Consider the following 54,999-nt stretch of genomic DNA (forward strand, 5'->3'; position numbering starts at 1 on the left):
TGGGCGGCTTCGTCGCCCCGACCATCGCCGGGTTCGCCGCCGACCGCTTCGGCCTGTCCATCGTCATGTGGATGTCCTGTGGCGGCGCCTTGCTGGCAGCGGTACTGGCGCTGTTTCTCAAGGAAACCGCCCCAGCGGTGCTGGCCCGTCAACAGCGCCAGCACGCCTCCTCTGTCCTGCAAGGAAACCAGCCATGAACGCACTGCGTTGGCATGCCGCCCGAGACCTGCGCCTGAGCCAGGTGCAACCGCGCCAGCCCGGCCCTGGGGAAGTCCTGCTGCAGGTGGCCTACTGCGGTATCTGTGGCAGTGACCTGCATGAGTACGCCGATGGGCCGCACTCGATTCCTCAGCACGCGGCCCACCCGCTGTCCGGCTGCCGGGCGCCACTGACCCTGGGCCATGAGTTCTGCGGCCAGGTGGTGGCCTTGGGCCCCGACGTCGATCCGAGCCTGCTGGGGCAACGGGTGGCCGTGGAGCCGGAGTATCGCTGCGGCGAATGCCAGTACTGCCGCATGGGCCAGTACAACCTCTGTGAATCCATGGGTTTTATCGGCCTGATGGGCGACGGCGGCTTTGCCGAACAGGCGCTGGTGCCCGCCTACATGCTGCACCGGCTGCCGGAGCGCGTCAGCTTCAAGCAGGCCGCCGTGCTGGAGCCGGCGGCGGTGGCCTACCACGCCCTGAACCAGAGCAGCCTGCTGGCCGGCGACAGTTGCGTGGTGTTCGGGCTGGGCCCCATCGGCCTGCTGCTGGTCCTGCTGGCCCGGCTGCGGGGCGTGGAACGCATCTACGCCGTGGACCTGGACCCGCAGCGCCGGCAGCTGGCCCTGGAACTCGGCGCCAGCGCCGCCCTGGACGGCGCCGACCCACAGTTGCAGGAGCGCCTGCGGCAACTGAGCGACGGCGGCCTCGACACAGCCTTCGAGGCCGCCGGCACCCAGCAGACCCTGAGCCATGCCCTGCACTGCCTGCGCAAGGGCGGTGAGGCCGTGATGGTGGGCCTGATGGGCGAAGTGCACTTCGACGCCTTCCAGCTGGTGAACAACGAACTGCGCCTGCTCAGCAGCGTCGGCTACCGCCATGTGTACCCCGAACTGATCGAGCTGTTGGCCAGCGGACGCCTGGACCTGTCCCGGGTGGTGACCCGCTGCCTAGCCCTGGAGCAGGCGGTGGAACAGGGCTTCGAGGTCTTATTGCACGACAAGAGTCAGATCAAGGTGCTGGTCAACCCGACACCGGCCCTGGCCGAGGCCTGACCCCTCGCTTTCAACACTCAAGACAAAAACAACAAGAAACGAGTACCCGACATGAATGCTTCCTATGCGCTGTGCCCGCTGCTGGCAGCCCTGCTGCTGCCCCTTGATTGCCTTGCCGATGCCCCGGCTGCGCCTCGTAGCGGGCCGTTGTCCGGCCTGGGCGACTACCTGGCCGACCAGGGCATTACGCCCCACGTGCAGTTTCTCAGCCTGTCCATGAAGAACCTCGACACCGGCCCCCGCCCCCACAGCTTCGGCAACAGCGGCGATCTGTTCGTGGGCGCCGACATCAACCTGGGGACCTTCGCCGGCCTGGACGGCGCGGCGCTGCACTTCGAACAGACCCTGTTCATCCTCGACCACCAGACCGGCGTACCCACCTCACGCAACTGGCAAGGCGCCGCCGGCAGCTACTTTGGCGGCGCGCCGATCCACAACGACCTCACCAGCAACCAGCTGAGCCTGCTGACCTACCAGCAGACCTGGCTCGATGGCCGGGTCGACCTGAGCCTGGGGCGGACCAACGCCCGGCGCTATTTCTACATCTACAACTGCGAAAGCACCATCACCTGCAATGACCCGATCATCGACTCTTCCACCGGCATCCTGCCGCCGCCCTACGGCAGTTGGGGCGGCTACCTGAAGTACCAGCTGACGCCCCAGTGGTACGTACACGGCGGCGCCTTCGAATCCAACCCGGTGGACTACCTGAAGGAGCGCAAGGGCCTGGACCTCAGCACCGACGATGCCAGCGGCACCAGCCTGCTGCTGGGCATCGGCAGCCAGAACCGCGACGCCTACAGCTCCCACTACGAGCTCAACGGCTACTACAACACCTCCAAGCAGGAGGACCCGCTGACCGGGGCCACGGCATGGGGCAGCGGCGGCGCCTTCTTCAAGTTCCAGCAGTCGCTGTGGCGCGCCGACGCCGGATCGGGCAGCGCGCCCCAGGCCCTGCTGTTGTTCGGCTCGCTGTCGGCGGCGGCCGATGACAAGCAGCCCTTCAGCCACTTCGCCGAAGCCGGGCTGACCTATCTGGCGCCCTTCGACCGGCCCCGGGACAAGCTCAACCTCAAGGCCAGCTACCTGCGCCTCAACGATCACCAGCTGCGCTTCCAGCAACAGGCACGGACCGCCAACGGCGGCGACCCGCGCCAGGGCGAGCGCAATGTCTATGCCCTGGAAGCCAACGCCCACATCGCCCTGACCCGGCAACTGGCGGTGGAGCCCAGCGTCCAGTACCTGATCAACCCGGACAATTTCTACAACCCCGAGGCCCGCGAGCTGAGCGGCAACGGCTTTGTCGTCGGCCTGCAAGTGACCCTCGACGTCGGCTCGCTGCTGGGGCTGTGAGATGGATTTTTGTGACTGCCCAAAGAGGTATCCCCATGACTGAACACACCACGCAAACCTTCGACTACATCGTGGTCGGCGCCGGCTCCGCTGGTTGCGTGCTGGCCAACCGTCTGTCCGCCGACCCCAAGCTCAAGGTGTGCCTGATCGAGGCCGGGCCCAGTGACCGCACCTTGCTGCCCGCCGCCTATGTGCGCACCCCGGCGGGGATCATCCGCCTGATCGCCAACCCGCGCTGGAACTGGATGCATCAATTCGGCGCCCAGGCCGCCAGCGGCGACCAGCCCATCCCCTGCCCCCGCGGCCGGGTCTGGGGCGGCTCCAGCGCCATCAACGGCATGATCTACATCCGTGGTCACCGGCAGGACTTCGACCGCTGGGCCGCCGCCGGCAACCAGGGCTGGAGCCACGACGAGCTGCTGCCCTATTTCAAGCGTTCGGAGCATTTCGAACCCGGCGACTCGCCCTGGCATGGCCAGCACGGCGAGCTCAACGTGGCCGAGCAGCGCAGCCCGAGCCCGGTCAATCAGGTGTTCTATGAGGCGGCCACGGAGCTGGGCTGGAGCTACAACCCGGACTTCAACGGCCCGGAACAGGAAGGTTTCGGGCCCTTCCATCTCACCCAGATCAACGGCGAGCGTTGCAGCGCGGCCCGGGCCTTTCTGCACCCGATCCTGCAGCGGCCGAACCTGACCGTGCTGAGCAGCACCCTGACCCACCGGGTGCTGCTGCAAGGCACTCGCGCCAGCGGCGTGGAGATCAGCCACAACGGCCAGGTCCGCCAGTTGCAGGCGCGTCGGGAGGTGATCCTCTGCGCCGGGGCAATCAACTCGCCGCAGTTGCTGCTGCTCTCCGGCATCGGCCCGGCGGAGGAACTGAAAGCCCACGGCATCCTGCCGCGCCACCCGTTGCCGGGGGTCGGCCTGAACCTGCAGGACCACCAGGACATCGTGCTGATGTACCGCAGCGACCCCGAACTGGGCTACGGTCTTTCGCCCAAGGGCCTGCTGCCCCTGGCCCGTTCGCCCTGGCAGTACCTGACCCGGCGCCAGGGACCGCTGACCTCCAACACCGTCGAGTCCGGAGCATTTCTGCGCCTTACGCCCGAGGACCCGGTGCCGGAGCTGGGGCTGATCGTCGCCCCGGCCCTGAAGAACCAGCCCCAGCGCCTGATTCCCGTGGGCCATGGCATCAGCCTGCACGTGGCGGTGATGCACCCGCAAAGCCGCGGCCGGGTGCGCCTGAACTCCGCCGACCCGCACGACAAACCGCTGATCGAGGCCAACTTCCTCAGCCACCCGGAGGACCTGCGCAAGCTGGTGGCCGGCTTGCGCCTGGTGCGCCAACTAGCAGCGACCCGGGCCTTTTCCCAGCGCCTCAAGGGCGAACTGGTGCCCGGCCCGCAGGTACAGAGCCAGGAGCAGATCGAGCAATGGATTCGCCAGCACCTGGGCACCGTGTTCCACCCGGTGGGCAGCTGCAAGATGGGCCACGACGAGTTGGCAGTGGTGGACGACCAACTGCGGGTCCACGGCCTCCAGGGGCTGCGGGTGGCGGACGCCTCGATCATGCCGAGCCTGATCACCGGCAACACCAACGCGGCGGCGATCATGATCGGGGAAAAGGCCGCGGACCTATTGCTGGGTACGGCACCAGCGCAACCGCGCAGCATGCCTCAAGGCGCAACATGCACTTAAGCCGGGGCTCAGGGGCGCTTCGGCGTCTCGGCCGCAGGCGGGTTGGTCTGCCCCTGGCGTGCCCGGTACTCCCCCGGCGCGGTCTTGGCGTAGCGCTGGAAAAACCGGCTGAAATAGGCCGGGTCCTTGAAGCCCAGCTGGTAGCAGATTTCATTCACCGAACTGGCAGTGAACAGCAGCAAGCGCTTGGATTCCTGCATCAGGCGTTCGTACACCAGGCGCTTGGACGGCAGGTCGGCGATGCGTCGGCAGACGTCGTTGAGCCGCGCTTCGGTGACCCCCAAGGCGCTGGCGTAGCGCGCCAGGGGCCAGTGCTCCAGGTAGCGGGCCTCGATCAGCTCGTTGAAGCGATGGAAGATCTGCAAGTCTTCATGCCGTGCCGGACGGGCCTTGAGGGAATTGGCCGAAAGCCTGAGCAGGCTGATCATCAGCAACCGGGTCAGGGCTTCCAGGGCCGGCTCGCGCCCAGCCCCCTGCCCGCCGATTTCCTGCTGCAACGCCTGGAACAGGGACTCCAGGCGCTGTACTTCATTGGCAAACTCCGGCCCCAGGCGCGCCAGCGCCACACACACCGGCGGCACCTGGGGCGCGGGGGCCAGCGTCGGATCGGCACCGATCAACTCCCACACCAGTTGCTGGCGCACGGTGAGCACGTGGCCCTCGCTGTCGGCTTCGGTGACGAAGGCATGGGGAATGGTCGGCGGAGTGAGGAAGAACATCGGCCCCGACTCCAGGTATTGCTGGTCGTCGAGGTAGACCCGCACCGCGCCGCTTTGCACGTAGTGCACCTGGAAGAAGCGGTCGTGGCGATGCACGGGCATGTTGCGCCCGAAGAAGCCGGCGAGGTTGCTGAGCTTGTCGTAATGCACCTGGGCATCGGCGTAGCGCTGATCGTAGACCTGGCCGATGTTGATGTTGGGAATGGGTTGACGTGGGTTCATGGCACCCTTCTGTTTTTTATTTTTCAGCACGCAGAGCGTTGGCATCCTGCGCGATTCGCGGCTTGCCCGCCAGGGCAAGACGCAATCGTTCAGGCCGGCGCTTGACGATCATTAACATATTAAATATAACGTTAATACATTAACGAATTCACCCCGCTAGCGGCAAGCGCCACTGCGGGCCCCGACACCAGGAACCAGGAGACGCTCGATGAGCCGTGCACTGAACGATCACGCCGGCGGCACCCTGTTCGGCGTTGCGCTGAACTACCAGGGGTTGCTGCACAGCCATCTGCAAAGCTTCACCCAGCCGCCCTACCAGAAGCCTCCGGTGAAGCCGGTGCTGTTCATCAAGACCCCCAACACCCGCAATACCCATGAAGCGCCCGTGGTGTTCCCCAAGGACGTCGAACGCCTGCAACCGGGCCCGGCCCTGGGGGTGGTGATCGGCAAGCGCGCCAGCCGGGTGAGCCTGGAACACGCCCTGGAACATGTGGCCGGCTACACCATCGTCAACGAGTTCAGCCTGCCGGAAGACAGCTACTACCGCCCGGCAGTCAAGGCCAAATGCCGCGACGGCTTCTGCGCCATCGGCCCGCAGCTGGTGCCGGCCGCCCAGATCAGCAATCCCCACGACCTGAGCCTGGAGCTGTTCGTCAACGGCGAGCGGGTGCAGCACAACAGCACCGCCAACCTGGTGCGCAACATCCCCCAGCTGATTGCCGAGATCAGCGAATTCATGACTCTGCATGCCGGAGACGTGCTGATCACCGGCACTCCCGAGGGCCGGGTCGATGTGCGCCCCGGCGACCGGGTCGAAGTACAGATCAGCGGCCTGGGCCGTCTGGCCAACAGCATCGTTGCCGAATAAGGAACCGACATGAAACACGCGCGCATCCGCTATCAGGGCCAGGTCCACGACGCTCGGGTCACCGGCCCCAACACCCTGCAACTGGAAGATGGCCGGACCCTGGCCGAGGATCAGGTGCAGTGGCTGCCCCCGGCCACCGGCACCATGTTCGCCCTGGGCCTGAACTACGCCGACCACGCCGCCGAACTGGCCTTCAAGCCGCCCACCGAGCCCTTGGTGTTCATCAAGTCCCCTGGCACCTACACCGGACACAACCAGGTGACCTGGCGCCCGGACAACGTCGCCTACATGCACTACGAGTGCGAGCTGGTGGCGGTGATCGGCAAGACTGCGCGCAACGTCAAGCGCGAGGACGCCCTGGACTACCTGGCCGGCTACACCCTGTGCAACGACTACGCGATCCGCGATTACCTGGAGAACTACTACCGGCCCAACCTGCGGGTGAAGAACCGCGACGCCACCACCCCGGTCGGCCCGTGGATCATCGACGCCGCCGAAGTGCCGGAGCCCAACAAGCTGACCCTGCGCACCTGGGTCAACGGCGAACTGCGCCAGCAAGGCAGCACCGCCGACATGATCTTCGACATCCCCTACCTGATCGAATACCTGTCCAGCTTCATGACCCTGCAACCGGGGGACATGATCGCCACCGGCACCCCCGAAGGCCTCAGCGATGTAGTGCCCGGCGATGAGGTGGTGGTGGAAATCGAAGGTGTCGGCCGGCTGGTCAACCGCATCGTCAGCGAAAGCGAATTCTTCGCCCATCACGCCCACCCAGAGCCCACCGCCGTGGCCAAGGAGCACGCATAAATGATCAAGCACTGGATCAACGGCCGCGAAGTCGAAAGCCGTGAAGTGTTCACCAACTACAACCCCGCCACCGGTGAAGCCATTGGCGAGGTGGCCAGCGGTGGCGCCGAGGAAATTGCCCTGGCCGTGGCCGCGGCCAAGGATGCTTTCCCGAAATGGGCCAATACCCCGGCCAAGGAACGTGCCCGGTTGATGCGCCGCCTGGGTGCGCTGATCGAGGAGAACGTGCCGCACCTGGCGGAGCTGGAAACCCTGGACACCGGCCTGCCGATCCACCAGACCCGCAACGTGCTGATTCCCCGGGCCTCGCACAACTTCGATTTCTTCGCCGAGGTCTGCACCCGCATGGATGGCCACAGCTATCCGGTGGACGACCAGATGCTCAACTACACCCTGTACCAGCCGGTGGGCGTGTGCGCCCTGGTGTCGCCATGGAACGTGCCGTTCATGACCGCCACCTGGAAGACCGCGCCCTGCCTGGCCCTGGGCAATACCGCGGTGCTGAAGATGAGCGAACTGTCGCCGCTGACCGCCAACGAGCTGGGCCGGCTGGCGCTGGAAGCCGGGATTCCCGCCGGGGTGCTGAACATCGTCCAGGGCTACGGCGCCACCGCCGGCGACGCCCTGGTGCGCCACCCGGACGTGCGGGCAATCTCCTTCACCGGCGGCACCGCCACCGGCAAGAAGATCATGCAGACCGCCGGCCTGAAGAAGTACTCCATGGAACTGGGGGGCAAGTCGCCGGTGCTGATCTTCGAGGACGCTGATCTGGAGCGGGCCCTGGACGCCGCGCTGTTCACCATCTTTTCCCTGAACGGTGAGCGCTGCACCGCCGGCAGCCGGATCTTCATCCAGGAAAGCGTCTACCCGCAGTTCGTCAAGGAGTTCGCCGCCCGAGCCAAGCGCCTGATCGTCGGTGACCCGCAGGACCCCAAGACCCAGGTCGGCTCGATGATCACCCAGGCCCACTACGACAAGGTCACCGGCTACATCCGCATCGGCCTGGAAGAAGGCGCGACCTTGCTGGCCGGCGGCCTGGAACGCCCGGCCAACCTGCCGGCACACCTGGCTCGCGGGCAGTTCATCCAGCCCACGGTGTTCGCCGACGTCGACAACAAAATGCGCATCGCCCAGGAAGAGATCTTCGGCCCGGTGGTGTGCCTGATCCCGTTCAAGGACGAGGCCCAGGCCCTGCAATTGGCCAACGACACCGAGTACGGCCTGGCCTCCTACATCTGGACCCAGGACATCGGCAAGGCCCATCGCCTGGCCCGGGGCATCGAGGCCGGCATGGTGTTCATCAACAGCCAGAACGTCCGCGACCTGCGCCAGCCGTTTGGTGGCGTCAAGGGCTCGGGCACCGGCCGCGAAGGCGGCGAATACAGCTTCGAAGTGTTTGCCGAGATCAAGAACGTCTGCCTCTCCATGGGCAGCCATCACATCCCGCGCTGGGGCGTGTAAGGTTTACAACCGTCCCGGATCACGCCAACAAGAAGATGTTTCAGGAGAAGCACCATGGGCGAAGTCGTCATGGCCGCCAAGGTCTGCCACGTTCCATCGATGTACCTGTCCGAACTGCCGGGCAAGCACCACGGCTGCCGTGAGGCGGCCATTGCCGGGCACAAGGAAATTGCTCGCCGCGCCCGGGCGCTGGGAGCCGACACCGCGGTGGTGTTCGATGTGCACTGGCTGGTCAACAGCGGTTACCACATCAACTGTGGTGAAGCCTTCAACGGCACCTACACCAGCAACGAGCTGCCGCATTTCATCAAGAACATGACCTACGACTACCAGGGCTGCCCGGAGCTGGGGGAACTGATCGCCGCCGAGGCCAACGCCGCCGACGTGCGCACCCTGGCCCACAACATCCCCAGCCTGGAGCTGGAGTACGGGACCCTGGTGCCCATGCGCTACATGCACATGGATGTACCCGCCGCCGAGCATTTCAAGGTGGTGTCCATCGCCGCCTGGTGCGCCTGGCACAAACTGGAGGACAGCTTCACCTTCGGCGCCGCCGTGCGCCGGGCGATTGAAAAGAGCGAGCGCAAGGTCCTGGTGCTGGCGTCCGGCTCACTGTCCCACCGTTTCTCCAACGACCGCGAAGCCGAAGCCAACATCCACAACTGGACCCGGGAATTCGACAAGCAGGTGGACCAGCGGGTGGTGGAACTGTGGCAGCAAGGTCGCTTTCGCGAGTTCTGCGCCATGCTCCCGGACTACGCCGCCAGCTGCCACGGCGAGGGCGGCATGCACGACACGGCAATGCTCCTGGGGCTGCTGGGCGGGCCGGAACACCAGCGCCCGGCGGAGATCATCACGCCGCTGTTCGGCAGCTCCGGCACCGGCCAGATCAACGCCATCTTCTAGAAGCGGCGGCAGGTTCCAGCCACTCGCTGCAAGACACAATCGAAAGCAGTGCCAAGCCACCAGCCTCAAGTCACAGGAGTCCGCTCTTGTGGCTTGCAGCTTGACGCTTGCCGCTGCCTCCCAAGGAGGCTTCCCGTGCCGCATTTCATCGCTGAGTACACCGACAACATCGAACAGGCCGCCGATCTGCCGGGGCTGTTCAGCAAGGTTCATGACTACCTGGGCGCCACGGGCGTGTTCCCCCTTGGGGGCATTCGCAGCCGCGGCGTGCGCCTGGACACTTGGCGCATGGCCGACGGCAAGCACGACTACGCCTTTGTCCACATGCGCCTGCAGGTGGGCGCCGGACGGGACCTGGCGACCCGCCGCGAGGTCGCCGAGGGCCTGTTCGACATCATCAAGGCGCACTTTGCCGAGCTACAGGCCCAGCGCTTGCTGGCCCTGTCGTTCGAGATGAGCGAGCTGGATGCCGAGCTGAACTTCAAGCACAACAACGTGCATGAGTTTCTGCGCGGACAGGCCTGAGCATTGTGCCGGCCCTTTCGCCGGCAAGCCGGCTCCTACACAACGCCCATGCCACCCGTAGGAGCTGGCTTGCCAGCGAACAGGCCCGCAAGCCAGGCGCCAGCCCCGAGGCAGACTTCGCTGGCAAGCCGACCCACACAAGAACAATAACGAGATCTCCCCATGTCCCATCCCGCAATCGCCGAGGCTCCTGTGGCCGAGGTCAACGACTGCTATCGCAAGATCACCTGGCGGCTGATGCCGCTGTTGTTCGTCTGCTACATCTTCGCCCACCTGGACCGCATCAATATCGGCTTCGCCAAGTTGCAGATGACCCAAGACCTGGGCTTCAGCGACAGCGTCTACGGCCTCGGCGCCGGGCTGTTCTTCGTGGCCTACGCGCTGTTCGGGGTGCCCAGCAACCTGGCCCTGGAGCGGGTCGGGCCGCGGCGCTGGATTGCCTTGCTGATGCTGGTCTGGGGCCTGCTGTCCAGTGCCCTGATGCTGGTGGACAGCGCCTGGGGCTTCTATGTGCTGCGCTTTCTGCTGGGGGTCGCCGAGGCGGGGTTCTTCCCTGGCATCCTGGTGCTGCTCAACCGCTGGTTCCCGGCCAGCCGCCGCGGTCAGGTGACCGCGCTGTTCGCCATTGCCGTGCCCATGGCCGGGGTGATTGGCGGGCCCCTGTCGGGGTGGATTCTGGAAAGCTTCCACGACGTCGGCGGCCTGCGCGGCTGGCAGTGGATGTTCCTCATTGAAGGCTTGCCCGTGGTGTTGCTCGGGCTGCTGGTGCTCAAGGCCCTGCCGGAAAGCATCGAGCAGGTGGACTGGCTGACCCCGGCGCAGAAAGCCCAGCTGTTGCAGGCCCTGCAACAGGAAGAACAGCGCAAGTCCATCAACCGCTTCAGCGACATCCTCACCGACCGCCATGTCTGGCTGCTGGTGTGCATCTACTTCGCGGTGATGCTGGCGGTGAACACCATCGCCTTCTGGATGCCGACCCTGATCCACCACGCCGGCATCGCCCGGGACAGCAACGTCGGCATGCTCAGTGCCCTGCCCTATCTGGCCGGCTGCCTGTTCATGCTCGGCGTTGGCCGTTCCTCGGACCGCCTGCGCGAGCGCCGCTGGCATTTGGCGATACCGCTATTGATGTCCAGCCTCGGCCTGACCCTCACTGGGCTGGCCCCGGGCGACCCGTGGCTGGTGATGTTCGGCCTGCTGGTGGCGGGCATGGGCGCCAGCGCGGCGCTGCCGATGTTCTGGCAGTTGCCGCCGGCGTTTCTGGCCAGCAGCACCCAGGCCGCGGGCATTGCCCTGATCAGTTCCTTCGGCAGTGTGGCCGCCTTCCTCGCGCCCTACCTGATTGGCGTGGTGCGCGACGCCACCCAAAGCGCCAGCCTCGCCCTCTATGCCCTGGCCCTGCTGATCGCCCTGGGCGCCTGGCTGGTGCTGCGGGTGCCTGCCCATATCGTCAACCCTCGGGAGAAATAACCATGCTCAGCCCTTCGGATATCCAAGAAGCCGCCGCGCGCCTCAACGCTGCCGAACGCAGCCGCGAACAGATCGGCCAGTTGTCCCTGCAATACCCCGACATCAGTATCGAGGATGCCTACGCCATCCAGCGCAGTTGGGTGGAGCAGAAGATCCGCGACGGCCGCAAGCTGGTGGGCCACAAGATCGGCCTGACGTCCCGGGCGATGCAGGTATCGTCCAACATCACCGAGCCGGATTTCGGCGCCTTGCTGGACGACATGCTGTTCGATGAAGGCACGGACATTCCCTTTCAGCGCTTTATCGTGCCGCGGGTCGAGGTGGAGCTGGCGTTCATCCTTGGCAAACCCTTGAAAGGCCCCCACTGCACGCTGTTCGATGTGCTGGACGCCACCGACTGGGTGATCCCGGCCCTGGAGATCATCGACGCGCGCATCCAGCAAGTGGACCCGCAGACCCAGGCCACCCGCAAGGTGTTCGACACCATTTCCGACAACGCCGCCAACGCCGGAGTGGTGATGGGCGGCCGCGCCGTGCGTCCCGGGGATGTGGACTTGCGCAAGGTGCCGGCGGTGCTCTACCGCAATGGCGTGATCGAGGAGTCCGGGGTCTCTGCCGCGGTACTCAACCACCCGGCCAAGGGCGTGGCCTGGCTGGCCAACAAGCTCGCGGCCTACGACGTCGGCCTGGAAGCCGGGCAGATCATTCTCGGCGGCTCCTTCACGCGCCCGGTGGCCGCCCATCCCGGGGATGTCTTCCACGTGGACTACGATCAGTTGGGCAGCATCGCCTGCCGCTTTGTCTGAGGAGACGGCCATGGACATGCCTCTGAACCTGTTCAAACAACGCCTGCAACACAGCGAACCACAGATCGGCCTGTGGCTGGGGTTGGCCGACGGCTACTGCGCCGAGCTGGCGGCCAACGCCGGTTTCGACTGGCTGTTGCTGGACGGCGAACACGCGCCCAACGATCTGCGCAGCCTGCTGGCGCAGCTGCAGGCCATCGCGCCCTATGCAGCCCAGGGCATCATCCGCCCGCCCATTGGCGATACCGCGCTGATCAAGCAATTGCTGGACATCGGCGCCCAGACCCTGCTGATTCCCATGGTGGAAAGCGCCGAACAGGCACGTCAGCTGGTGCGCGCCATGCACTATCCGCCGCTGGGGGTGCGCGGGGTCGGCAGCGCCTTGGCCCGGGCATCGCGCTGGAACAGCATCGCCGGCTACCTGGATCAGGCGGACGAGCAGATGTGCCTGCTGGTGCAGATCGAGAACCTCGAAGGCCTGCGCAACCTGGATGAGATTCTCGCGGTGGACGGAGTCGACGGCGTGTTTATCGGCCCGGCGGATCTGTCGGCGGCCATGGACCAGCGGGGCAACCCCGGGCACCCCGAGGTGGTGGCCGCGATTGAAGACGCCATCGTGCGAATTCGTCAGGCGGGCAAGGCCGCGGGGATTCTCAGTGCCGATCAGCGTCTGGCCCGGCGTTGCATCGAACTGGGGGCCAACTTCGTGGCCGTGGGGGTAGACACCACAGTACTGATGAAAGGCCTGCAGAACCTCGTCGGCCAGTACAAGACCCTGGACGCCCCCACGAGCGAAGGCGGCGTCTACTGACGAACGCTGGCTGGCAGCCTCTTCGCTGGCCAGCCAGCTCACTGGGACTCCCCCCCTGCTTCAGGCCGGCCGCAAGGCCGCCGTCTGGCTCTTGATCTTGATCTTGATCTTGATCTGAACGCCCCGTTAACCACGATGGCCGAACGCAGGCATTGAGCCGTGGGTAACCCGGCAAGGATGCCAGGTTAGCCGCCACCCGGCCATGGATGGCCGGTGGCGGCGGCCCACGGATCAATGCCGGAGTTCGGGCATGCCGAGCCTAGGCGAGGCACCGAGTGGAGGGGCAAAGCCCTTTGGTTACTTTGGGGCCCCAAAGTGACTCGCCGTAAGGGCGAAACCGCCAGCCGCCGCCCCCGCAGAAATGGATATTTACCCCAAACCGCCACCGTGAGAGCGAAACCCTAAGCAGCCATTACCGCAGCACCGGATATGCCCACCACCGGCCCTAATTAACGAACTTCGCTGGCCAGCTCCAGCGAGTATCTAGCGGGCGTTGCGGGCCAGGCGCCAGACCCGGGCGATGTCGGCGGCGCGTTCGCGCAGCAGGCGCGGGGCCTCGCGGCAGGCCTGTTCCAGGCTCATGGGACCTGAGGTCAGGGCGAAGGCTGCGTCCACACCGTGGGCGTACATCTGCTGGTAACCCTCGCCCAGGGTGCCGGCAATCACGATCACCGGAACGCCCTGCTCCCGGGCAATACGTGCGACGCCAAAGGGGGTCTTGCCGCGCAGGGTCTGGGCGTCGAAACGCCCTTCGCCGGTAATCACCAGATCGGCACCCTGCATGGCCTGCTCCAGGCCCACCAGCTCCGCCACCACTTCCACCCCCGGGCGAAATTGCGCGCCGAGGAACGCCTTGGCGGCAAACCCCAGGCCGCCCGCCGCGCCGCTGCCGGGTTCGTCACGCAGGTCCTTGGGCAACACCTGGGCACACAGGTCGGCGAAGTGCCCCAGGGCCCGGTCCAGCGCTTGCACCTGTTGCGGCAAGGCACCTTTCTGCGGGCCGAAGATCGCCGAGGCACCGTGCTCGCCACACAGCGGGTTGTTGACGTCGGCGGCGATTTCAAAACGTACCTGGGCCAGACGCGGGTCCATGCCATCGAGCTCAATACCGGCCAGATCAGCCAAGGCCAGACCACCCCGGGGCAGTACCTGGCCCTGGCGATCCAGCAATTTGAGACCCAGGGCTTGCAGGGCACCGGCGCCACCGTCGTTGGTGGCGCTGCCGCCGATGGCCAGGATGATGCGCTGGGCCCCGGCCTCCAGCGCGGCCAGGATCAGTTCCCCCGTCCCGAAGGTGCTGCTGTTGCAGGCATCGCGCTGGTCCAGCGCCAGTAATTGCAGGCCGCTGGCCTCGGCCATTTCGATGATTGCCGTGTGGCTCTGGGGCAGCCAGCCCCAGCGGGCTTCGACCGTCGCCCCCAGCGGCCCCTGGACCCGATGGCTGCGCAGTTGCCCGTCACAAGCGGCGAGAATCGACTCCACCGTGCCCTCGCCGCCGTCGGCCATCGGGCATTGACGTAGCTCGGCGTCGGGCCAGACCTCGGCCAGCCCCAGGGCAATGGCCTGGGCCACGCCTTCGGCACTCAGGCTGTCCTTGAACGAGTCGGGGGCGATGATGATCTTCATGTGGTGTTCTCCGGTTCTTGTGCCGCCATGCTGCCACTTGGCGCAGGCGCTGGCCCCGGTCCGCTGCACAAGTCCGGGGGCGCTTTATTGTTCATTGCTACAACGGCGCAACCTCGCCTAGCGTTGAAACCGCTGCCGCAGACTGCGAATGGGCGCGTAGCACTCGCCAGGGGCTTGAAGGCGATGCAGGTTTGACGGGAGATTGCCAAGCAAGGCCCTGCGGGCCTTTGCGCAGCCTCGCCATGGCTCGGCAGCGGCTACAGGGGATTGTGTTGCGCCGTGTTGGGGGGCAGCAATTGCACCCCCAGGTACAGGGCCAGCATGCCGTCCAGGCGCAAGGGGTCGACGCCGCTGAGTTCGGCAATCCGCTCCATGCGGTAGCGCAGGCTGTTGCGGTGAATGCCCAGGGCGTCGGCGCAGGCCTGGCTCTGGCCATCGTGGTCGCACCAGCTGCGCAAGGTCGCCAGCAACTGGCCGTTGCTGTCCTTGGCCAGCACCTTGCGCAACGGTGTCAGCAACTCGTCCAGGGCGTCGTCGTTGCGGTGGCGCCAGAGCATCACCGGCAGACGGTAGCGGTTGAGGGTCAGCAGGCGCGAGTCCGGCAGCAGGTCGCGGCCGTAGGCCAGCAGGTCACCGACCCGACGATAGCAACGGCGCAAACCGGCCAGCCCCTCAGCCTGCCCGCCCACGGCAACCCGCAGGATGTTCCAGCCCTGGCCGTCGAGTTTTTCCAGCAGGCGCGGGTTGTCCAGGCTGAAGTTCGCCGGGCGACACCAGAGCAGGGAGGTCTTTGACGAACTGACGCACCAGCTGTCCGGGTAGCGGCTCATCAGCCAGGTGCTAAGGGTCTCGACGCCCTGCCCCACGGGCTGCTCCGGCGCCAGTTCGAACAGGTAAGGGGTGCGCGCCAATTGCGGCTTGAGGCCCATCTGCCGGGCTTCATCCACCAGCCGTGGCGAGTCGCCGCTGTCGCTCAACAGCAGGGCCAGCAGATCGTCACAACGCTGGCGCCGCCATTGCTGTTCGGCCTGTTGGTGGCGCTGGCTCACCAGCATCTCGGCGGTCATGCGCACCAGTTCGGCGTAGGTGCGCAGCAACGCCGGATCGCCAGTGATGCCCAGCACGCCGATTAGCCGCTGGTCGTGCAGCAACGGCAGGTTGATCCCCGGCTGCACCCCCTTGAGCTGGCGCGCGGTGGGCTCGTCGATCTCCACCACCCGGCCGTTGGCCAGCACCAGTTGCGCGCCTTCGTGGCGGGTGTTGATGCGCTCCGGCTCGCCGCTGCCCAGGATCAAGCCCTGGCTGTCCATGACGTTGACGTTGTAGGGCAGGATGGCCATCGTGCGATCGACGATGTCCTGCGCCAGGTCATGATCGAGTTCGAACATAGAGGGAAGGTCCTTGGACGTTGTTCAGTGGCACAGGGTCGGCGGCCAATCGCTGTGCGCCGGCACAAAGACAGCGACCTCGGTGTGACTGAGACTCTCGGGGCGGTCAACGTTACCCTTGCACCGCAAAAAATCATAATAAAGAGAGACACTCCATGTCACAGAGCGCCGCTGCCCCACTGGCCCAGGCTGACGACAAGCACGCCGTCTACAAGCGCATCACCCTGCGCCTGATCCCCTTCATCTTCGTTTGCTATCTGTTTAACTACCTCGACCGGGTCAACGTTGGCTTCGCCAAGTTGCAGATGCTCGATGCCCTGAAATTCAGTGAAACGGTCTACGGCCTGGGCGCCGGGATCTTCTTTATCGGTTACGTGCTGTGCGGTGTACCGAGCAACCTGGCGCTGAACCGGTTCGGCCCACGGCGCTGGATCGCGCTGATGATGATCACCTGGGGCACCCTGTCCACCTGCCTGCTGTTCGTCACCACGCCGACCCAGTTCTATACCTTGCGCCTGTTCACCGGCGCCGCCGAAGCCGGCTTCTTCCCCGGGGTGGTGCTGTACCTTTCGCAGTGGTTCCCAACCTTCCGCCGGGGCCGGATCATGGCCCTGTTCATGTCGGCGATCCCGGTCTCAGGGTTGTTGGGCAGCCCGTTTTCCGGCTGGATTCTCAATCACTTCGCGGCCGGACAAGGCGGCCTCGCCGGCTGGCAGTGGATGTTCCTGCTGCAGGGCATTCCCACGGTGGTACTCGGCGCCCTGGCGTTCTTCCTGCTCAGCGACAGCTTCGCCCACGCCAAGTGGCTGACGCCGGCTGAACGCGCGGTGCTGGAGGCCGACCAGGCCGCAGACGCCGCCAACCAGCCGAAAACCGCCAGCGATTCCCTGGCGGCCGTGTTCAAGAATCCGGCGATCTGGGCCTTCGGCCTGATCTATTTCTGCATCCAGAGCGGGGTCTACGCGATCAACTTCTGGCTGCCGTCGATCATCAAGAACCTGGGCTTTGCCGACAATCTGGTGATCGGCTGGCTGAGTGCGATTCCCTACCTGCTGGCGGCGGTGTTCATGCTGCTGGTGGGCCGTTCTGCGGACCTGCGCAAGGAGCGCCGCTGGCACCTTGTGGTGCCGATGCTGATGGGCGCAGTGGGGCTGCTGATCGCGGTGAACTTCGCCAGCACCCCGGCCCTGGCCATCCTCGGCCTGACCCTCGCCACCATGGGTGCCCTCACCGGCCTGCCGATGTTCTGGCCGGTGCCCACCGCCCTGCTCAGTGCCGGAGCCGCGGCCGGTGGCCTGGCGCTGATCAACTCCATGGGCCAGATGGCCGGCTTCCTCAGCCCCTACCTGGTCGGTTGGGTCAAGGACAGCACCGGCTCCACCGATGCCGCGCTGTACCTGCTGGCCGGGGTGATTGTCGGCGGTAGCCTGCTGGCGCTGCGCATGACCCGCACCCTGAACCGCTAAGCCCCGGCAACACACCGCCCAACAACGAAAAAAGCCCGTTCGAGCCTCTGCTCCAACGGGCTTTTTCATGGCCGGCCTCAGCTCGGGGCGCCACCGTGCCGGGCGTAGTCGTGGCTGATGCTCAACTCCCCCGCCGCCGGGGCATCCAGCTCCAGCACCAGGCCGCCGGGCAAGCGGACAAAGATCTGCCAGATGCCGTCTTCCGGGACCTGCGCCACCTGATGCTCCAGGCCACTGGCTTGCACCCGCTGCAACACGGCTTCGGCCGCCTCCTGGGTGCTGAAGGCGATGTGGCTCAGTTGCGGCTCGGGGCTATCGGCCTGTTCGATGACGTGGACCAGCGCCTGCTGGTCCTGATACAGCCAGCGTCCGGGAAAGGGGAAAGGCGGACGTCGTCCCGCTTGCAGGCCCAACAGATCGGCGAATGCCTGCTGCAACGCCTGGCCCTGGGCACAGTTGAACGCCAGGTGATCGAAGCGCCAGCTCATAGCAGGCCACCGCCATCGACGTCGATCAGGCTGCCGCTGATAAAGCCGTTCTCCATGGCCAGGATAAAGGCTGCGGCGATGTCATCCGGCTGGCCGACACGGCCCACCGGCAGGCTGGCGGCGGTGCGCGCAAACATCGCCTGACGCGCCTCTTCGGACATTCCGGCATAGGCTTCGGTGGCGGTGACCCCAGGGCTGATGACATTCACCCGGCGTGGCGCCAGCTCCTTGGCCAGGTGCTTGCCCAGGGCTTCGAGGGCGGCATTGAGGGTGGTCTTGAGCACCTGTCCGGGAACCATTTTGCGTGACAGCAAACCTGAGGTCAGGCCGATGCTGCCTTGAGCCGCCAGATGGGGCAGCGCCGCCTGGACCGCGCGCCACACGCCCCAGAACTTCACCTCGAACGCCCGCTGGGCATCCAGCAGATCGGTGTCGGCCAGGGGCTTGGCGGTGATCGCCGGACCGGCACTGATCACCAGATGGTCAAAGGCGCCCACGGCGCTGAACAGATCACCGAGGCTGGCGGCGTCGGTGATGTCCACGGCGAGGCTGCGGGCCGAGGGCGGCAACTGCGCCTGCTGCCGTTGCAGGGCTTCGAGGCTGCGCCCGGCGAGTACCACCTTGGCTCCGCGTGCGGCCGCCTGACGGGCCACGGCAGCACCGATGCCGCTGCCGGCGCCAATCACCACCACGGTCTTGTGCTGCAAGCTTGGATTGGAAAGAGTCATTGCGATCACCTGGGTCATGTAAAGGTGATTGCATCTTCACAGCTTGCCAATCGAGGAAAAATCCCGCTAAAACGCAAAGATCTTTAAAGGATTTTTACTAATGAGCTCAATCCTCGACCTGGAAATTTTCGTGCGCACGGCCGATTCCGGGAGCATTTCCGCCGCCGCCCGCTCCCTGGGCATGACGGCCGCTGCGGCCAGCATCGCCCTCAAGCGCCTGGAAACCCGCCTGGGCAGCCGCCTGCTGGCGCGCTCCACCCGCAGCATGCGCCTGACCGAAGAGGGGCGCCGCTACCTGGAAAGCGTGCGTCTGGCCCTGGCCAACCTGGAGGACGGTGAACAGGCGCTCAAGCAGCAGAGCCAGGGCCTGGCCGGTGTGCTGCAACTGTCGGCGCCCTCGGATTTCGGACGCAACGCGCTGCTGCCCTGGCTTGACGAATTCAAGGCCGAGCACCCGCAACTGCGCCTGCAACTGCGGCTCAACGATCGCCATGCCGACCTGTTCCGCGACACCGTGGATGTGGCCCTGCGCTTTGGCGTGCCGGCGGACTCGAGCCTGGTGGCCCTGCCGATCCTCCCCGAACATCGTCGCCTGGTGTGCGCTAGCCCGGCTTACCTGGCCCGTTGCGGCACCCCGCAGTCCCCCGAAGACCTGTCGCACCACAGTGCCCTGCTCTACCTGCGTAACGGCCAGCCCTATGACAGCTGGCGTTTCAGCCGTGGCGACGAGACTCGCGAGGTGCCCGTGCGCGGCGACTACCTGTGCGACGACGGCGAAGTGGCCCGGCGCTGGGCCCTGGCCGGCCACGGCATCGTTTACAAGGCCCGGCTGGACGTGGCCGAGGACATTCGCGCCGGGCGCCTGGTGCCGCTGCTCGGCGACTGGCAAGGGGAACTGGCGCCGTTCAATCTGCTGTGTCCCCATCGCCTGCAGGTTTCCGAGCGGGTGCGCCTGCTGCACAGCTTTGTGTTGCAGCGCTGTCGGGCGCTGTGCCCGTGTTGAGCGCCGGTCCAGGGGCGGCTGGCCGCTGCGCGGTTCGCCGGCAAGCCGGTTCCTGCGCAAAGTCCTTGCAGGCGATCTCACGGACCTCTTTGCCGAAAAGCCGACCCCGGCGAGGAGGCGCCATTCAGGCATTGCGCTAGCCCGGCGTTGTGGTATTTGATGGTCGCCCCCCCATGGCCGGAGATGCCCCGGCCACCCTTCTAGCACAAGGATTTCGCCCATGAGCTATCGCACCCTCGGCCACTCCGGTCTCAAGGTTTCCAGCCTGACCCTGGGCACCATGATGTTCGGCGAGCAGACCAGCACCGAAGACTCGCTGCGCATCATCGACAAGGCTTGGGACCAGGGGATCAACTTCATCGACACCGCGGACGTCTACACCCAGGGCCGCTCCGAGGAAATCGTCGGTGAAGCCATCGCCCGCCACCGCCATGAGTGGGTGCTGGCGTCCAAGGTGGGGTTCGGCCCGGTGGACGGCCTGCCCAACCGCAGCGGCCTGAGCCGCAAGCACATCTTCAACGGCATCGAGGCCAGCCTGACCCGCCTGGGCACCGATTACCTGGACATCTACTACCTGCACCGCGAGGACCACAACACCCCGCTGGAGGTGAGCCTCTCGGCCATCGGCGACCTGCTGCGCCAGGGCAAAATCCGCTACTGGGGCCTGTCCAACTACCGCGGCTGGCGGATTGCCGAGGCCATTCGCGTGGCCGACCAGTTGGGTGTGGACCGCCCGGTCATCAGCCAGCCGCTGTACAACATCGTCAACCGCCAGGCCGAGGCCGAGCAGATCACCGCGGCCAAGGCCTATGGCCTCGGCGTGGTGCCTTACAGCCCTCTGGCCCGTGGCGTGCTCAGCGGCAAGTACGCGCCGGACGTGGCCCCGGACAGCGGCAGCCGCGCCGGACGCCAGGACAAGCGCATCCTGGAAACCGAGTGGCGGGTGGAATCCCTGCGCATCGCCCAGCAGATCCAGGCATACACCCAGGGCCGCGGGGTCGGCATCGTCGAGTTCGCCATCGCCTGGGTGCTGAACAACCAGGCAGTGAGTTCGGCGATTGTCGGCCCGCGCACCGAAGCCCAGTGGGACGCTTACACCCGGGCCCTTCAGGTGAAGATCAGCCCTGAGGACGAAGCCTTCATCGACGCCCTGGTGACCCCGGGGCACGCCTCGACCCCGGGCTTCAACGATGTGAGTCATTTCGTCTCCGGTCGTTTTCCGCACCTGGGCTGAACGCTGCCGGTGGCGGCGCAAAGGCGCGCGCCACCGGCCTTGGGCTCAGCAGGCTCGGCGGCACTGTGGCCATAAACGAGAAAAAATCCCGCCGCGATGGCGCAATCAGAGCAAAAAACTCGCGCCTGACCCTCTATATTCCCCCTCGCTTCTCCCCCCTATTTCTATGTGTCCCGAGCGTTCGGGTATTACGAGGACAGTGTGTCTAAAGGAATTGCGTTATCGGTCCTGGCGTCGGTGCTGTTTGCCGTCATGTATTTCTACACCTCCCTGCTGACGCCCCTGACCGGGGTGGAGATTTTCGGCTGGCGGATGCTGCTGACCCTGCCCTGCATGACCCTGTTCATGATCTTCAGCGGCGAGTGGCACCGGGTCGGCCAAGTGCTGCGCCAGGTGGCAAGCAAACCGCTGCTGAGCTTGGTGCTGCTGCTGTCGTCGGCCCTGGTGGGGGTGCAGCTCTGGCTGTTCATGTGGGCGCCACTCAACGGCTACAGCCTGGATGTGTCACTGGGGTACTTCCTGCTGCCGCTGACCATGGTCCTGACCGGACGCATCGTGTATGGCGAGCGTCTGTCGCGCCTGCAGAAAGTGGCCACGCTGCTGGCCTGCCTCGGGGTGCTCAACGAGCTGTATCAAGTGGGCAGTTTTTCCTGGGCGACCCTGGTGGTGGCCGTGGGCTACCCGGTGTATTTCGTCCTGCGGCGTCGCCTGGGCACCGATCATCTGGGTGGCCTGTGGCTGGACATGGCGCTGTTGATCCCGGTGGCACTGTGGTTTGTGCAAGGCGGCGAACAGGGATTTGCCGTGGTGGACAGCCATCCCGGCCTATACCTGCTGATTCCTCTGCTGGGGGTGATCAGCGCCTCGGCGCTGGCGTGCTACGTCATCGCCAGTCGCTTGCTGGCCTTCAGCCTGTTCGGCCTGCTCAGTTATGTGGAGCCGGTGTTGCTGCTGTTTGTCGCCCTGCTGCTGGGGGAAAGCATCAAGGCCGGGGAATGGCTGACTTACATTCCGGTCTGGCTGGCGGTGCTGGTGCTGGTGCTCGAAGGGGTCAGGCACCTGCTGCGCCAGCGCCGCAACTGATCGACGCGCCCGCATGGGCCTGGGCAGGCCAGGTTCGGGCGCCGCTGGGGATCAGGGCTTGATCTGCTTGAGCTCATTGAGCAGGGCCAGCAAGGCCTGCATCTTGTCCTCGCCAAATTGCTGCTGGATTTTCTGGTAGTTGATTTCCATGTCGCCGCTCATGGACTCGAAACACGCCTGGCCCTTATCGGTCAGGGTGATGAACAGGCGGCGCTGGTCTTCCGGGGATTTGCGGCGGCTGACGTACTCGTCACGCTCCAGGCGGGTCAGCACGCCGGTCATGCTCGGCGGCAGGATGCAGGCCATCTTTGCCAGTTGGTGGCTCTCCAGCTCACCGTTCTGGCGCAGGATGCGGATGACCCGCCATTGCTGCTCGGTCAAGTCGTGCTGGTTCAGCGAGGGGCGGAAAAAGGCCATGGCGGCCTCACGGGCCTGCAACAGGGTCAAGGTCAGGGACGGTCTGGGTGTGTTCATCGAGGCATCGGTCAAGGGCTGGGAAACAAAGGCGGAAACATTAACACATTCACTATCGCCAACCGACAGGCAATATAAAGCCCGATCAGGCAGGACCTGATCGGGCTCTGTGTTCAAGCCTGCCGAGGGTTACTCGGTGGCCAGTACCCCACGACGCACCTGGTCGCGTTCGATCGATTCGAACAGTGCCTTGAAGTTGCCCTCGCCGAAACCATCGTCGCCTTTACGCTGGATGAATTCGAAGAATACCGGCCCCATCAGGGTTTCCGAGAAGATCTGCAGCAGCAGGCGCTTGTCGCCAGCTTCCGAAGAGCCGTCCAGCAGGATGCCGCGGGACTGCAACTCATTGACCGGCTCGCCGTGGTTCGGCAGGCGGCCTTCGAGCATCTCGTAGTAGGTTGCCGGCGGCGCGGTCATGAAGCGCATGCCGATCTTCTTCAGCGCGTCCCAGGTCTTCACCAAATCGTCGGTGAGGAAGGCCACGTGCTGGATGCCCTCGCCGTTGAACTGCATCAGGAACTCTTCGATCTGCCCGGCGCCCTTGGACGATTCCTCGTTCAGCGGGATGCGGATCATGCCATCCGGAGCGGTCATGGCCTTGGAGGTCAGGCCGGTGTATTCGCCCTTGATGTCGAAGTAACGGATCTCGCGGAAGTTGAACAGCTTCTCGTAGAAGCCGGCCCAATAGGCCATGCGCCCGCGATACACGTTGTGGGTCAGGTGGTCGATGATCTTCAGGCCGGCACCCGGTGGGTTGCGGTCCACGCCTTCGAGGAACACGAAGTCGATGTCATAGATCGAGCTGCCTTCACCGAAACGGTCGATCAGGTACAACGGCGCGCCGCCGATGCCCTTGATTGCCGGCAGGTTCAACTCCATCGGCCCGGTTTCAATGTGGATCGGCTGGGCGCCCAGTTCCAGGGCACGCTTGTAGGCCTTTTGCGAATCCTTGACCCGGAACGCCATGCCGCATACCGACGGGCCGTGTTCAGCGGCGAAGTACGAGGCGACGCTGTGAGGTTCGTTGTTGAGGATCAGGTTGATCGCACCCTGGCGGTACAGATGCACGTCTTTTGAACGATGGGTCGCGACTTTGGTGAAACCCATGATCTCGAAGATCGGTTCGAGGGTATTGGGGGTAGGCGATGCGAATTCGATGAATTCAAAGCCCATCAGGCCCATTGGGTTTTCGAAGATATCTGCCATGGTTGGCGCCTCATCATATTTTTAGAATTAACGGATCGTTAGTTGCTATCAATGCTGAGGAAAGAAGGTGGTGCGCAGGAGATGCCCCGCACGCTGCGGGCGAGGAAGTCACCGTAGATCAGTTGAAACCCGAGAATCTTCATTTCGACCCTGTCTTACAGGCTGGGGGACGAGGCTTCTGCTGCCAGAAGACTTTATTATTGTATGCGTAACCGGATTCTACACAGCGTAAAAGCCTTTGTCCGCATTCTCTATAAAATCGCCTTTTTCGCCTGGCCCGCAAGGGGTTTGTTGCACTGGTAGATGCCGCCGAGAATCAACACCCCGCCCAATCCCATCACCAGGCTCAGTTGCTCTCCCAGCAACAGTGCGCCCAGCAGCACTGCCGTCAGCGGGTTGAGGGCAATGAACACTCCGGAGCGGGTGGCACCGATGCGTCGCAGGCCGTCGTAGTACCAGATGTAGGCCAGCGCGGACCCCAGGACGCCCAGGTACAGCAGGCTCAAGCCCTGGCTCAGGTCCAGGCGGGCAATGGCGTGCAGGTCGAACTCGCCCCGGGCCAGGGTTGCAACCCACAGCATCAGGGTTCCCATCAGGATCGAATAGGTAACGGTCTGCAACGGGCCAAGGTGCTGATTGAGGCCTTTGGAACACAGCGAGTACACCCCCCAACCCAGGACGCAGCCGAGTATCAGCAGGTCGCCATACCAGCCCCCTGCCCCGGCAGCCAGGGCCGAAGGATCGCGACTGCAGATCACCAGGGCCGCGCCACTCAGGCACAACAGGATGCCCAACAACTTGCGCCGGCTCAGGCGTTCCCTGAACAGTGCCCAGGACGCCAGGGCAATCACCGCAGGATTGAGCGCCACGATCAAGGACGCCCGCGAGGCGTTGACCTGTTGCAGGCCGAGGAAGAAGCACAGGTTGTAGAAGAAGATGCCGAAGAACCCCAGGAGCGCCAGTTGGCCGAGCTGCTTGAGGCTGGGTCGGGCCAGGGCAATGCGCGCCACCGCCATGAAGCCAAGCAGGGCCAGGCTGGCGAGCAAGAAGCGCAGGCTGGCAGCCAGCAAGGGCGAAAGCCCACCGGCCAGGTAACGCCCGGCGACGAAGGTGCCGCCCCAGATCATGGTCACTGCCGCCAGTTTGCAATAGACCGCCAGGTCCCCGTGATCGGCCGCCAGGGGGCCGCTAATACCGCTTTCATTCATGTTCATGCTGCTCGGTGGCTGTGGATTTGTGCTGTGAGATCATTCTTTGTCTAATAGCCCATCATCGTAAAATGAGCTTTTACTCATGACCCTGACCCAATTGGAGATCTTCTCCCGGGTGGCCGAACTGGCGGGTTTTACCAGCGCCGCCACGCGCCTGGGCATCACCCAGTCGGCCGTGTCCCACGCCATCAAGTCCCTGGAACAGGAACTGGGGGTCGAACTGTTTCGCCGCCATCAGTCCCAGGTCGAACTCACCGATATTGGTGGCCAACTGTTGCTGCGGGCCCGGGCCATGCTGGGGCTGGCGGCGACCTTGGAACAGGAGGCCGCCGATGCTCGGGGCATGAAGCGCGGCACCTTGCGCATCGGCTCCTTTGGCCCCACTTCCTCCATGCGCCTGTTGCCATCCATCCTCGAGGAGTACCGGCGCGAGCATCCGGGAATCGAGGTGCATATCGACGAGGGGCCGGATCGCCAGGTGCTGCAATGGCTGGAGGAGCGACGGGTCGACGTGGGCTTCGTGGTGTTGCCCGAGGAGCGTTTCGACACCTTCGCCCTGATCGAGGACCAGTTGATGGCGCTGATTCCCGCAGGCCATGCCCTGGCCCGGGAGCAAGAGATCCGCCTCGAACAGCTGTGTCACGATCCCTTCGTGCTGACCGAAGCCGGCTCGGCCGAGCTGGTTACGCGCTTGTTCATCGGCGCCGGCCTGAGCCCCAACATCCGCTACCGCAGTTCGCAACTGCTCAGCACCCTGGAAACCGTGGCCCGGGGTGACGCCTTGAGCATTCTGGCCGAGCTGTCCTTGCCCCCGACTGCGGACGCCCGCTATGGGAGCAAGCCTCTGTCGCCGCCGGTGCGGCGCCAAGTGGGGATCGCCGTGCTCGATCGGCGCCAGGCATCGCCGGCGACACTGGCCTTCATCCAGCATGCGCAACGTCTGTATCGTCATCCAAAGCCGTCTATCCTGCGATGATCCAGACAACGTCAGGAGGCTGCCGCCCCCGCTGCCGCAGCCAGACGCTGGCCCGCCCCTCCTCCGCCACAGGTTCGATCCATGCCCCTGACCGCCAAAGGTCCGCTCAAGCGTTCTACCCGCAGACTCTGGACAGTGTTGGCGATTGTGCTTCCCATCGGACTGGGGGCCGTCATTTTCTACGCCCAGGCCGAACGAGCGCTGGTGCGCAGCAGCCTGGAAACCGCCGAGGAAGCCATCCGCCAGTTCGACCTGATGCTGGACAACACCGATATTGCCGCCAGGGCCCTGCTGCCCCAGGCAGGCCTGGAGTGCGACGAGGTGCGGCAACTGGCCCTGAGGGACCAAGTGACTCGCCGACCATTCGTGCGCTCGACCAACCTGGTGTGGCGCAACAACAACTATTGCAGTTCATTGCTGGGCAGCTATCCGGTGCCCCTCGATCCCCGGGATTACGTTGACGGCCGGCTCTGGCTCATGAATGGCAATCCCGTCACCCCCAACACCGCGCTGCTGGTCTACCGCTTGAGTGAGGGGGAGCGCTCGGCCCTGGCGACCATCGACGGTTATCACCTGACCAACGCCCTGCGCCTAATCAGCCGCTTCGCCCATTTGCGACTGCAGGTGGGCGAGCATTGGCTGTCCAGTGATGGCGGGGTCCACGACGGCGCACCGCCACTGGCAGCAGTGGCCCCCCAGCATCTGAGTTCATCGCGTTATCCCTACAGCGTCAGTACAGGATTTCCCGAGGGGGACATCTGGAAATACATGAAAAGCCAGTACCCGGCGTTGTTCAGCCTGCTGGTCTTTCTCGGTGCCGGCGCTGGTGTCCTGGCCCACTGGTTGCAGAAGCGCTCCGCCTCTCCCAGCCATGAATTGCGCCGGGCACTGGAAGCCCGAGAGTTCATTCCATACTTTCAGCCGGTGGTGCGCGGTGACACGCTGCAATGGGCCGGCATTGAAGTGCTGATGCGCTGGCAACATCCGCGAGAGGGACTCGTGCGTCCGGACCTGTTCATCCCTTTCGCCGAACATTCGGGGCTGATCGTGCCCATGACCCGTTCGCTGATGCAGCAGACGATGCAGGTGCTGGCTCCCCACGCCGCCGGCTTCACCGATGGTTTTCATATCGGCATCAACATCACTGCCAGTCACTGCCATGACTTGCAGTTGCTGGAGGACTGCCGGGAGTTTCTCGCCGCCTTCCCTCCCGGCAAGGTGATCCTGGTGCTGGAGTTGACCGAACGCGAACTGATCGAGCCCACGGCCACCACCCAGCAGCTGTTTGCCGCTCTGCATGAACTCGGGGTAATGATCGCCATCGACGACTTCGGCACCGGGCATTCCAGCCTGGGTTATCTGCGTCAGTTCAATGTCGATTACTTGAAGATCGATCAAAGCTTTGTCGCCATGATCGGTGCCGACGCACTGTCGCTGCATATACTCGACAGCATTATTCAACTCTCGGCCAAACTCGATCTGGGCATCGTCGCCGAAGGTATTGAAACTGCCGAGCAGCGGGATTACCTGGCGGCTCAAGGCGTGGATTTCCTGCAGGGTTATTTATTTGGGCGCCCCATGCCCAGTGCAGAATTTGTTGCGGCCCTGGCGCGCCATTAAATAGCCATACCAGAACATTAAGTGCTCGACTACGGTAACTCGGGATACGCACCAATTTGATTCAATTGGCAAATACAGGCTTGAACAAGAACAACCTGATTTACTCTCGTGCCATTAACTACTACAATTTTTCCCGCCTGTACAAGATTCACAGGTAGGCCACTTAATCGAGCCTTAACCGGCTTATGGCTTATAGCTTTGTTTGTGGTTTGTATCAGCCAAAATAGACTATTGGAGTGAAGATATTGTCCAGACTTGCTGAATTTCGTGCTGCAGAAAAAGCACTTCAAGAACAGCTCGCGCAGCTTGAATCCCTGAAGAACGACGCCGGCCTCAAAAAGGAAATCGAGTTCGAAGAGAAACTTCAGGCCCTGATGAAATCCTATGACAAGAGTTTGCGTGACATCATCGCAATCCTTGATCCCAACCTGGGCAAAAGCGGCCTGCCACAAGCCAACGCCCCTAAACAGCGCCGCGCACGCGTGGTGAAGGTCTATCAGAACCCGCACACCGGTGAACTGATTGAAACCAAGGGCGGCAATCATCGCGGCCTGAAAGCCTGGAAAGAACAGTACGGTGCTGCCACTGTGGATTCCTGGCTGCGCGCTTGAACAAAGCCGCCACCTGAAAAAGGCCCTGCATATGCAGGGCCTTTTACATTGATAAGAATATTCTTATTACGACTTGAATCTAAGGGAAGATCCAGCCCAACCGATGGCAATCAGCCATCCCGCGATAGGCCTTGCTATAAAGCCAGCCCCCAAAGCAACTACTCGCTTAATGCCTTTCTCGAAAACGAACTCGCTACACGCGAAAAGCAAACCGACTGTTTCAGATTTTTCCTTAAAGTTTGAGGCTATTTCGTACAGCCAGTATCTGATCCTGACTATCGGCATAAGCCGCCGCCTGACCGGCGTATGAAAGTACATAAGCCTTATCCTCATCCAGTGCCGCCACCAGTGTTTGCGACAACACATGTCGCCCATTCTGGGTAATGGTACAAGTGGTCTCCAGAGCGTCCAGACGACTCAACTGCGCAGCATGAATCTTGTTACAGACACTCTGATATCCACTGCGGGCAAAGTCCTTCTGCACTGACTTGCGCATCTCTAGCAATACCCCTTGAAGATTGACTACATGCCCACGTTCCACCTGGGTCATGGTCAACTCCATGACCAGTTGCGGATTGCCCGCGGCATCGTTCTTCACCGCCCGCTGCCGGGAAACCTGGGCAGCCTGATCCGCCTCCTGGACCGGCACTGGCTCCACAGTCCAGCCCTCGGGCCAGGCCACCTCCGGTTGCGCCTGGACAACGCCCGCAAACATCAACAGCAAAACGGCCACAGCCTGGGTTCTAAGCGACTCGATCATGGATTGGCACACTAAAGAAACTGGCCTTGAAGTCTGAGCCCGGCGCCAGGAATGGGCAATAGATCAGGAGCTTTGGGTTTGGCGCCATCCTGTCCAGTTGCGTATCATTGCCCGCTTCCAAGGATGTCCTAACCATTGCCAGACAAGGACTTCCCCGCCCTCGCGGGCAGCCTTTGCCGCACTTTCTTCTGGAGGGCCCATGAGCCTCAACGAACTCAACACTTTCCCTGGCGTGACCGCCCAACCGGACGCAGCCACTGCTCGTTTCGTCTTCAACCACACCATGCTGCGGGTCAAGGACATCACTCGCTCCCTGGACTTCTACACTCGGGTCCTGGGCTTTTCCCTGGTGGAAAAACGTGATTTCCCCGAAGCCGAATTCAGCCTGTACTTCCTCGCACTGGTGGACAAGTCACAGATTCCGGCCGACGCTGCGGCCCGTACCGAATGGATGAAGTCGATCCCCGGGATTCTCGAACTGACCCACAACCACGGCACCGAGAACGATCCGGATTTCGCCTACCACAACGGCAACACCGACCCGCGTGGCTTCGGCCATATCTGCATCTCGGTGCCGGATATTGTCGCCGCCTGTGAACGTTTCGAGACCCTGGGCTGCGACTTCCAGAAGCGCCTGAATGACGGCCGCATGAAGAGCCTGGCCTTCATCAAGGACCCGGATGGCTACTGGGTCGAGATCATCCAGCCAGCGCCGCTGTAACCCGATGCAGGTGCAGAGCTGGCCTGCGTAGGAACTGGATTGCCAGCGAACGCATCCGCAAGGACTGCGCCAGGCCCAACAGCCTCTTCACTGGCAAACCGGCGCCGACCCAGGCAGCCATAAAAAAACCCCATGAGCCAGGCTCATGGGGTTTTGTTTTTTCAACGGTCGATCAAGCCGGTGCGGATGTACGGATCAAGTGATCGAATGCACTAAGGGAAGCCTTGGCGCCCTCGCCCACCGCAATCACGATCTGCTTGTAGGGCACTGTGGTCACGTCTCCGGCAGCAAATACGCCGGGCAGCGAAGTCTCGCCACGGGCATCGACGATGATCTCGCCACGAGGCGACAGTTCTACCGAGCCCTTGAGCCAGTCGGTGTTGGGCAACAGGCCGATCTGCACAAAGATGCCTTCCAGGTCCACCGTGTGGAATTCACCCGAATCGCGATCCTTGTAGGCCAGGCCGGTGACCTTCTGCCCATCACCCTTCACTTCACTGGTCAGGGCACTGGTGATGACCTTGACGTTGGGCAGGCTGTACAGCTTGCGCTGCAACACGGCGTCGGCCCGCAGCTTGCTGTCGAACTCCAGCAAGGTGACGTGGCTGACGATACCCGCCAGGTCGATAGCCGCTTCGACGCCGGAGTTACCGCCACCAATCACCGCCACCCGTTTGCCTTTGAACAGCGGACCATCGCAGTGCGGGCAGAAACACACGCCCTTGGCCTTGTACTCCTGCTCACCCGGCACACCCATTTCACGCCAGCGGGCACCTGTCGCCAGGATCACCGACTTGGCCTTCAGGCTCGCGCCGCTTTCAAACTGAATCTCATGCAGGCCGCCCACTTCCTTGGCCGGCACCAGGGCACTGGCTCGCTGCAGGTTCATGATGTCGACGTCGTATTGCTTGACGTGCTCTTCCAGTGCCGCGGCCAGTTTTGGCCCTTCGGTCTCTTTCACCGAAACAAAGTTCTCGATGGCCATGGTATCCAGTACCTGGCCGCCGAAGCGCTCGGCCGCGACCCCGGTACGAATGCCTTTACGAGCGGCGTAGATGGCTGCCGAAGCACCGGCTGGACCGCCGCCGACCACCAGCACATCAAAGGCCTCTTTGGCGTTGAGCTTCTGCGCTTGCTTCTCTACCGCACCAGTGTCGAGTTTGGCGAGGATCTCTTCCAGCCCCATGCGGCCCTGGCCGAAGTTCACGCCATTGAGGTAGACACTGGGCACCGCCATGACCTTGCGCTCATCGACTTCGGCCTGGAACAGCGCGCCGTCGATCGCCACATGACGGATGTTCGGGTTGAGCACCGCCATCAGGTTCAAGGCCTGGACCACGTCCGGGCAGTTCTGGCAGGACAGCGAGAAGTAGGTTTCGAAGTTGAACTCGCCTTTGAGCGAGCGAATCTGCTCGATCACTTCAGCGCTGGCTTTCGATGGATGGCCACCCACTTGCAGCAGGGCCAGCACCAGGGAAGTGAATTCGTGGCCCATGGGAATGCCGGCGAAACGCAGGCTGATATCGCCTCCCGGGCGATTCAACGTGAACGACGGCTTGCGCCCATCGGTACCGTTGTCGAGCAACGTAATCTGGTTGGAAAGACTGACAATGTCTTTGAGTAACGCGAGCATTTCCTGGGATTTCGCACCGTCGTCGAGGGAGGCGACGATCTCGATCGGCTGGGTGACCCGTTCCAGGTATGACTTCAACTGAGCTTTAAGATTGGCGTCCAACATACGGGCGATTTCCATGTTCTGAATAAAGAGATGGTTCGGTAAAAAAAAACGCCCGAGCGAATCTCGCCCGGGCGTTTTGGGGGCGGTGCAGCTGACTTAAGTGCGGATCACCGCCCTTGGGTAATGCATGGACTTAGATCTTGCCAACCAAGTCCAGGGACGGAGCCAGAGTGGCCTCGCCTTCTTTCCACTTGGCTGGGCAGACTTCGCCTGGGTGAGCGGCAACGTACTGAGCGGCCTTGATCTTGCGCAGCAGCTCGGAAGCGTCACGGCCTACGCCGCCATCGTTGATTTCAACGATCTTGATCTGGCCTTCCGGGTTGATCACGAAGGTGCCGCGGTCAGCCAGACCGGCTTCTTCGATCAGCACGTCGAAGTTGCGGGAGATGGCCAGGGTCGGGTCGCCGATCATGGTGTACTGGATCTTGCCGATGGCTGGCGAAGTGTTGTGCCAGGCAGCGTGAGCAAAGTGGGTGTCGGTGGAAACGCTGTAGATCTCAACGCCCAGCTTCTGGAATTCGGCGTAGTTGTCGGCCAGATCTTCCAGCTCGGTTGGGCAAACGAAGGTGAAGTCAGCCGGGTAGAAGAACACGACAGACCATTTGCCTTTCAGATCAGCGTCCGACACTTCGACGAATGCGCCGTTTTTGAATGCGGTAGCTTTGAACGGTTTAACTTGGCTGTTGATGATAGGCATCGTTGACTCTCCATCAGTGGTTGAAAACATTGGGTGAAAACTTGATGGGGAGAATCCTAACCAATGACTTGCCGCTTGGCTCATTGGCAAACCTGATGCTATCGATTGGCTTTGACTATCAGCCGACAGTATTAATAGAAGAAACCTTTGACTACCGACGGACCGGCTGCGGGTCAATCAGCGCCATGCCCATGAACGGGCTGGCCTCAACGTAGCGCATGGCGGACTTCAGGTCCTTCCAGCCCACATAGCTCATCAGGGACTTGAGGTCCCACCCGCTGCGATGGGCCCAGGTGGCAAAACCACGGCGCAACGAATGGCTGGTGTAATGCTCGGCATCAATGCCGGCGCGCTCCAGGGCCTGGCGCAGCAATGGAATCACGCTATTGGCGTGCAACCCCTGTTCGCTCAGGTGGCCCCAGCGGTCGATGCTGCGAAATACCGGACCGCGCACCAGTGCGGCGCTGTTGATCCAGTCGACATAGGCCTGCACCGGGCATAAGCGCTGCAGCGCCGGCGTGTGAAAAGTGCGCCCCAGGTTGTCGCGATCTCCCTTGCTGCGCGGCAGATAGAGGCTGATGCCGGAACCGGCCACAGCCTGCACATGCTCGATCTGCAAGCGACACAGTTCGTCACTGCGAAAACCCCGCCAGAACCCCAGCAGGATCAGCGCCCGGTCGCGGCGTGCTCGCAACAGGTCGGCCTGACGGCCTTCGGCGGCAGCGGCTGCGCCCTCCTCGTCAAGCCAGCCAATCACCTGCTCCAGGTGTCGTAACTGCAAGGGCTCGGCTTGTTTCTCACGCACTGGATGCAATGCACGAATGCCCTTGAACACTTGGCGTACCACGGGCGCCTTGGTCGGATCGGCAAAGCCCTGGCTGTTGTGCCATTGAGCCAGGGCAGAAAGGCGCAACTTCAGGGTGTTGATCGACAACTCCCCGGCGTAGGCCGCGAGATAACGGGCCACGCTCTCCGCCGTCGTCGGCAGGAACCCGCCCCACTGCACCTCGAAATGCTCAATCGCTGCCCGATAACTGCGACGGGTGTTATCGCGGGTAGCGGCTTGCAGGTAACGATCCAGTTCACTCATGACAATTCAACCCCGGCAGATGTACGGCCATAAAAGACAAAGAAGCGCCGCATGCCCCATGACACTGGGTAATACTACAATATCCCAGGTCATATTTTCTCTATCTAGCAGCTTCATCCATCTGTACAATCACTATCAATTACATACCATGTATCACAGTATCAAATCGTTGGAGGAGCCATGGCTCGCGGAGGCATAAACAAGGCGGTGGTGAAGAAAGCGCGTCAGGCGATTCTTGCCCGCGGCGAACACCCCAGCATCGATGCAGTACGCATAGAAATGGGTAATACCGGTTCGAAAACCACCATCCACCGCTATTTGAAGGAGCTGGATGACGGCACCAGCCGCCGAGATGCGGGCCCGATGCCGCTGGATGAAGAGTTGAGCGAACTGGTGGGGCGACTGGCTCAACGCCTGCAGGAGCAGGCCCAGGAACCTCTGGAACAGGCCCTCGCCCACTCCGAACAACGGAAGCAGGCCTTCGAGCAGCAATTGGAGCAAGCGCGGCAGACCCAAGAGCAACTGCAACAGCAGCTACAGATCCAGGCCAGCGCCCTGGCCGGGGAAAGTGCCGCCCTGCAAGACACCCGCTCCATGCTGCAGAGCGAACAGACCCGCAACGCCGAACTCAATCAAGCCTTGAAGGATTGCCATCTGCGCCTGGAAGACAAGGAGCAACAGATCCGCTCCCTGGAAGAAAAGCACCTGCATGCCCGGGACGCCCTGGAGCACTATCGCGCCGCCAGCAAGGAACAACGCGAACAGGAACAGCATCGCCACGAAGGCCAGATCCAACAGGTGCAAATGGAGCTGCGCCAGGCTCAACAGAGCGCACTGGTACGCCAGGACGAAATCACCCAACTGCATCGTGACAATGAACGTCTGCTCAGCGAGCAGCGAGCCACCCACAAGGAGCTTAAGCTGGCCCAGGACGCCGCGAGCAAGAGCACCGTATCGCAGGCACTGCTCAGCGAGCAGCTGGCGCGCCAGGACAGCGCCGTCACCCTGCTCCAGGAACGCTTACGCGTAGCCTCGGAGGAGATTCAGGCACTCAAGGAAAGAGCCGACAAACAGGCTCGATTGAGCAAGGAGATGGAGTTGCGCGCCGCCAAGGCCGAGGCCGGCCTTGAGGCGCTGCGCCTGGCTGCGGCAACCAAGGCGCAGCCAGACATGCCTGCAGACGCGTGATCAGTCCGCGACAGGGGTACGCAGGGTAACGAACTCTTCGGCAGCCGTCGGATGCACGCCGATGGTTTCGTCGAAGTCGCGCTTGGTGGCTCCCGCCTTCAGGGCAATCGCCAGGCCCTGGACGATTTCCCCGGCATCAGGTCCAACCATGTGGCACCCCAGCACCCTGTCGCTCTCGGCATCCACCACCAGCTTCATCAGGGTGCGCTCCTGGCAGTCGGTCAGAGTCAGCTTCATCGGCCGGAAACGGCTTTCGAAGATCTGCACCTTGTGCCCCGCCTCGCGCGCCTGCTCTTCGGTCAAGCCAACAGTGCCGATATTCGGCAAGCTGAAGACCGCCGTCGGAATCATCCGATAATCCACCGGGCGATACTGTTCCGGCTTGAACAGACGCCGAGCCACAGCCATGCCTTCCGCCAAGGCCACAGGCGTCAGTTGCACGCGACCAATTACATCGCCAATGGCCAGGATCGACGGCTCGCTGCTCTGGTACTGGTCGTCGACCTCGATAAAGCCGCGCTTATCGAGTTTGACACCGGTATTCTCCAGCCCCAGGTTGTCGAGCATCGGCCGACGCCCAGTGGCGTAGAACACGCAATCTGTTTCTAGCTTGCGACCGTCCTTGAGGGTGACCTCCAGACTGCCATCGGCCTGCTTGTCGATGCGTTCGATATCCGCATTGAATTGCAGCCCCAGGCCGCGTTTGGTCAGCTCTTCCTGCAAGTGCTTGCGCACCGCACCATCAAAGCCACGCAGGAACAGATCACCGCGATACAGCAACTGGGTATCGGCACCCAGGCCGTGGAAGATCCCGGCAAACTCCACCGCAATGTAACCACCGCCCACCACCAGGACACGCTTTGGCAAAGCCTTGAGGAAGAACGCCTCATTGGAACTGATGGCATGCTCGCGGCCGGGAATATCCGGAATCTGCGGCCAGCCACCTGTGGCAATCAGGATATGCCTGGCACTGTAGCGCTGCCCATTGACCTCCACCTGATGAGGGTCGATCAACTTGGCATGGCCTTCGTGCAGGGTCACGCCACTGTTGACCAGCAGATTACGGTAGATGCCATTAAGGCGATTGATTTCGCGATCCTTGTTGGCGATCAGGGTCGCCCAATCAAAGTTCGCCTCGCCCAGTGACCAGCCAAAACCCGAGGCCTGCTCGAAGTCTTCGGCGAAGTGAGCTCCGTACACCAGGAGCTTTTTGGGCACGCAGCCGACGTTGACACAGGTACCGCCCAGATAGCGGCTCTCGGCCACCGCGACTTTCGCCCCGAAACCCGCAGCAAAGCGTGCGCAACGTACACCGCCGGAACCGGCACCAATTACATAAAGATCAAAATCGTAGGCCATTTCACTCTCCCAGGCAGACTGACAGCATAACCGCAGATGGCGATCGGGTCAGCGCCGTGGCTTTACATAAGGGCGGGCAATGAAAAAGCCACCCGAAGGTGGCTTTTTCCGACAACCCCGCGAGGCGACTATCAGTACGCCTTGCCGGTCTTGTAGAAGTTCTCGAAGCAGAAGTTGGTCGCGTCGATGTAACCCTCGGCGCCACCGCAGTCAAAACGCGTGCCCTTGAACTTGTAGGCCATTACACAACCGTTCTGCGCCTGCTTCATCAGGGCGTCGGTGATCTGGATTTCACCCCCCTTGCCCGGCTCGGTCTGCTCGATCAGGTCGAAGATGTCCGGCGTCAGGATGTAACGACCGATGATCGCCAGGTTCGACGGAGCGTCTTCCGGCTTTGGCTTCTCGACCATGCTGTGAACGCGATAAATGTCGTCGCGAATCATCTCGCCGGCGATCACGCCGTACTTGTTGGTTTCCTGCGGGTCGACTTCCTGGATGGCCACGATCGAGCAGCGGAACTGCTTGTACAGCTTGACCATCTGGGTCAGTACGCCGTCGCCTTCAAGGTTGACGCACAGGTCGTCCGCCAGTACCACGGCGAAGGGTTCATCACCGATCAGCGGGCGACCGGTCAGAATCGCGTGGCCCAGGCCTTTCATTTCGGTCTGGCGAGTGTAGGAGAACGAGCACTCATCCAGCAGTTTGCGGATACCAACCAGGTACTTTTCCTTATCGGTGCCCTTGATCTGGTTTTCCAACTCGTAACTGATGTCGAAGTGGTCTTCGAGGGCGCGTTTGCCACGGCCGGTCACGATGGAGATTTCAGTCAGTCCAGCATCCAGCGCTTCTTCAACGCCGTACTGGATCAGTGGCTTGTTCACCACCGGCAGCATTTCTTTAGGCATGGCTTTAGTCGCTGGCAGGAAGCGAGTACCGTAACCGGCTGCTGGGAACAAGCATTTCTTGATCATATGAGTCCTTAAAAAGGCTGTGCGTACGAGTTTCGGCGCAGTCTAATCAGGCCGCGTGCACCTTACAATGCCCCGCGCTGGCTAACCGCTGCCATCATAGAGAAATAAAGCGCCAGATAGTTCCGCAGCATCCTCCAGATAGCGCACGGCGTAAACCTTCATCACCTCACAGGGCTTGTAAACCGTCGCCTGGAGCCTTGACCAGCCAGATCGAGATGCTTCCCATGCGAGCCCGCAAAGGCACAGACAATTGCATTGTCCACGCAACACTGATGGCACCGTCGACGGCGGCGAAATAACCCTTGGATTCCCGACACAAGAGCTGCCATATCCAGATGCGGCACTTTTCGGTAATGCCTGCGGACTAAGGTGATGCGCTGTACCGAAATGGCCATTAGCTATAGCATCGCCACATCGATACCCGCCTCTCAATACATCCCCATCCCAGACGACGAAATCCCCCCATGAACAGACTTCTCGCAGTCACCGCTGTACTGGCTCTGACCGGATGCGCCACGGCTTCCAACACCTATCTGACCAATGGCGAACAAGGCCTGAGCATCGACTGCTCCGGGGAAGCCGGCTCCTGGGCCAGCTGCTATGAAAAAGCCGAAGCGTCCTGCGCCGGCACGGGCTATCAGATCGTCAGCACCGAAGGCACACCCGCCCCCAAGGAAAGCGACAAGACCCTGGGAGTCGACGTTGGCAACTACAAAAGCCGCAGCGTGGTAGTCGTCTGCAAGTAGCGGGCAAGCACCCCACTACATGTGAATCTCGGCAAACTTGATGCCCAGGCCGCGAATGGTTTCGATCAGATCGTCAAGACGGGAAAAGGATTCCACCTCGTCGCTCTCATCCACCAGAAAGTAGCTGCGTCCGGCACTCTTCTTGAAAAACACAATCCATTCCCCGGAGTTGGCCGGGTTCTGAATCACATGAGTGGCAGAGATCAAGCCCTCTGCATGCTTTTCCCTGACGTGTTCCCGCTTCATGCTTTCTCCCAAAAAGACGATGCCGCCAAGGCTTGAACCCGGGCGGCATCGTTGACGATAGGAGATAGTTTATCGGATGCCCTGGCCTATCAGCACGCCCTCTACTGTCTGACCGTACAAATTTACCCCGTCATTGGCGTGAAACTTGATTCGGGTCTTCTCGATGGAGCCCTCCACCAGACGCGGGTCCTGGGGCCGCTCGTGGCTGTTGACGAAGGCCGCCACATCCCAGGCCTGCTGGTCGCTCAGGCTGCCGCCCTTGCCCAGGGGCATGTTGTGCTTGATAAAGGACGCCGCCGTATTGATCCGATGCATCCCCGCGCCCCAGTTGTAGGAATCCTTGCCCCAGAGCGGCGGCATCACATAGTCCGCACCAGCCTTCTGGCCCTGACCTTGCTCGCCATGGCAGACCGCGCATTGCGCCTGATACACCGCCGCGCCCTGCTTCAGGTCATAGCCCTTGGCAGGCTGGGCCACATCCGGATACCCCCTTCCAGGCAGCTCCACGCCCAGGGGCGCCTTGCTCGCCAGCCAGTACGCATAGACCGACAGCGCAGTAATCTCCGGACTGTCCGCCGCCGGCGGCCTGCCACCATTCATGCTGAACTGGAAGCAGCCCTGCAAGCGTTCGGCAAAGGTGTTCACCTTGTCGTTCTTCTTGCGGTAGGCGGGATACATCGGATAGGCGCCCCAAAGCGGCGCGGAGTTGGCCAGGCGGCCCTGGTCAAGGTGACAGTTGCTGCAATTGAGCCCGTTGCCCACGTACTGCGGCGCCAGGCGCTTGGTGTCGACAAACAAGGCATGACCTTCGCGCACCAGCTTGCCGTAGGCGTTGTCCGGTAACTCGCTCTCGGCCGGCGGCTGGAAGTACTGGGTATGAGCGGAAGCACTTGGCGCCGGTATCTGCGACTGATCCTCTATGGCGATGGAGGCGGCCTGAACTTGAACGGCAAGCAATGCCATCAACGGCCCGGCAATCAATAGTTTCATGGCCGCGCCTCCTGAGGTTGCAAGCTGGCAAAGTAGTCCGCCACTGCGGTGACTTCTTCGGCACTCAAGGACTTGGCGACATGCCCCATCAGGTCATTGGGGTCGTTGTGCCGACTGCCATCGCGCCAGGCATTGAGTTGCGCCACCAGGTAGCCGGCCGGTTGCCCGGCTAGGGGCGGAAAAGCCACACCGACACCGACACCGCCAGGCCCGTGACAACTGACGCATTCGGGAACCTGCCGCTCCCAGGCGCCCCGCAAGGCCAGGCGCTCACCGACACCGCTGGCGGCCTGGCTACGGCCGATCGCCTGGGTTTTCGGCCCGGGCATGGCCGCGAGGGTACCGGTCACGGCGGTGATTTCGTCTTCGCTCAACGCCTTGGCCAGAGGCTGCATGACCGGACTGCTGCGTGCACCGCTGCGAAAGTCGTGCAACTGCTTGGCCAGATAGCCCGCCGGCAAGCCGGCAAGACGCGGGAACCCGGCGGGGGCCAGGCCCATCGCGTCCGCTCCATGACAGGCCAGACAAGCTGTTGCCCCTGGCTGGGTGCCGCCTTGGGTGAAGACTTTCTGCCCATCCACGGCGTGGGCAGATTGTGCAATCAGTAGCATCAGGCCACTCAATAGCATTCGATCCAGTGGGATCATATGGACTCCATTATTCTAGTTATATGCTTAGACCCAGCGGGCATAAGCACACAAATAGTAGGGCAATCGATCCATAGCGACAATGCGAAATTGGTGCGGGTATCTGATGCTGCTCACGAGAGCCGTTTCGGGCCCTGGCGCGGCCCTGGGCTTGGGGTCAGCCGGAGATGCAGGCCTCCCCCGCCTTGCGCACATCCTGTGGCCGCAGGGGGTTGTTGGACATTTGCTCGTGCAGCTTGATGCTGCTGCCGCCGGAGCGCTCATCGATGTAGAACACCGCCGCCGGAGCCGCCGACAGGCTCTGCGGGACGATCACCCGGTAACCTTCCTTGCGCGGCTCAACCTGCAGTGCGCCACGGCTGCCGGAAAGCTTCCCGGACAGGCAATTGGCGTACTCCTGGGGCTTCTTGCCAGAGATGACACTCAGGGTCGGCGGCGTCTGGTTGATATCCGAGACGGAGGCACAACCGCTGATGGCCATGGCCAGAACCCACACCCAGCGCTTCATATAAAATCTCCAATAAAAATCCATCCGACAGCACAGGCGCTGCTTTTCTCCAGAGGCACGGCTTTATCGCCGATAAAAATCCAAATAACTGTTTTAAATTGTCAAAGCCCGAGGCCGGGGCCGAATAATAACCCTTTGGGCCTGATAAACTGCGCCATCGCCCACGCCAACGTTTTGTTTTTGTAGATATAGCCCTTCTGGAGGCGCCCATGAAATTCATCCACCAGCGCGAGCACCTGAACGAAGACGATATCGTCGTCATCGAATGCTCCCAGGTCTGCAACATTCGCCTGATGAGCGACGCCAACTTCCGCAGCTTCAAGAATGGCGGTCGTCACACCTATCACGGCGGAGCCTTCGACAAGTTCCCCGCCAAGATCACCGCCCCCAGCACCGGCTTCTGGAACATCACCATCGACACCGTCAACCGGCGCCCCATCAGCGTGACCCGCAAGCCGAACCTGACTCACTCGATCCGCATCATTCGTCGCTCCAGCTCGAAACTGCGCTAAGCCCCAACCTCCTCGCGACAACAGGTAACCCCGTGCCTCAGACCACCAAATACGTCATCAAATACAAGCTCAATGGTGAGCGCCGCTTCGAATTTGCCCAGCTTGAAAACGGTACCCAGGAAGAGGCCCGGGCCGCCCTGGAAGCCCTACATGGCCAGTCCGACGACGTCATCAGCGACGTCAGTGTCAGCAAGGCCTTGTAGGCCGTCTTTGCCCAAGACCGATTCAAGCGCAAGCAGCGGAGTGTGCATGGGGTGCCTGAGCCCCAGACTGGAGGAAATCTCTTGCACCCAGGACACTCCCGCCATGCCTGTTTCCTCGCTCCAGGATCGCCTGCAACAACTGGACTGGGCCCGTATTGAGCAGGCCCTCGACGAGGACGGCTGCGCCCGCCTCGAAGGCCTGCTGACTGCCGGCCAATGCCAGTCCCTCAGGGACCTGTACAAACACCCTGCGCTGTTTCGCTCGAAAGTGATAATGGCCCGCCATGGATTCGGCCGTGGCCAGTACCAGTACTTCCGTTACCCCTTGCCGGAACCGGTCGCCGAGTTGCGCCAGCAGCTGTATCCGTATCTGGTGGACCAGGCCAATCGTTGGAACCAGAGCCTGAATATCGACATCCGCTACCCGGCAGAACATTCGGCATTCATCCAGCGTTGCCAGAGCGCGGGACAGCAGCGCCCCACTGCGCTGTTGCTGCAGTACGGCCCCGAGGACTACAACTGCCTGCATCAGGATCTGTATGGCGAGCACGTATTCCCCTTGCAAGCGGCCTTCCTCCTGTCCCAGCCTGGAACGGAGTTCACCGGCGGCGAACTGGTGCTCACCGAGCAGCGTCCGCGTATGCAGTCACGGCCACAGGTCATTGGTCTGAAGCAAGGTGATGGGGTGATATTCGCCGTGCATCATCGGCCGGTAAAAGGTTCCCGCGGGTACTATCGAGTCACCCTGCGCCATGGCGTCAGTCGCGTGCACAGCGGCCAGCGCCACACCCTTGGAGTGATTTTTCACGATGCCTTGTAGCCATGAGCCGCCCGGCAGCCTCGGGCTTTTCGATGAAAGCGATCTGCAACAGCCAGCACGCATCGAGGTGCTTGGCCCCCAGTCACGCGTCCTGCGCGGCTTCGCCCTGCCGTGGATCGAAGGGCTACTACCACAACTTGAGGAAGTGCTGGCCGCGGCGCCGTTTCGCCACATGATCACGCCCGGCGGCTTTACCATGTCCGTCGGCTTGAGCAGTTGCGGTCAGTTGGGCTGGACCAGCGACAGCAACGGCTATCGCTACAGCCCCATTGATCCGCAAAGCCTGCGTCCCTGGCCGGCAATGCCCGAGGTGTTCCGCCAGTTGGCGCAGACGGCAGCCGAAACCGCCGGTTTCAAAGGCTTCAACCCCGACTCGTGCCTGATCAACTGCTACCGGCCCGGCGCGAAGATGTCCCTGCACCAGGACAAGAACGAACGCGACTTCAGCGCCCCCATCGTCTCCCTGTCCCTGGGTCTGCCGGCAATGTTCCTTTTCGGCGGCCAGCAGCGCAAAGACAAAAGCCAGCGGGTGCCATTGCTGCATGGCGATGTGGTGGTCTGGGGCGGCGTCGATCGCCTGCGCTATCACGGGGTGCTGCCCCTCAAGGACGGCAGCCATCCCCTGCTCGGCCAGCAACGGATCAACCTGACCTTTCGCCGTGCCGGTTCCAAGGCAGAGTTCAACCGCAAGCCCCGGAGTGCCGATCAGGCACCGGGCCGTTAATCTGGCCGCCACTCCGCGCCGAGCACCGACCATGAATGCCCTGACACACAAACAACAGATTGAACAGGACCCACGCTGGCAAGCCGTGCTCAAACGCGACGCCCGCGCCGATGCGACGTTCGTCTATGCCGTCCGGACCACCGGGGTGTACTGCCGCCCCAGCAGCCTGTCGCGCCTGCCAAAGGCGGAAAACGTCGAGTTCTTCGACAGCGCCCAAGAGGCCGAGGCGGCGGGTTATCGTCCGAGCAAGCGTCAGGCCAGCGACCAGACCCAGGTGGCCGCGCACCATGCGGCACTGGTGGCCGCGGCTTGTCGGCAGATCGAGGCCGCCGAGTCGGCCCCCAGCCTGGAGCAACTGGCGCAGCATGCGGGCGTCAGCAGCTACCACTTCCACCGGGTATTCAAAGCCGCCACCGGGCTTACACCGCGGGGCTACGCCAATGCGCAACGCTCGCGCAAAGTCCGCAGCCACCTGCAAAGCGGGCATACAGTGACCACCGCCCTGTACGACGCCGGCTTCAACTCCAACAGCCGTTTCTATGAAGCTGCAGATCAGTTGCTGGGCATGAAACCCAGTGACTACCGCGCCGGCGGGCCCAACACCGATATCCGCTTCGCCGTGGGCCAGTGCTCCCTGGGCGCGATCCTGGTGGCCCAGAGTCACCGGGGCGTCTGCGCCATCCTCCTCGGGGACGACCCCACCCCGTTGGTGGAGGAACTGCAGGACAAGTTTCCCCGCGCCAACCTGATCGGTGCCGACGCAGATTTCGAACGCCTGGTCGCCCAGGTCGTGGGCTTTGTCGAGGCGCCGGCCATCGGCCTTGACCTGCCCCTGGACCTGCGCGGCACCGCCTTCCAGGAACGAGTGTGGCAGGCCCTGCAAAGCATTCCCGTCGGCAGCACCGCCAGCTACGCCGAGATCGCCCAGCGCATCGGTGCCCCCAAGGCCATGCGCGCAGTGGCCCAGGCCTGCGCGGCCAACACCCTGGCGGTGGCGATCCCCTGCCACCGGGTGGTGCGTAGCGACGGCAATCTTTCTGGCTACCGCTGGGGCGTGGAGCGCAAGCGTCAGTTGCTGGAACGCGAAACGCTGTCCGAGACCTGAATCCCGATGTAGATCGCCAGCGAATCGGCGCTGGTATAGACCTCAAAGTCCGTGGCAAATGCCCGATCTTGAGCGCCCCAGGGAAAAGTCAGCTGGCCGAGGACGCCCCTCTCCTGCTAAAAACCACCGGCTGCCTCGTCCAATCCTGCCGCCGGAGAACCATGCACATGAGCCAATGGACCGATAGTCGCCTCCTCGATCTGCTGGGCATCGACCTGCCTATCATTCAAGCCCCCATGGCGGGCGCCAACGACTCCGCCATGGTGATTGCCGTGTCCCGGGCTGGCGGTCTGGGCTCGTTGCCATGCGCCATGCTCACCCCGGAACAGATCCGCCAGGAAGTGCAGGTCATTCGCTCGGCCACTCGGCAGCCGCTGAACCTGAACTTCTTCTGCCATCAGGTACAGGCCGTGGACAGCGAACAGGAGAGCCGCTGGAAGAACGCCCTGCAACCCTACTACCGGGAACTGGGCGCCGACTTCGATGCACCGACGCCAGTCAGCAATCGGGCGCCCTTCGACGAAGCGGGTTGCCAGTTGGTGGAAGAGCTGCGGCCCGAGGTGGTGAGTTTTCACTTCGGATTGCCGGAGCCGGCGCTGCTGGACAGGGTCAAGGCCACCGGGGCCAGGGTGCTCTCTTCGGCCAGCACCGTGGACGAAGCCCTATGGCTCGAAGCGCGCGGCTGCGACGCGGTGATTGCCATGGGCTACGAAGCCGGTGGCCACCGGGCAATCTTCCTCAGCGACGACCTCAACACCCAGGTGGGCACCATGGCCCTGGTGCCGCAGATCGTCGACGCACTGAAGGTGCCGGTGATCGCCGCCGGCGGCATCGGCGACGCCCGGGGCATTGTCGCGGCAATGGCTCTGGGCGCCTCGGCGGTCCAGCTGGGCACTGCCTACCTGTTCACTCCAGAAGCCAACATCAGCGCCGCCCATCACCGGGCCCTGCGTACCGCCAAGGAAAGCCAGACCGCACTGACCAACCTGTTCACCGGCCGCCCCGCTAGAGGCATCGTCAACCGGGTGATGCGCGAAATCGGCCCCATCAGCTCCCTGGCGCCAGCGTTTCCCCGCGCCGGCGGAGCCTTGCTGCCGCTGAAGGCCAAGGACGATGCCGACTTCGCCAACCTCTGGTCCGGCCAGGCCCTGCGCCTGGGCGTGGAGCTACCGGCCTACGAGCTGACCCTGCGTCTGGCCGAACAGGCCCTGGCGCAGCTCAAGCGGCGCTGACCGGCCGGCGCCGCGACCACGGTCGCGGTGCTGGTTGCCGCACCGGTTAATGTGCCGGTTGCAGCCCTTTGCCAGCGAGGCCTGCGGCACAGTTCCGCTCATCGAGAATTCGCTATATATTTCGCTATACAGCGACACTCGCTGCCCTGGGTGCAGATTCCCTCCGAGCATTCGTTGCCCAACGCGCCCTTCTCACCAATGGAGCTGTTCGATGAACCTTCGTGCTTCAGGTTTTGCCCCGACTTGCCTCGCTAGCCTGCTCGCCCTCTTCGCCTTCGGCTCGGCCCAGGCCGCTGAAGTCCAGGTGGCGGTCGCTGCCAACTTCACCGCACCGATCCAGGCCATCGCCGCCGACTTCGAAAAAGACACGGGCCACAAGCTGGTGGCCGCCTACGGTGCCACCGGGCAGTTCTACGCCCAGATCAAGAACGGCGCGCCTTTCGAGGTCTTCCTCTCTGCCGACGACAGCACCCCGCAGAAACTCGAAAGCGAGGGCGACATCGTCAAGGGCTCGCGCTTCACCTACGCCATCGGCACCCTGGCCCTGTGGTCGGCCAAGGACGGCTACGTCGATAGCCAAGGCCAGGTACTCAAGGACAACCAGTACCAGCACCTGTCCATCGCCAACCCCAAGGCGGCGCCTTACGGCCTGGCCGCGACCCAGGTGCTGGCCAAGCTGGGCCTGACCGACAAGGTCAAGGCCAAGATCGTCGAGGGCCAGAACATCACCCAGGCCTATCAGTTCGTCTCCACCGGCAACGCCGAACTGGGTTTTGTCGCTTTGTCGCAGATCTATAAAGACGGCAAAGTCACCAGCGGCTCAGCCTGGATAGTCCCGGCCCAGATGCATGATCCAATCAAGCAGGATGCGGTGATCCTCAACAAGGGCAAGGACAACCCGGCCGCCAAGGCGCTGGTTGACTACCTCAAGGGGCCCAAAGCCGCCGCCGTCATCAAATCCTACGGTTATCAACTGTAAATGAGCCTTTCGAGTGCCGATTTTTCCGCCATCTGGCTGACCCTTAAACTGGCGTCCCTGACGACCCTCATCCTGCTGGTCATCGGTACTCCGATTGCGTTGTGGCTGTCGCGCACCCGCTCCTGGTTGCGCGGGCCGATCGGCGCCGTGGTGGCTCTGCCCCTGGTATTGCCACCTACGGTGATAGGTTTCTATCTGCTGCTGGCCCTCGGGCCCAACGGCTTCTTCGGCCAGTTCACCCAGTCCCTGGGGCTGGGCACCCTGACCTTCAGTTTCAGCGGCCTGGTGCTGGGCTCGGTGATCTATTCCATGCCCTTTGTGGTGCAACCGCTGCAAAACGCCTTTTCTGCCATTGGCAGCCGCCCGCTGGAAGTGGCCGCCACCCTGCGCGCCAATCCCTGGGACACTTTTTTCTCGGTGATCGTGCCCCTGGCGCGGCCGGGCTTCATCACCGCCTCGATTCTCGGCTTTGCCCACACCGTCGGCGAGTTCGGCGTGGTGCTGATGATCGGCGGCAACATCCCTGACAAGACCCGGGTGGTCTCGGTGCAGATCTACGATCACGTCGAGGCCATGGAATACGCCCAGGCCCACTGGCTGGCCGGAGCCATGCTGGTGTTCTCGTTCCTGGTGCTGCTGGCGCTGTACTCCAGCCGCAAGACACGTGCTGGCTGGAGCTGAGTCGATGAGCATTCACGTCAAGCTGAACCTGAACTACCACGACTTTGCCCTGGACCTCGACCTGCAACTGCCGGGGCGCGGCGTCACCGCGCTCTATGGCCATTCGGGCTCGGGCAAGACCACTTGCCTGCGCTGCATTGCCGGCCTGGAAAAGGCCGGACGCGGGCGGATCCAGATCAACGATGAAATCTGGCAGGACAGCCAGCGCAAGCTGTTCGTCCCGCCCCACAAGCGCTCCTTGGGTTATGTATTCCAGGAGGCCAGCCTGTTTCCCCACCTGTCGGTCCAGGCCAACCTGGAGTTCGGCCTGCGCCGCATTCCCCGGCAGCAGCGCCGGGTGGACATGGCCCAGGCCACCGAGTTGCTGGGCATCGGCCACCTGCTCCAGCGCCACCCGCAGAACCTCTCGGGCGGCGAACGCCAGCGTATCGGCATCGCTCGAGCCCTGCTCACCAGCCCACGGCTGCTGCTGATGGACGAACCCCTGGCGGCCCTGGACTCGAAACGCAAAAGTGAAATCCTGCCCTATCTGGAGCGGCTGCACGACGAGCTGGATATCCCGGTGCTGTACGTCAGCCACTCCCAGGATGAAGTGGCGCGGCTGGCCGACCATATCGTCCTGCTCAGCGACGGCCGCGCCCTGGCCAGCGGTCCCATCGGGCAAACCCTGGCACGACTGGATCTGCCCCTGGCTCTGGGGGATGACGCCGGGGTCGTGGTGGAAGGCCGGGTCAGCGACTATGACGCGACCTACCAACTGCTGACCCTGCAACTGCCCGACAGTCAATTACAGGTGCGCGTGGCCCACCAGCCTCTGGCGCTGGGCAAATCCCTGCGCTTCAAGGTCCAGGCCCGGGACGTCAGCCTGAGCCTGCAGGCCAGCGAACACAGCAGCATTCTCAATCGCCTGCCGGTGACCGTCAGCGACGAGATTCCCGCAGATAACGCCGCCCACGTCCTGGTACGCCTGGACGCGGCCGGCACCCCGCTGCTGGCCCGCATCACCCGCTACTCCCGGGATCAGCTCGACCTGCACCCCGGCCAACAACTCTGGGCGCAGATCAAGGCGGTGGCAGTACTGGCGTGACACCGGGCAAGCCAGCCCTCTGGCATGCGCGCCGAACCGGCAGCGATCGCCTGAACTTCACGTTGAAACGCGCCTGGATATAAAAAAGAGGTCATGACACTAGAACGAGTTCGATTACTTCATCGTAGTTGCCCGGGACTCTCGATCCATCGAGCAACTACGACAAATGACGACACTGTTTCAGAGGGAAATAGTTCAGGTAGTAAATTCAACCACTCCGCCGTTCAAGTGATACATGGCACCGACTATTTTTATTTTCCCTTCTTTTTCCAACTGGCTCAGTATGGAACTTTCCTGGCGAATTTCATTGATGGTGTTCTGCACGTTGGTCTTGGCCACTGCATCCACAAACTCATCGTTCTTACTGCTGCGTTCTCCAGCGTACTTAGTTGCACCGATGGCCGGTTTGATCTTGTTCAGCAGCCCGGTCAGGCTACCCAATTCGACATTGTCGATAGCACCTTTGATGGCGCCACATGCGGTATGCCCCATCACCAGAATGACTTTGGCCCCGGCGGCCGCACAGGCGAACTCCAGACTGCCGATCAGGTCACTGTTGGCGACATTCCCGGCGATACGGGCATTGAAGGTATCGCCAATCCCGGCATCCAGAATGATCTCCGCCGGCGCCCGTGAATCAATGCAACTGAGGATCACCGCCGCCGGAAACTGCCCACTCGCACTGGCTCTTTTCTGTGCCAGATAGTCGTGTTGATCCATTTTTCCGTTGCGAAAGCGCAGGTTGCCTTCCTTCATACCGGCAATGACTTGATCCGGCGTCATGTTATCGCGCTCTTCCTTGCTCAAGGACGCGGCATAGGAAAAACTTGATATACCCAGCCCCGCCCCTGCGACAATACTGACAGCAGTCAAACCCAGCGCTTTTTTCAACACCGTACGTCTACTACTGGATGAGCATTCTTCACAATTATTAGTAACGTTGTTTTGCATGTCAGTTACCTCGAACAATAAATTCCGGAGATCCACCATCTGAATTAAAGTTCGCACCTCAAACTTAGTCAACCCAACAAAACCCGAACAACCCAAAGATCAAAAAACTGCAATTAAAACAATAACAACAAAAAATAAAAAAACTTTCACATTGATAATTCCCAGTCTCGCTCCAGGGCTGAGGAGCCTTCTGCGGGACCTGGAGCAAACGGCGCAATCCATATGAAAGTTCCCGTCGGCGAATCAGCGGGCTTGTCAGCCAGATAATTCCGCGGTTAGGCTACGCACCTTCTTTCCCGTCCCTGGACGATTGCCGACGTGAACAACTAAGCCTTCCCAAAATGTCTTCGCAATGAGCCCTGCAAGTGCTCATTGGCCTGCTAACACATTTTCCGGAGGTGCTGATGACTCACGTCACCCGGCTGCCTGCGCTGGTCTCACTGAACCAGCTGACTTATCAATTCGCCAATGGCGAAACCTTGCTCGATGCCCTGACCCTCAGCTTCGATCGCCTGCCCACGGCCATAGTCGGGCGGAATGGCATGGGTAAATCCCTGTTGCTGCGCCTGATCGCCGGAGAACTGCAACCCTCTTCCGGCAGCCTCAATTGCGCCGCCAGCCTCGCCTATGTCCCCCAGGACCCGCTGCCTGCTCCGCAACAGACGGTGGCCCAGGTCGCAGGCGTCGCTGAAACCCTGCGAGCCCTGCAGCGCCTGGCAGCCGGTAACGCCGACCCGGAGGACCTGCTGCGGGTGGATGACCGCTGGGACCTGGCCGAGCGCCTGCGCCAGGCTCTGGATGAGGCCGGCTTGCAACACCTGGAACCGGATCATCCGGCAGCGAACCTGAGCGGCGGGCAACTGGCTCGAGTGGTGCTGGTCGGTGCTCTGCTCAGCGACGCCGAGCTGCTGTTGCTCGACGAGCCCAGCAACCACCTGGACCGTGCCGGACGCCGCTGGCTGATGGAGCAACTGCGCCACTGGCGCGGCGGCTTGATCCTGGTCAGCCATGACCGCCAGCTGCTGATGCAGGTACAACGCATCGTTGAGCTCAGTCCCCAGGGAGCCCAGGTCTACGGCGGCAACTACGCGCTGTACCAGGCTCAGCGTCAGGCCCATGACGATGCCGCCCAGGCGGCACTGGAACACGCCCGCACCCAGCGCAGCCGTGAACACAAGCGTCTGCAACGCGAGCACGACACCATCCAGCGCCACGCCGCTACATCGCGTAAATACGCCAAGACCGCCAACATCTCCAGCTTCGAGCGAGCCAAGATACTGGGCGCCGCCCGGGACATCATGGGCCAGGTGCGTCACAGCCATCAGGGGCACAAGAGCGCCCTTGATGAGCAAGTACGCAGTGCCTATGCCCGGGTTGCCGCGCAACAACCGACCCTGCTGACCCTGCCCGATACCACCCTGCAGGCAGGCCAGCCAGTGCTCAACCTGCAGCAGGCGCAATTGCCCTGGCTAGACCGCCGGTCGCCGGCGTCCTGTCTCACCTGCAACGTCAGCGGACCGGCGCGCATTGCCCTGGTCGGCCCCAACGGTTGTGGTAAATCCACATTGCTGAAGATGCTCGCCGGTCAATTGCAACCCCTGAGCGGCGACTGCCGGGTGACGGTGAACAGCGCCTATTTGGACCAGCACCTGCTGCAACTGGCCCCCGGCACCTCATTGCTGGAGCAACTGGCCAAGGCCGCTACACCACTGGAGGAAAGTGCCTTGCGCACCTGCCTGGCACGCCTGCAACTGGATGCTCGGCGGGTGCAGCAACCCTGCGCCCTGTTGAGCGGCGGAGAGCGACTGAAAGCGGCGTTGGCGCTGGCATTGTGGGGGGGCAGCCCGGCGCGCTTGCTGCTGCTCGACGAGCCAACCAATCACCTGGACCTGGAATCGGTACAGGCCTTTGAACAAGCCCTGCGGGACTACCCCGGGGCACTGGTAGTGGCGTCCCACGATCAGGACTTCCTCCAGGCCCTGGCACCGACCCATGAGCTGCAATGGTCCCCACGGGGCTGGGAGTTACTGGAGCGTCGCCAATAACACAGTGCCTTACCGCAAAAAACCGCGGACAGGCGCGTGCCCATGCTAGGTTCACGTCCTCTTATCCATAGACAAGGAGCGTCACGCCATGCAGTTCGGCTACACCATCATCTATGTGCCCAAGGTCGAAGATTCCCTGGCCTTCGCCGATCACGACCTGGCAGAACTGAACTTCAAGGCCGGCCACGTCGCCGCCCATTCCTCGCCGCAACCCCTGGGCATGGAACTGGGACTGGTGACCGACGACGTCCATGCAGCCCATGCCCGAGCCCTGGAACAGGGCGCACAGGAACTTGCGGCCCCCAGCAGCAAACCCTGGGGGCAGACGGTGTCCTACGTGCGTTGTCCGGATGGCACCCTGGTGGAGCTCTGCACCCCAGTGGGTGCTTGAGTCCAGGGAGGACGGGAGGAAGTCGGGCAGCAGGAAGTCGGGCAGAACGTTACTTGAGCTTGACGGCGGTCCCGGTGGCAAACACCACCACCATGCCGCCACGCCCTGAAGGCATGCTGATCTCGAAATCCACGCCGACCACTGCGTCGGCGTTGAACTGACGGGCCCGCTCCTTGATTTCACTGGTGGCCTGGATCCGCGCTTCCTTCAAGGCGCGCTCCAAGGTCTGAGAGCGACCACCAAAGAAGTCGCGCATGCCGGCAAAGAGATCGCGGACCACGTTGATACCCTGGACGGATTCAGCACTGACGATATCCAGATACGCGGCAATTTCCCGACCTTCGATATGGGCGGTGGTGGTGACAATCATGTATTTCTCCCTTGAACAGACATTCCGTCCCGAATTCCCGGGACATTAAGGCTGGCGATGGTATCAGAGCGACGGTGAGGGTCGGTCATGGGCAACAATGGCGTCGCCACACACAACAGCCCCGCTCTGGAGCGGGGCTTGGGATCAGGGCTTCAAGGGCCGTTCTTCGTCCAGTTCCGACAGGCTCTTGCCATCGTCCGGGTGTTTCCAGGTTTGCGGTGGCGGCTCCTTGTGTTCGACCTGGTACTGCGCCGCCTCGTCACTGCGCTCCTGCTCATAAGGGCGTTGCTGTTGTGTTGCCATGCCCACCTCTCTTCCTGAAGGGATTTTTAACTCGCCATTTCAGGTTAGAACAGATCCGGCAACGGCTCGTTTTTGCCGACAAAACACACCCTGAGCAAGATGAAACTTCTTTCACCCAGACGCTAACTCCGTCTGCGTATAGTTGCTTCGCTCATTCAAGCAACTACAGTTCGCCCGCGCGCTCGCGCGGGCTTTTTTTTGCCTCAAGCCCCTCTGCGGGGGAGCTGTTACTGCGGATCAATCTCCTGGCAGTCCTTGAGCAGTTGCTGCTCCTTGGCGGTGTGATCTGCCTCCAGGAACGACAACACGCCCAGCTTGCCCTTGGTGTGCCAGCGAAAGCTGTTCTGTTCGTCGTCTGCCACATACAGCGCGCCGGAAGCCGAGCGAGCAATGTGCATGGGAATCAATTGGTCCTTGTAGTAGAGCGTGGCAAACGAGGTGCCATTGTCGATATTCAGATAGGCCGCATCGATGCGGACATTACCCTCGCACTGATAGCGCGCCACCTGGCTCTGATAGGTCGGCTCAGGGGCGGGCGCCTGCGCCTGGGCAGCCTCGGTCAAAATCGGCAGGGCCGAAGCCAGAGCTGCGGCGCAGAGCGTTGCGAGACGAGTTTTCACGGTATTTCCCCCGATTGGTCAAAGATGCCCCATGGGACTGGTGACAGCGATTTTAGTTCATGCCCGAGAGGCTTCACCCTGCGCTGCGAACCGTTCCAGGACAGCGGCTTGATCATGATGCGCACCCGGTGCCGTAACTGGCCTAGCTCGATCCCATCGCGGGTACGAGCCTCAACATAGCCACAGGCTCTCCAGAAGCCCTCGGCCCGCACGTTCGCGAACACCACGCTCAGGCGCAGCCAGCGCGCGCCCATTCCGGCCGCCCAGTCTTCAAGCTCGCGATGCAGCTGCCGGGCAATGCCCCGGCCCCGCAGCGAACTGGCCACCATGAACAGACCCACGTGCCAGACCCCGGGCGCCAGCAGATCGCTGACGATACTGACCATGGCCACCAGGGCACCTGTCCCGTCGAAGTAACCGATCTTCCACTTGCGAGTGAAGGACCAGCCCTCTGGCAAGCGGTCATCGATTTCATCGCGGGCTTCGTCCGGCTGCGGTGCACAGCCGTGAACAATGTGGAAGTAGTCCGGATTCTCAACGAAGAACGCCTGCAACCGCTCGACATCCACCAAGGTGATCTCCCTGACTAACAGTCCAGTGGATGAATGAGGCAATGGTCCTTGTTGCATGGGGTAACGCTCCGAAAGGGCCACAAGACCCGAGCATGAAAAGGCGATCCTAGCGCTCCCTGTGCAACCGGGGGCATGGCTAATTTGTTGAAAAAATGTGTAAGGCACTCTGCCAGACCAAGACTCAGGCAGGCGCCAGGACTTATCATCGACGCCCCTCGCCAGCGGCTCAGCCCGGCCCCACCCAGCAGCGGATTCCAACCATGTCCACCCCTCTGTCTTCGCCGGGCTACCAGCGTTTGCTGGCCCTACAGCAACGCATCCATGACTTCACCCGGGACCAGGCAACCGAGCGCGACGACCACCCAGAAGACCTGACGGGGCCGCTGTGGGTCAGTGACTACAACTACCTGGCCCTGGCCCCGATACGTGGTGGCCTGCATCTGGAGTTTCATGGCGAGCTGTGGGATGAGCCCTTTGCCTGGACCCTGGAATGCCTCGCCGACCAGGCAGTGGCCGACACCCTAAGTTCCCTGGCCTTTTCCGGCCCGGACCAAGGGGCAAACGGCACCCGCGAATGGGAGTTCACGCCCTTGTTGGACAGCGACGTGAACTTTCCCATTCTCAGGTCGCTGTCGGTTCGCCCCAGCGAGCCCCAGGATCACAATGCCTCGCTGATCCAGAAAGCCGGCATGCTGATGGAGGAGGCAGGAGAAATCGCCCGCTTTGTCGCCAAGGCGCCGCATCTGAGCGAATTGACCCTGCCCAATGCCCCCGACTCGAGCTTCTTCCAGGTCCATCTGCCGCACCTTACCCACCTGCGCATTGGCGGCCATTGGGACACCCAGCACTTCATTGCCAACCTGGCCGGCTCGGACAATCTGCCGCGGCTGAGCAACCTGGACTTCACCGAATCCAGCGCGCTGCAGAACAACTGGGCGGATCAGCGCGAAGAACAGTCCGTCACCTCCTTCGCCGACTATGAACAACTATTCGCCAGTGCTGCCTGCGACCCTTTGAGCGTGCTGCGCCTGCGCAACACCTGCCTGAGCCTGGAACAGCTCGAGAGCCTGCAACACCTGCGCCCTGCATTGCAGTTCATGGTGATCCAAGCCACTGGCGGCGGCTACGTAAAGCATTTTGCCCGGCAAGTATTTCCCTGGCGGCATCTGGTGCAGCCGGATCCGGGACAACGCTGAAACAGCCAAGGAACAGCAGGCGACAATCAGTGCTAGGTTTAAGCGTCGATTAATTGAGTTTCCACTCTGGGCGCAAGTTTGCAGTCTCCGCCATGACCGAAAGGAATCGTTCATGAACGCGGACTCCAAACTGAAAAAAACAACCGGAAACACTGCCAAAAACCTGCTTTATCTGCTCTACAGCCTCTGCAGCTACGTGATTTTTCTCCTGACCTTCCTCTACTTGATTGGTTTTCTCGGTTCGTTGTTGGTACCAAAAAACATTGACTCAGGGGTATATCGCCATGGGCTGGTTGCAACAGTTATAGATATCGCCCTTATCACCCTGTTCGCGGTCCAGCACAGCGTCATGGCCCGCGAAGGCTTCAAGAAAAAAATAACCAGGCTCATTCCCGCCCCCATAGAGCGAGCGACTTATGTTCTATGCAGCAGCCTGATGCTGATCCTCTTGTTCATCCTGTGGCAACCCATCCCGGCCAAGGTATGGAGCGCTCAGTCCGAGGTGCTCAGGGCGTTGTTGAACGGCTTGTACTGGGCGGGATGGGGACTCGCATTACTGACGACGTTTCTGATCAGTCATTTGGAGTTGTTTGGTTTGAAACAGGCTTTCCGTGGTTTCTACAAAACTCAGCCCGAGCCCCTGAACTTCATTGCGCCCTGTCTCTACAAAGTTGTTCGCCACCCCATGTATCTGGGTTTTCTCATAGCCTTCTGGACAACGCCTGAGATGACTATCGGACACCTCGTGTTCGCATTGACCTGCACCGCTTACATATTCGTGGGAACCCATCTCGAAGAGAAAGACATGGCCAGAGTCTTTGGCAAGCAGTACCTGGCTTATAAACAGCAGGTTGGCATGCTGCTGCCCTCACGCAAAAAGCCCTGAGTTGCGAAGAAGGTTGAACGCTCTTGAAATCCTGATTGGGAGGACGTCTCCAACAGTCACTCCCCTCCCCCACAGGTCCTGCAAGAGAAACGCACCTGCCGTCGACATAGACCTGATATGACCAATACGCCGCTATTGAAGAGGCGCGACAGTCACATCGGCCTGCCCGCTCCGGGCCAGTGCGGCCTTGACGAATCCTTCGGCCTTCTTGCGCTTGATGAAGTCCCTGACATAGGTCGCGCCTGCTTCCCGCTGCCGCGGCACTGCCATGGCCTGACGAATAGCCGTAAACGCACCCTCCAGTACACGATAACCCGCAGTGTTGGCCGCCATCTGTTCCAGGGGTTGGCGCACGCCGGCCGCCGCATCCAGATGCTGGTGAAGATAAAGATCGATCGCACCCGCCGAGGTTTCCGCCCGTTCAAGCTGAGCATGTTTCAACGTACGAGACAGAAACAGGTCATAGGCCGCGCCTTTGCCCACCGCCAACCGCAGGCCTGGCTGGTCGAGATCCTCGACCGCCTGGAAAGGTGAATCCTTCGCCACCAGATAGGTGCCCTCAATGATGACGTATGGCTCGCTGAAGGCGATCTGCTCCTCACGCACCGGCTCGATAGCCAGAAAAGCAACATCCCAGACGC

At 62.4% G+C, this 54,999-nt stretch carries 59 protein-coding genes (2 of these 59 running past the window's edge); 35 read left to right on the forward strand and 24 right to left on the reverse strand.

The window, feature by feature from the left end:
• The 4 genes in view from KHO49_RS15925 to KHO49_RS15940 are tightly spaced (at most 51 nt apart) and all read left to right on the forward strand, a layout consistent with a single transcriptional unit that may run on beyond the window.
• Positions 1-197: the end of an MFS transporter gene (locus KHO49_RS15925; RefSeq protein ID WP_213665298.1), read on the forward strand. Its footprint begins 1,069 nt before the window's first position; only the last 197 of its 1,266 coding nucleotides appear in the window; its start codon lies beyond the left edge, outside the window; its stop codon occupies positions 195-197.
• Positions 194-1,258, forward strand: a complete 1,065-nt coding sequence (locus KHO49_RS15930; RefSeq protein ID WP_213665299.1) for a 2,3-butanediol dehydrogenase — start codon at positions 194-196, stop codon at positions 1,256-1,258. Before KHO49_RS15925 ends, KHO49_RS15930 begins: the two co-directional genes overlap by 4 nt.
• Before the next feature lie 51 nt (positions 1,259-1,309).
• Positions 1,310-2,611, forward strand: coding sequence for a carbohydrate porin (locus tag KHO49_RS15935; RefSeq protein ID WP_213665300.1), 1,302 nt, complete (start codon positions 1,310-1,312; stop codon positions 2,609-2,611).
• A 35-nt stretch (positions 2,612-2,646) separates the two neighbouring features.
• Positions 2,647-4,308 carry a GMC family oxidoreductase gene (locus KHO49_RS15940; protein WP_213665301.1) on the forward strand — a complete coding sequence of 554 codons (1,662 nt, stop codon included), beginning with the start codon at positions 2,647-2,649 and terminating at the stop codon, positions 4,306-4,308.
• A gap of 8 nt (positions 4,309-4,316) precedes the next feature.
• Here KHO49_RS15940 and hpaA read toward each other — a convergent pair whose 3' ends face one another.
• Positions 4,317-5,249, reverse strand: coding sequence for a 4-hydroxyphenylacetate catabolism regulatory protein HpaA (hpaA, locus tag KHO49_RS15945; RefSeq protein WP_213665302.1), 933 nt, complete (start codon positions 5,247-5,249; stop codon positions 4,317-4,319).
• A 208-nt stretch (positions 5,250-5,457) separates the two neighbouring features.
• Here hpaA and KHO49_RS15950 point away from each other — a divergent pair, with 208 nt between their 5' ends.
• From KHO49_RS15950 to hpaI, 8 genes are all read left to right on the forward strand, one after another.
• On the forward strand, positions 5,458-6,117 hold the full coding sequence (locus KHO49_RS15950; RefSeq protein ID WP_102882630.1) for a fumarylacetoacetate hydrolase family protein: 660 nt from the start codon (positions 5,458-5,460) through the stop codon (positions 6,115-6,117).
• A 9-nt stretch (positions 6,118-6,126) separates the two neighbouring features.
• Positions 6,127-6,927: a fumarylacetoacetate hydrolase family protein gene (locus tag KHO49_RS15955; RefSeq protein ID WP_110652638.1), complete on the forward strand. Its 801-nt coding sequence runs from the start codon at positions 6,127-6,129 to the stop codon at positions 6,925-6,927.
• Positions 6,928-8,388, forward strand: coding sequence for a 5-carboxymethyl-2-hydroxymuconate semialdehyde dehydrogenase (gene hpaE / locus KHO49_RS15960; RefSeq protein ID WP_213665303.1), 1,461 nt, complete (start codon positions 6,928-6,930; stop codon positions 8,386-8,388).
• A 54-nt stretch (positions 8,389-8,442) separates the two neighbouring features.
• Positions 8,443-9,294 (forward strand): 3,4-dihydroxyphenylacetate 2,3-dioxygenase, encoded by an 852-nt coding sequence (gene hpaD / locus KHO49_RS15965; RefSeq protein ID WP_110596615.1) that lies wholly within the window; start codon positions 8,443-8,445, stop codon positions 9,292-9,294.
• A gap of 135 nt (positions 9,295-9,429) precedes the next feature.
• Complete coding sequence (locus KHO49_RS15970; RefSeq protein WP_213665304.1) at positions 9,430-9,819, forward strand: tautomerase family protein; 390 nt, start codon at positions 9,430-9,432, stop codon at positions 9,817-9,819.
• A 162-nt stretch (positions 9,820-9,981) separates the two neighbouring features.
• Entirely contained in the window at positions 9,982-11,289 is a 1,308-nt protein-coding gene (locus KHO49_RS15975; protein WP_213665305.1) for an MFS transporter, read from the forward strand.
• Positions 11,290-11,291: 2 nt separating this feature from the next.
• Positions 11,292-12,095, forward strand: a complete 804-nt coding sequence (gene hpaH, locus KHO49_RS15980; RefSeq protein WP_213665306.1) for a 2-oxo-hept-4-ene-1,7-dioate hydratase — start codon at positions 11,292-11,294, stop codon at positions 12,093-12,095.
• A gap of 10 nt (positions 12,096-12,105) precedes the next feature.
• Positions 12,106-12,906, forward strand: a complete 801-nt coding sequence (gene hpaI / locus KHO49_RS15985) for a 4-hydroxy-2-oxoheptanedioate aldolase (RefSeq protein WP_213665307.1) — start codon at positions 12,106-12,108, stop codon at positions 12,904-12,906.
• 483 nt (positions 12,907-13,389) lie between these two features.
• Here the strand turns inward: hpaI and KHO49_RS15990 are convergent, their stop codons facing one another.
• Entirely contained in the window at positions 13,390-14,532 is a 1,143-nt protein-coding gene (locus tag KHO49_RS15990) for a glycerate kinase (protein WP_213665308.1), read from the reverse strand.
• Positions 14,533-14,789: 257 nt separating this feature from the next.
• Positions 14,790-15,920, reverse strand: coding sequence for a sugar diacid recognition domain-containing protein (locus KHO49_RS15995; RefSeq protein WP_110596611.1), 1,131 nt, complete (start codon positions 15,918-15,920; stop codon positions 14,790-14,792).
• A gap of 155 nt (positions 15,921-16,075) precedes the next feature.
• Here KHO49_RS15995 and KHO49_RS16000 point away from each other — a divergent pair, with 155 nt between their 5' ends.
• Positions 16,076-17,386 carry an MFS transporter gene (locus KHO49_RS16000; RefSeq protein ID WP_110596610.1) on the forward strand — a complete coding sequence of 437 codons (1,311 nt, stop codon included), beginning with the start codon at positions 16,076-16,078 and terminating at the stop codon, positions 17,384-17,386.
• 77 nt (positions 17,387-17,463) lie between these two features.
• Here the strand turns inward: KHO49_RS16000 and KHO49_RS16005 are convergent, their stop codons facing one another.
• Together KHO49_RS16005 and KHO49_RS16010 are read right to left on the reverse strand one after the other, a co-directional pair.
• Positions 17,464-17,874, reverse strand: a complete 411-nt coding sequence (locus KHO49_RS16005) for a VOC family protein (RefSeq protein ID WP_213665309.1) — start codon at positions 17,872-17,874, stop codon at positions 17,464-17,466.
• Positions 17,871-18,602, reverse strand: coding sequence for an SDR family oxidoreductase (locus tag KHO49_RS16010; RefSeq protein ID WP_110596649.1), 732 nt, complete (start codon positions 18,600-18,602; stop codon positions 17,871-17,873). The genes KHO49_RS16005 and KHO49_RS16010 overlap by 4 nt, the downstream gene beginning before the upstream one ends.
• 100 nt (positions 18,603-18,702) lie before the next feature.
• On the opposite strand from KHO49_RS16010, the gene KHO49_RS16015 reads away from it, so the two are divergent.
• From KHO49_RS16015 to rarD, 3 genes are all read left to right on the forward strand, one after another.
• Positions 18,703-19,605 carry a LysR family transcriptional regulator gene (locus tag KHO49_RS16015; RefSeq protein ID WP_170003972.1) on the forward strand — a complete coding sequence of 301 codons (903 nt, stop codon included), beginning with the start codon at positions 18,703-18,705 and terminating at the stop codon, positions 19,603-19,605.
• A 220-nt stretch (positions 19,606-19,825) separates the two neighbouring features.
• Positions 19,826-20,839, forward strand: coding sequence for an aldo/keto reductase (locus KHO49_RS16020; RefSeq protein WP_110596607.1), 1,014 nt, complete (start codon positions 19,826-19,828; stop codon positions 20,837-20,839).
• Between the two features lie 201 nt (positions 20,840-21,040).
• Positions 21,041-21,922, forward strand: coding sequence for an EamA family transporter RarD (gene rarD / locus KHO49_RS16025; protein WP_102882617.1), 882 nt, complete (start codon positions 21,041-21,043; stop codon positions 21,920-21,922).
• A 51-nt stretch (positions 21,923-21,973) separates the two neighbouring features.
• Here rarD and hpaR read toward each other — a convergent pair whose 3' ends face one another.
• From hpaR to KHO49_RS16040, 3 genes are all read right to left on the reverse strand, one after another.
• Positions 21,974-22,396 (reverse strand): homoprotocatechuate degradation operon regulator HpaR, encoded by a 423-nt coding sequence (gene hpaR, locus KHO49_RS16030; protein ID WP_102863268.1) that lies wholly within the window; start codon positions 22,394-22,396, stop codon positions 21,974-21,976.
• A 129-nt stretch (positions 22,397-22,525) separates the two neighbouring features.
• Positions 22,526-23,602: a 4-hydroxyphenylpyruvate dioxygenase gene (hppD, locus tag KHO49_RS16035; RefSeq protein WP_102863267.1), complete on the reverse strand. Its 1,077-nt coding sequence runs from the start codon at positions 23,600-23,602 to the stop codon at positions 22,526-22,528.
• A gap of 251 nt (positions 23,603-23,853) precedes the next feature.
• Positions 23,854-24,810, reverse strand: coding sequence for a DMT family transporter (locus KHO49_RS16040; RefSeq protein ID WP_213665966.1), 957 nt, complete (start codon positions 24,808-24,810; stop codon positions 23,854-23,856).
• A gap of 85 nt (positions 24,811-24,895) precedes the next feature.
• Between KHO49_RS16040 and KHO49_RS16045 the strand changes: the two genes are divergently transcribed.
• The 3 genes from KHO49_RS16045 (at position 24,896) to KHO49_RS16055 (ending at position 28,020) form a co-directional block, all read left to right on the forward strand.
• Complete coding sequence (locus KHO49_RS16045; protein WP_213665310.1) at positions 24,896-25,789, forward strand: LysR family transcriptional regulator; 894 nt, start codon at positions 24,896-24,898, stop codon at positions 25,787-25,789.
• Between the two features lie 81 nt (positions 25,790-25,870).
• On the forward strand, positions 25,871-27,409 hold the full coding sequence (locus KHO49_RS16050; RefSeq protein ID WP_123394281.1) for an EAL domain-containing protein: 1,539 nt from the start codon (positions 25,871-25,873) through the stop codon (positions 27,407-27,409).
• A 245-nt stretch (positions 27,410-27,654) separates the two neighbouring features.
• The gene (locus KHO49_RS16055) at positions 27,655-28,020 is read left to right on the forward strand and encodes a histone-like nucleoid-structuring protein, MvaT/MvaU family (RefSeq protein ID WP_102863264.1); all 366 of its coding nucleotides are present in this window, start codon (positions 27,655-27,657) and stop codon (positions 28,018-28,020) included.
• A gap of 232 nt (positions 28,021-28,252) precedes the next feature.
• Here the strand turns inward: KHO49_RS16055 and KHO49_RS16060 are convergent, their stop codons facing one another.
• Positions 28,253-28,780, reverse strand: coding sequence for a DUF4946 domain-containing protein (locus KHO49_RS16060; RefSeq protein WP_102882614.1), 528 nt, complete (start codon positions 28,778-28,780; stop codon positions 28,253-28,255).
• A gap of 199 nt (positions 28,781-28,979) precedes the next feature.
• On the opposite strand from KHO49_RS16060, the gene gloA reads away from it, so the two are divergent.
• Positions 28,980-29,501 carry a lactoylglutathione lyase gene (gene gloA / locus KHO49_RS16065; protein WP_102863262.1) on the forward strand — a complete coding sequence of 174 codons (522 nt, stop codon included), beginning with the start codon at positions 28,980-28,982 and terminating at the stop codon, positions 29,499-29,501.
• Between the two features lie 172 nt (positions 29,502-29,673).
• Here gloA and ahpF read toward each other — a convergent pair whose 3' ends face one another.
• From ahpF to KHO49_RS16080, 3 genes are all read right to left on the reverse strand, one after another.
• On the reverse strand, positions 29,674-31,239 hold the full coding sequence (gene ahpF, locus KHO49_RS16070; protein WP_102882612.1) for an alkyl hydroperoxide reductase subunit F: 1,566 nt from the start codon (positions 31,237-31,239) through the stop codon (positions 29,674-29,676).
• Between the two features lie 133 nt (positions 31,240-31,372).
• Positions 31,373-31,936 carry an alkyl hydroperoxide reductase subunit C gene (ahpC, locus tag KHO49_RS16075; RefSeq protein ID WP_011061677.1) on the reverse strand — a complete coding sequence of 188 codons (564 nt, stop codon included), beginning with the start codon at positions 31,934-31,936 and terminating at the stop codon, positions 31,373-31,375.
• Positions 31,937-32,087: 151 nt separating this feature from the next.
• Positions 32,088-33,026 (reverse strand): site-specific integrase, encoded by a 939-nt coding sequence (locus tag KHO49_RS16080; protein WP_102882611.1) that lies wholly within the window; start codon positions 33,024-33,026, stop codon positions 32,088-32,090.
• 180 nt (positions 33,027-33,206) lie between these two features.
• Here KHO49_RS16080 and KHO49_RS16085 point away from each other — a divergent pair, with 180 nt between their 5' ends.
• Complete coding sequence (locus KHO49_RS16085) at positions 33,207-34,214, forward strand: DNA-binding protein (RefSeq protein WP_213665311.1); 1,008 nt, start codon at positions 33,207-33,209, stop codon at positions 34,212-34,214.
• Here KHO49_RS16085 and gorA read toward each other — a convergent pair whose 3' ends face one another.
• Both gorA and galU read right to left on the reverse strand, forming a co-directional pair.
• Positions 34,215-35,573, reverse strand: coding sequence for a glutathione-disulfide reductase (gene gorA / locus KHO49_RS16090; RefSeq protein WP_213665312.1), 1,359 nt, complete (start codon positions 35,571-35,573; stop codon positions 34,215-34,217).
• 131 nt (positions 35,574-35,704) lie between these two features.
• On the reverse strand, positions 35,705-36,544 hold the full coding sequence (galU, locus tag KHO49_RS16095; protein ID WP_007935647.1) for a UTP--glucose-1-phosphate uridylyltransferase GalU: 840 nt from the start codon (positions 36,542-36,544) through the stop codon (positions 35,705-35,707).
• Between the two features lie 464 nt (positions 36,545-37,008).
• Here galU and KHO49_RS16100 point away from each other — a divergent pair, with 464 nt between their 5' ends.
• Positions 37,009-37,290 carry a hypothetical protein gene (locus KHO49_RS16100; RefSeq protein WP_102882608.1) on the forward strand — a complete coding sequence of 94 codons (282 nt, stop codon included), beginning with the start codon at positions 37,009-37,011 and terminating at the stop codon, positions 37,288-37,290.
• Between the two features lie 15 nt (positions 37,291-37,305).
• Here the strand turns inward: KHO49_RS16100 and KHO49_RS16105 are convergent, their stop codons facing one another.
• The 4 genes from KHO49_RS16105 to KHO49_RS16120 all read right to left on the reverse strand — a co-directional run bounded on the left by KHO49_RS16105 (position 37,306) and on the right by KHO49_RS16120 (position 39,681).
• The gene (locus KHO49_RS16105) at positions 37,306-37,536 is read right to left on the reverse strand and encodes a hypothetical protein (protein WP_102863256.1); all 231 of its coding nucleotides are present in this window, start codon (positions 37,534-37,536) and stop codon (positions 37,306-37,308) included.
• 69 nt (positions 37,537-37,605) lie between these two features.
• A complete protein-coding gene (locus tag KHO49_RS16110; RefSeq protein ID WP_213665313.1) occupies positions 37,606-38,526 on the reverse strand; it encodes a c-type cytochrome in 921 nt (306 codons plus the stop codon).
• Positions 38,523-39,173, reverse strand: coding sequence for a c-type cytochrome (locus KHO49_RS16115; RefSeq protein ID WP_102882606.1), 651 nt, complete (start codon positions 39,171-39,173; stop codon positions 38,523-38,525). Before KHO49_RS16115 ends, KHO49_RS16110 begins: the two co-directional genes overlap by 4 nt.
• Before the next feature lie 157 nt (positions 39,174-39,330).
• Positions 39,331-39,681: a hypothetical protein gene (locus KHO49_RS16120; RefSeq protein ID WP_102863253.1), complete on the reverse strand. Its 351-nt coding sequence runs from the start codon at positions 39,679-39,681 to the stop codon at positions 39,331-39,333.
• Between the two features lie 209 nt (positions 39,682-39,890).
• On the opposite strand from KHO49_RS16120, the gene KHO49_RS16125 reads away from it, so the two are divergent.
• The 9 genes from KHO49_RS16125 (at position 39,891) to modC (ending at position 47,024) form a co-directional block, all read left to right on the forward strand.
• Entirely contained in the window at positions 39,891-40,193 is a 303-nt protein-coding gene (locus tag KHO49_RS16125; protein WP_011061687.1) for a DUF1883 domain-containing protein, read from the forward strand.
• Positions 40,194-40,225: 32 nt separating this feature from the next.
• Entirely contained in the window at positions 40,226-40,396 is a 171-nt protein-coding gene (locus tag KHO49_RS16130) for a hypothetical protein (protein ID WP_162884057.1), read from the forward strand.
• A 103-nt stretch (positions 40,397-40,499) separates the two neighbouring features.
• Positions 40,500-41,216 carry a 2OG-Fe(II) oxygenase gene (locus KHO49_RS16135; protein WP_102882604.1) on the forward strand — a complete coding sequence of 239 codons (717 nt, stop codon included), beginning with the start codon at positions 40,500-40,502 and terminating at the stop codon, positions 41,214-41,216.
• Positions 41,206-41,940 (forward strand): DNA oxidative demethylase AlkB, encoded by a 735-nt coding sequence (gene alkB, locus KHO49_RS16140; protein WP_213665314.1) that lies wholly within the window; start codon positions 41,206-41,208, stop codon positions 41,938-41,940. Before KHO49_RS16135 ends, alkB begins: the two co-directional genes overlap by 11 nt.
• Before the next feature lie 31 nt (positions 41,941-41,971).
• Positions 41,972-43,045, forward strand: coding sequence for a bifunctional DNA-binding transcriptional regulator/O6-methylguanine-DNA methyltransferase Ada (gene ada / locus KHO49_RS16145; RefSeq protein WP_213665315.1), 1,074 nt, complete (start codon positions 41,972-41,974; stop codon positions 43,043-43,045).
• Positions 43,046-43,212: 167 nt separating this feature from the next.
• Positions 43,213-44,277, forward strand: a complete 1,065-nt coding sequence (locus KHO49_RS16150) for an NAD(P)H-dependent flavin oxidoreductase (RefSeq protein WP_102882601.1) — start codon at positions 43,213-43,215, stop codon at positions 44,275-44,277.
• Between the two features lie 211 nt (positions 44,278-44,488).
• Entirely contained in the window at positions 44,489-45,256 is a 768-nt protein-coding gene (gene modA / locus KHO49_RS16155) for a molybdate ABC transporter substrate-binding protein (protein ID WP_123394285.1), read from the forward strand.
• Complete coding sequence (gene modB / locus KHO49_RS16160; protein ID WP_213665316.1) at positions 45,257-45,937, forward strand: molybdate ABC transporter permease subunit; 681 nt, start codon at positions 45,257-45,259, stop codon at positions 45,935-45,937.
• Between the two features lie 4 nt (positions 45,938-45,941).
• Positions 45,942-47,024 carry a molybdenum ABC transporter ATP-binding protein gene (modC, locus tag KHO49_RS16165; RefSeq protein WP_213665317.1) on the forward strand — a complete coding sequence of 361 codons (1,083 nt, stop codon included), beginning with the start codon at positions 45,942-45,944 and terminating at the stop codon, positions 47,022-47,024.
• Between the two features lie 195 nt (positions 47,025-47,219).
• Here the strand turns inward: modC and KHO49_RS16170 are convergent, their stop codons facing one another.
• Positions 47,220-47,975, reverse strand: a complete 756-nt coding sequence (locus tag KHO49_RS16170; RefSeq protein WP_213665318.1) for a carbonic anhydrase — start codon at positions 47,973-47,975, stop codon at positions 47,220-47,222.
• Between the two features lie 404 nt (positions 47,976-48,379).
• Here KHO49_RS16170 and KHO49_RS16175 point away from each other — a divergent pair, with 404 nt between their 5' ends.
• Both KHO49_RS16175 and KHO49_RS16180 read left to right on the forward strand, forming a co-directional pair.
• Positions 48,380-50,020 carry an ABC-F family ATP-binding cassette domain-containing protein gene (locus tag KHO49_RS16175; protein ID WP_110652761.1) on the forward strand — a complete coding sequence of 547 codons (1,641 nt, stop codon included), beginning with the start codon at positions 48,380-48,382 and terminating at the stop codon, positions 50,018-50,020.
• Positions 50,021-50,108: 88 nt separating this feature from the next.
• Positions 50,109-50,411 carry a VOC family protein gene (locus KHO49_RS16180; RefSeq protein WP_213665319.1) on the forward strand — a complete coding sequence of 101 codons (303 nt, stop codon included), beginning with the start codon at positions 50,109-50,111 and terminating at the stop codon, positions 50,409-50,411.
• Positions 50,412-50,460: 49 nt separating this feature from the next.
• Here the strand turns inward: KHO49_RS16180 and KHO49_RS16185 are convergent, their stop codons facing one another.
• From KHO49_RS16185 to KHO49_RS16200, 4 genes are all read right to left on the reverse strand, one after another.
• Complete coding sequence (locus tag KHO49_RS16185) at positions 50,461-50,781, reverse strand: YbjQ family protein (protein ID WP_102863244.1); 321 nt, start codon at positions 50,779-50,781, stop codon at positions 50,461-50,463.
• A gap of 144 nt (positions 50,782-50,925) precedes the next feature.
• Positions 50,926-51,084: a hypothetical protein gene (locus KHO49_RS16190; protein ID WP_162884058.1), complete on the reverse strand. Its 159-nt coding sequence runs from the start codon at positions 51,082-51,084 to the stop codon at positions 50,926-50,928.
• Between the two features lie 227 nt (positions 51,085-51,311).
• Complete coding sequence (locus KHO49_RS16195; protein ID WP_102882596.1) at positions 51,312-51,704, reverse strand: MliC family protein; 393 nt, start codon at positions 51,702-51,704, stop codon at positions 51,312-51,314.
• On the reverse strand, positions 51,701-52,333 hold the full coding sequence (locus tag KHO49_RS16200; protein ID WP_213665320.1) for a GNAT family N-acetyltransferase: 633 nt from the start codon (positions 52,331-52,333) through the stop codon (positions 51,701-51,703). Before KHO49_RS16200 ends, KHO49_RS16195 begins: the two co-directional genes overlap by 4 nt.
• Positions 52,334-52,536: 203 nt before the next feature.
• Here KHO49_RS16200 and KHO49_RS16205 point away from each other — a divergent pair, with 203 nt between their 5' ends.
• Positions 52,537-53,472: a hypothetical protein gene (locus KHO49_RS16205; RefSeq protein WP_213665321.1), complete on the forward strand. Its 936-nt coding sequence runs from the start codon at positions 52,537-52,539 to the stop codon at positions 53,470-53,472.
• 112 nt (positions 53,473-53,584) lie between these two features.
• Positions 53,585-54,358 carry a methanethiol S-methyltransferase gene (gene mddA, locus KHO49_RS16210; protein ID WP_102882593.1) on the forward strand — a complete coding sequence of 258 codons (774 nt, stop codon included), beginning with the start codon at positions 53,585-53,587 and terminating at the stop codon, positions 54,356-54,358.
• A gap of 132 nt (positions 54,359-54,490) precedes the next feature.
• Here the strand turns inward: mddA and KHO49_RS16215 are convergent, their stop codons facing one another.
• Positions 54,491-54,999, reverse strand: partial view of a transporter substrate-binding domain-containing protein gene (locus tag KHO49_RS16215; RefSeq protein WP_102882592.1) — the 3' portion only. It continues 223 nt past the right edge of the window; 509 of the gene's 732 nt are visible here — the last part of the coding sequence; the start codon falls outside the window, past its right edge; the stop codon is at positions 54,491-54,493.

It is taken from the genome of Pseudomonas sp. RC4D1, assembly GCF_018390395.1.
GTDB lineage: Bacteria > Pseudomonadota > Gammaproteobacteria > Pseudomonadales > Pseudomonadaceae > Aquipseudomonas > Aquipseudomonas danubii.

Bases quoted from the DNA above. Each gene is read 5' to 3' on its own strand.
- KHO49_RS15930 (WP_213665299.1), top strand. From the start codon at position 194: ATGAACGCACTGCGTTGGCATGCCGCCCGAGACCTGCGCCTGAGCCAG.
- KHO49_RS15935 (WP_213665300.1), top strand. From the start codon at position 1,310: ATGAATGCTTCCTATGCGCTGTGCCCGCTGCTGGCAGCCCTGCTGCTG.
- KHO49_RS15940 (WP_213665301.1), top strand. From the start codon at position 2,647: ATGACTGAACACACCACGCAAACCTTCGACTACATCGTGGTCGGCGCC.
- hpaA (WP_213665302.1), bottom strand. From the start codon at position 5,249: ATGAACCCACGTCAACCCATTCCCAACATCAACATCGGCCAGGTCTAC.
- KHO49_RS15950 (WP_102882630.1), top strand. From the start codon at position 5,458: ATGAGCCGTGCACTGAACGATCACGCCGGCGGCACCCTGTTCGGCGTT.
- KHO49_RS15955 (WP_110652638.1), top strand. From the start codon at position 6,127: ATGAAACACGCGCGCATCCGCTATCAGGGCCAGGTCCACGACGCTCGG.
- hpaE (WP_213665303.1), top strand. From the start codon at position 6,928: ATGATCAAGCACTGGATCAACGGCCGCGAAGTCGAAAGCCGTGAAGTG.
- hpaD (WP_110596615.1), top strand. From the start codon at position 8,443: ATGGGCGAAGTCGTCATGGCCGCCAAGGTCTGCCACGTTCCATCGATG.
- KHO49_RS15975 (WP_213665305.1), top strand. From the start codon at position 9,982: ATGTCCCATCCCGCAATCGCCGAGGCTCCTGTGGCCGAGGTCAACGAC.
- hpaH (WP_213665306.1), top strand. From the start codon at position 11,292: ATGCTCAGCCCTTCGGATATCCAAGAAGCCGCCGCGCGCCTCAACGCT.
- hpaI (WP_213665307.1), top strand. From the start codon at position 12,106: ATGGACATGCCTCTGAACCTGTTCAAACAACGCCTGCAACACAGCGAA.
- KHO49_RS15990 (WP_213665308.1), bottom strand. From the start codon at position 14,532: ATGAAGATCATCATCGCCCCCGACTCGTTCAAGGACAGCCTGAGTGCC.
- KHO49_RS15995 (WP_110596611.1), bottom strand. From the start codon at position 15,920: ATGTTCGAACTCGATCATGACCTGGCGCAGGACATCGTCGATCGCACG.
- KHO49_RS16000 (WP_110596610.1), top strand. From the start codon at position 16,076: ATGTCACAGAGCGCCGCTGCCCCACTGGCCCAGGCTGACGACAAGCAC.
- KHO49_RS16005 (WP_213665309.1), bottom strand. From the start codon at position 17,874: ATGAGCTGGCGCTTCGATCACCTGGCGTTCAACTGTGCCCAGGGCCAG.
- KHO49_RS16010 (WP_110596649.1), bottom strand. From the start codon at position 18,602: ATGACTCTTTCCAATCCAAGCTTGCAGCACAAGACCGTGGTGGTGATT.
- KHO49_RS16015 (WP_170003972.1), top strand. From the start codon at position 18,703: ATGAGCTCAATCCTCGACCTGGAAATTTTCGTGCGCACGGCCGATTCC.
- KHO49_RS16020 (WP_110596607.1), top strand. From the start codon at position 19,826: ATGAGCTATCGCACCCTCGGCCACTCCGGTCTCAAGGTTTCCAGCCTG.
- hpaR (WP_102863268.1), bottom strand. From the start codon at position 22,396: ATGAACACACCCAGACCGTCCCTGACCTTGACCCTGTTGCAGGCCCGT.
- hppD (WP_102863267.1), bottom strand. From the start codon at position 23,602: ATGGCAGATATCTTCGAAAACCCAATGGGCCTGATGGGCTTTGAATTC.
- KHO49_RS16040 (WP_213665966.1), bottom strand. From the start codon at position 24,810: ATGAATGAAAGCGGTATTAGCGGCCCCCTGGCGGCCGATCACGGGGAC.
- KHO49_RS16045 (WP_213665310.1), top strand. From the start codon at position 24,896: ATGACCCTGACCCAATTGGAGATCTTCTCCCGGGTGGCCGAACTGGCG.
- KHO49_RS16050 (WP_123394281.1), top strand. From the start codon at position 25,871: ATGCCCCTGACCGCCAAAGGTCCGCTCAAGCGTTCTACCCGCAGACTC.
- KHO49_RS16060 (WP_102882614.1), bottom strand. From the start codon at position 28,780: ATGATCGAGTCGCTTAGAACCCAGGCTGTGGCCGTTTTGCTGTTGATG.
- gloA (WP_102863262.1), top strand. From the start codon at position 28,980: ATGAGCCTCAACGAACTCAACACTTTCCCTGGCGTGACCGCCCAACCG.
- ahpF (WP_102882612.1), bottom strand. From the start codon at position 31,239: ATGTTGGACGCCAATCTTAAAGCTCAGTTGAAGTCATACCTGGAACGG.
- ahpC (WP_011061677.1), bottom strand. From the start codon at position 31,936: ATGCCTATCATCAACAGCCAAGTTAAACCGTTCAAAGCTACCGCATTC.
- KHO49_RS16080 (WP_102882611.1), bottom strand. From the start codon at position 33,026: ATGAGTGAACTGGATCGTTACCTGCAAGCCGCTACCCGCGATAACACC.
- KHO49_RS16085 (WP_213665311.1), top strand. From the start codon at position 33,207: ATGGCTCGCGGAGGCATAAACAAGGCGGTGGTGAAGAAAGCGCGTCAG.
- gorA (WP_213665312.1), bottom strand. From the start codon at position 35,573: ATGGCCTACGATTTTGATCTTTATGTAATTGGTGCCGGTTCCGGCGGT.
- galU (WP_007935647.1), bottom strand. From the start codon at position 36,544: ATGATCAAGAAATGCTTGTTCCCAGCAGCCGGTTACGGTACTCGCTTC.
- KHO49_RS16100 (WP_102882608.1), top strand. From the start codon at position 37,009: ATGAACAGACTTCTCGCAGTCACCGCTGTACTGGCTCTGACCGGATGC.
- KHO49_RS16105 (WP_102863256.1), bottom strand. From the start codon at position 37,536: ATGAAGCGGGAACACGTCAGGGAAAAGCATGCAGAGGGCTTGATCTCT.
- KHO49_RS16110 (WP_213665313.1), bottom strand. From the start codon at position 38,526: ATGAAACTATTGATTGCCGGGCCGTTGATGGCATTGCTTGCCGTTCAA.
- KHO49_RS16115 (WP_102882606.1), bottom strand. From the start codon at position 39,173: ATGATCCCACTGGATCGAATGCTATTGAGTGGCCTGATGCTACTGATT.
- KHO49_RS16120 (WP_102863253.1), bottom strand. From the start codon at position 39,681: ATGAAGCGCTGGGTGTGGGTTCTGGCCATGGCCATCAGCGGTTGTGCC.
- KHO49_RS16125 (WP_011061687.1), top strand. From the start codon at position 39,891: ATGAAATTCATCCACCAGCGCGAGCACCTGAACGAAGACGATATCGTC.
- KHO49_RS16135 (WP_102882604.1), top strand. From the start codon at position 40,500: ATGCCTGTTTCCTCGCTCCAGGATCGCCTGCAACAACTGGACTGGGCC.
- alkB (WP_213665314.1), top strand. From the start codon at position 41,206: ATGCCTTGTAGCCATGAGCCGCCCGGCAGCCTCGGGCTTTTCGATGAA.
- ada (WP_213665315.1), top strand. From the start codon at position 41,972: ATGAATGCCCTGACACACAAACAACAGATTGAACAGGACCCACGCTGG.
- KHO49_RS16150 (WP_102882601.1), top strand. From the start codon at position 43,213: ATGAGCCAATGGACCGATAGTCGCCTCCTCGATCTGCTGGGCATCGAC.
- modA (WP_123394285.1), top strand. From the start codon at position 44,489: ATGAACCTTCGTGCTTCAGGTTTTGCCCCGACTTGCCTCGCTAGCCTG.
- modB (WP_213665316.1), top strand. From the start codon at position 45,257: ATGAGCCTTTCGAGTGCCGATTTTTCCGCCATCTGGCTGACCCTTAAA.
- modC (WP_213665317.1), top strand. From the start codon at position 45,942: ATGAGCATTCACGTCAAGCTGAACCTGAACTACCACGACTTTGCCCTG.
- KHO49_RS16170 (WP_213665318.1), bottom strand. From the start codon at position 47,975: ATGCAAAACAACGTTACTAATAATTGTGAAGAATGCTCATCCAGTAGT.
- KHO49_RS16175 (WP_110652761.1), top strand. From the start codon at position 48,380: ATGACTCACGTCACCCGGCTGCCTGCGCTGGTCTCACTGAACCAGCTG.
- KHO49_RS16180 (WP_213665319.1), top strand. From the start codon at position 50,109: ATGCAGTTCGGCTACACCATCATCTATGTGCCCAAGGTCGAAGATTCC.
- KHO49_RS16185 (WP_102863244.1), bottom strand. From the start codon at position 50,781: ATGATTGTCACCACCACCGCCCATATCGAAGGTCGGGAAATTGCCGCG.
- KHO49_RS16190 (WP_162884058.1), bottom strand. From the start codon at position 51,084: ATGGCAACACAACAGCAACGCCCTTATGAGCAGGAGCGCAGTGACGAG.
- KHO49_RS16200 (WP_213665320.1), bottom strand. From the start codon at position 52,333: ATGCAACAAGGACCATTGCCTCATTCATCCACTGGACTGTTAGTCAGG.
- KHO49_RS16205 (WP_213665321.1), top strand. From the start codon at position 52,537: ATGTCCACCCCTCTGTCTTCGCCGGGCTACCAGCGTTTGCTGGCCCTA.
- mddA (WP_102882593.1), top strand. From the start codon at position 53,585: ATGAACGCGGACTCCAAACTGAAAAAAACAACCGGAAACACTGCCAAA.